Annotated in this window: 53 protein-coding genes (1 of these 53 cut by a window edge); 25 read left to right on the top strand and 28 right to left on the bottom strand. The window is 66.2% G+C overall.

The genetic code is table 11. The features are described 5' to 3' along the window. Positions 1-121 precede the first annotated feature (121 nt). The 3 genes from AAG813_RS13075 to AAG813_RS13085 all read right to left on the bottom strand — a co-directional run bounded on the left by AAG813_RS13075 (position 122) and on the right by AAG813_RS13085 (position 6,443). Positions 122-1,306 (bottom strand): CHASE domain-containing protein, encoded by a 1,185-nt coding sequence (locus tag AAG813_RS13075; RefSeq protein WP_341915986.1) that lies wholly within the window; start codon positions 1,304-1,306, stop codon positions 122-124. A 225-nt stretch (positions 1,307-1,531) separates the two neighbouring features. Next, positions 1,532-2,107 carry a helix-turn-helix domain-containing protein gene (locus AAG813_RS13080; RefSeq protein ID WP_341916063.1) on the bottom strand — a complete coding sequence of 192 codons (576 nt, stop codon included), beginning with the start codon at positions 2,105-2,107 and terminating at the stop codon, positions 1,532-1,534. 265 nt (positions 2,108-2,372) lie between these two features. After that, positions 2,373-6,443 (bottom strand): PAS domain S-box protein, encoded by a 4,071-nt coding sequence (locus AAG813_RS13085; RefSeq protein ID WP_341915987.1) that lies wholly within the window; start codon positions 6,441-6,443, stop codon positions 2,373-2,375. A 251-nt stretch (positions 6,444-6,694) separates the two neighbouring features. Here AAG813_RS13085 and AAG813_RS13090 point away from each other — a divergent pair, with 251 nt between their 5' ends. Next, the gene (locus tag AAG813_RS13090; protein ID WP_341915988.1) at positions 6,695-7,009 is read left to right on the top strand and encodes a hypothetical protein; all 315 of its coding nucleotides are present in this window, start codon (positions 6,695-6,697) and stop codon (positions 7,007-7,009) included. 130 nt (positions 7,010-7,139) lie between these two features. On the opposite strand, the gene AAG813_RS13095 is transcribed toward AAG813_RS13090, so the two are convergent. Further along, positions 7,140-7,991, bottom strand: a complete 852-nt coding sequence (locus tag AAG813_RS13095) for a M14 family murein peptide amidase A (RefSeq protein WP_341915989.1) — start codon at positions 7,989-7,991, stop codon at positions 7,140-7,142. Between the two features lie 76 nt (positions 7,992-8,067). On the opposite strand from AAG813_RS13095, the gene AAG813_RS13100 reads away from it, so the two are divergent. Together AAG813_RS13100 and AAG813_RS13105 are read left to right on the top strand one after the other, a co-directional pair. After that, entirely contained in the window at positions 8,068-8,586 is a 519-nt protein-coding gene (locus AAG813_RS13100) for a flavin reductase family protein (RefSeq protein WP_341915990.1), read from the top strand. A gap of 28 nt (positions 8,587-8,614) precedes the next feature. Further along, the gene (locus AAG813_RS13105; protein ID WP_341915991.1) at positions 8,615-9,508 is read left to right on the top strand and encodes a DMT family transporter; all 894 of its coding nucleotides are present in this window, start codon (positions 8,615-8,617) and stop codon (positions 9,506-9,508) included. 24 nt (positions 9,509-9,532) lie between these two features. Here AAG813_RS13105 and AAG813_RS13110 read toward each other — a convergent pair whose 3' ends face one another. Both AAG813_RS13110 and AAG813_RS13115 read right to left on the bottom strand, forming a co-directional pair. Beyond that, positions 9,533-11,557: an acetoacetate--CoA ligase gene (locus AAG813_RS13110; protein WP_341915992.1), complete on the bottom strand. Its 2,025-nt coding sequence runs from the start codon at positions 11,555-11,557 to the stop codon at positions 9,533-9,535. Positions 11,558-11,737: 180 nt separating this feature from the next. Beyond that, positions 11,738-12,202 (bottom strand): hypothetical protein, encoded by a 465-nt coding sequence (locus AAG813_RS13115; protein ID WP_341915993.1) that lies wholly within the window; start codon positions 12,200-12,202, stop codon positions 11,738-11,740. Positions 12,203-12,378: 176 nt separating this feature from the next. Here AAG813_RS13115 and AAG813_RS13120 point away from each other — a divergent pair, with 176 nt between their 5' ends. The 6 genes from AAG813_RS13120 to AAG813_RS13145 all read left to right on the top strand — a co-directional run bounded on the left by AAG813_RS13120 (position 12,379) and on the right by AAG813_RS13145 (position 19,637). Further along, the gene (locus tag AAG813_RS13120) at positions 12,379-12,981 is read left to right on the top strand and encodes a TetR/AcrR family transcriptional regulator (RefSeq protein ID WP_341915994.1); all 603 of its coding nucleotides are present in this window, start codon (positions 12,379-12,381) and stop codon (positions 12,979-12,981) included. A 212-nt stretch (positions 12,982-13,193) separates the two neighbouring features. Continuing rightward, positions 13,194-14,150, top strand: a complete 957-nt coding sequence (locus AAG813_RS13125; RefSeq protein ID WP_341915995.1) for an alpha/beta hydrolase — start codon at positions 13,194-13,196, stop codon at positions 14,148-14,150. Between the two features lie 199 nt (positions 14,151-14,349). Beyond that, the gene (locus tag AAG813_RS13130) at positions 14,350-15,297 is read left to right on the top strand and encodes a class I SAM-dependent methyltransferase (RefSeq protein ID WP_341916064.1); all 948 of its coding nucleotides are present in this window, start codon (positions 14,350-14,352) and stop codon (positions 15,295-15,297) included. Positions 15,298-15,314: 17 nt separating this feature from the next. Beyond that, positions 15,315-16,646, top strand: coding sequence for a phosphoribosylamine--glycine ligase (locus AAG813_RS13135; RefSeq protein ID WP_341915996.1), 1,332 nt, complete (start codon positions 15,315-15,317; stop codon positions 16,644-16,646). A 28-nt stretch (positions 16,647-16,674) separates the two neighbouring features. Then, on the top strand, positions 16,675-18,249 hold the full coding sequence (locus AAG813_RS13140; protein ID WP_341915997.1) for an iron-containing redox enzyme family protein: 1,575 nt from the start codon (positions 16,675-16,677) through the stop codon (positions 18,247-18,249). Positions 18,250-18,350: 101 nt separating this feature from the next. Next, the gene (locus AAG813_RS13145) at positions 18,351-19,637 is read left to right on the top strand and encodes a solute carrier family 23 protein (RefSeq protein ID WP_341915998.1); all 1,287 of its coding nucleotides are present in this window, start codon (positions 18,351-18,353) and stop codon (positions 19,635-19,637) included. 33 nt (positions 19,638-19,670) lie between these two features. On the opposite strand, the gene AAG813_RS13150 is transcribed toward AAG813_RS13145, so the two are convergent. Both AAG813_RS13150 and AAG813_RS13155 read right to left on the bottom strand, forming a co-directional pair. Continuing rightward, complete coding sequence (locus tag AAG813_RS13150; protein WP_341915999.1) at positions 19,671-20,018, bottom strand: hypothetical protein; 348 nt, start codon at positions 20,016-20,018, stop codon at positions 19,671-19,673. A gap of 185 nt (positions 20,019-20,203) precedes the next feature. Further along, positions 20,204-21,508 (bottom strand): glycine zipper domain-containing protein, encoded by a 1,305-nt coding sequence (locus AAG813_RS13155; protein ID WP_341916000.1) that lies wholly within the window; start codon positions 21,506-21,508, stop codon positions 20,204-20,206. Between the two features lie 154 nt (positions 21,509-21,662). Here AAG813_RS13155 and AAG813_RS13160 point away from each other — a divergent pair, with 154 nt between their 5' ends. Beyond that, complete coding sequence (locus AAG813_RS13160; RefSeq protein WP_341916001.1) at positions 21,663-22,085, top strand: hotdog fold thioesterase; 423 nt, start codon at positions 21,663-21,665, stop codon at positions 22,083-22,085. 117 nt (positions 22,086-22,202) lie between these two features. Continuing rightward, complete coding sequence (locus AAG813_RS13165; protein ID WP_341916002.1) at positions 22,203-22,856, top strand: histidine phosphatase family protein; 654 nt, start codon at positions 22,203-22,205, stop codon at positions 22,854-22,856. A 42-nt stretch (positions 22,857-22,898) separates the two neighbouring features. Here the strand turns inward: AAG813_RS13165 and AAG813_RS13170 are convergent, their stop codons facing one another. After that, positions 22,899-23,465, bottom strand: a complete 567-nt coding sequence (locus tag AAG813_RS13170; RefSeq protein ID WP_341916003.1) for a cob(I)yrinic acid a,c-diamide adenosyltransferase — start codon at positions 23,463-23,465, stop codon at positions 22,899-22,901. A 161-nt stretch (positions 23,466-23,626) separates the two neighbouring features. Here AAG813_RS13170 and AAG813_RS13175 point away from each other — a divergent pair, with 161 nt between their 5' ends. The 3 genes from AAG813_RS13175 to AAG813_RS13185 all read left to right on the top strand — a co-directional run bounded on the left by AAG813_RS13175 (position 23,627) and on the right by AAG813_RS13185 (position 27,453). Next, on the top strand, positions 23,627-23,938 hold the full coding sequence (locus AAG813_RS13175; RefSeq protein ID WP_341916004.1) for an EF-hand domain-containing protein: 312 nt from the start codon (positions 23,627-23,629) through the stop codon (positions 23,936-23,938). Between the two features lie 75 nt (positions 23,939-24,013). Continuing rightward, positions 24,014-25,438, top strand: coding sequence for an FAD-linked oxidase C-terminal domain-containing protein (locus AAG813_RS13180; protein ID WP_341916005.1), 1,425 nt, complete (start codon positions 24,014-24,016; stop codon positions 25,436-25,438). A 122-nt stretch (positions 25,439-25,560) separates the two neighbouring features. Continuing rightward, positions 25,561-27,453: a hypothetical protein gene (locus AAG813_RS13185; RefSeq protein WP_341916006.1), complete on the top strand. Its 1,893-nt coding sequence runs from the start codon at positions 25,561-25,563 to the stop codon at positions 27,451-27,453. A 39-nt stretch (positions 27,454-27,492) separates the two neighbouring features. Here the strand turns inward: AAG813_RS13185 and AAG813_RS13190 are convergent, their stop codons facing one another. The 7 genes from AAG813_RS13190 to mnmG all read right to left on the bottom strand — a co-directional run bounded on the left by AAG813_RS13190 (position 27,493) and on the right by mnmG (position 34,083). After that, positions 27,493-28,428 (bottom strand): ParB/RepB/Spo0J family partition protein, encoded by a 936-nt coding sequence (locus AAG813_RS13190; RefSeq protein WP_341916007.1) that lies wholly within the window; start codon positions 28,426-28,428, stop codon positions 27,493-27,495. 41 nt (positions 28,429-28,469) lie between these two features. After that, on the bottom strand, positions 28,470-29,012 hold the full coding sequence (locus AAG813_RS13195; RefSeq protein WP_341916008.1) for an alpha/beta hydrolase: 543 nt from the start codon (positions 29,010-29,012) through the stop codon (positions 28,470-28,472). Beyond that, entirely contained in the window at positions 28,999-29,883 is an 885-nt protein-coding gene (locus tag AAG813_RS13200) for a class I SAM-dependent methyltransferase (RefSeq protein ID WP_341916009.1), read from the bottom strand. Before AAG813_RS13200 ends, AAG813_RS13195 begins: the two co-directional genes overlap by 14 nt. Beyond that, on the bottom strand, positions 29,880-30,653 hold the full coding sequence (locus AAG813_RS13205) for a ParA family protein (RefSeq protein WP_341916010.1): 774 nt from the start codon (positions 30,651-30,653) through the stop codon (positions 29,880-29,882). Before AAG813_RS13205 ends, AAG813_RS13200 begins: the two co-directional genes overlap by 4 nt. A 31-nt stretch (positions 30,654-30,684) precedes the next feature. Beyond that, on the bottom strand, positions 30,685-31,311 hold the full coding sequence (locus AAG813_RS13210) for a LysE family transporter (protein ID WP_341916011.1): 627 nt from the start codon (positions 31,309-31,311) through the stop codon (positions 30,685-30,687). A 109-nt stretch (positions 31,312-31,420) separates the two neighbouring features. Further along, complete coding sequence (gene rsmG / locus AAG813_RS13215) at positions 31,421-32,080, bottom strand: 16S rRNA (guanine(527)-N(7))-methyltransferase RsmG (protein ID WP_341916012.1); 660 nt, start codon at positions 32,078-32,080, stop codon at positions 31,421-31,423. Then, positions 32,080-34,083: a tRNA uridine-5-carboxymethylaminomethyl(34) synthesis enzyme MnmG gene (gene mnmG, locus AAG813_RS13220; protein WP_341916013.1), complete on the bottom strand. Its 2,004-nt coding sequence runs from the start codon at positions 34,081-34,083 to the stop codon at positions 32,080-32,082. The genes rsmG and mnmG overlap by 1 nt, the downstream gene beginning before the upstream one ends. Before the next feature lie 328 nt (positions 34,084-34,411). Here mnmG and AAG813_RS13225 point away from each other — a divergent pair, with 328 nt between their 5' ends. After that, positions 34,412-34,990: an NAD(P)H-dependent oxidoreductase gene (locus tag AAG813_RS13225; RefSeq protein ID WP_341916014.1), complete on the top strand. Its 579-nt coding sequence runs from the start codon at positions 34,412-34,414 to the stop codon at positions 34,988-34,990. 30 nt (positions 34,991-35,020) lie between these two features. On the opposite strand, the gene metC is transcribed toward AAG813_RS13225, so the two are convergent. Next, positions 35,021-36,172, bottom strand: a complete 1,152-nt coding sequence (gene metC, locus AAG813_RS13230) for a cystathionine beta-lyase (protein WP_341916015.1) — start codon at positions 36,170-36,172, stop codon at positions 35,021-35,023. A 46-nt stretch (positions 36,173-36,218) separates the two neighbouring features. Here metC and AAG813_RS13235 point away from each other — a divergent pair, with 46 nt between their 5' ends. Both AAG813_RS13235 and AAG813_RS13240 read left to right on the top strand, forming a co-directional pair. Beyond that, positions 36,219-37,031 carry a helix-turn-helix transcriptional regulator gene (locus AAG813_RS13235; protein WP_341916016.1) on the top strand — a complete coding sequence of 271 codons (813 nt, stop codon included), beginning with the start codon at positions 36,219-36,221 and terminating at the stop codon, positions 37,029-37,031. Between the two features lie 37 nt (positions 37,032-37,068). After that, positions 37,069-37,341 (top strand): YkgJ family cysteine cluster protein, encoded by a 273-nt coding sequence (locus AAG813_RS13240; RefSeq protein WP_341916017.1) that lies wholly within the window; start codon positions 37,069-37,071, stop codon positions 37,339-37,341. 573 nt (positions 37,342-37,914) lie between these two features. Here the strand turns inward: AAG813_RS13240 and AAG813_RS13245 are convergent. The 6 genes from AAG813_RS13245 to AAG813_RS13270 all read right to left on the bottom strand — a co-directional run bounded on the left by AAG813_RS13245 (position 37,915) and on the right by AAG813_RS13270 (position 44,099). Beyond that, positions 37,915-39,369: an aldehyde dehydrogenase gene (locus AAG813_RS13245; RefSeq protein WP_341916018.1), complete on the bottom strand. Its 1,455-nt coding sequence runs from the start codon at positions 39,367-39,369 to the stop codon at positions 37,915-37,917. 28 nt (positions 39,370-39,397) lie between these two features. Further along, positions 39,398-40,180 (bottom strand): ABC transporter ATP-binding protein, encoded by a 783-nt coding sequence (locus AAG813_RS13250; protein WP_341916019.1) that lies wholly within the window; start codon positions 40,178-40,180, stop codon positions 39,398-39,400. Then, positions 40,177-40,932: an ABC transporter ATP-binding protein gene (locus AAG813_RS13255; protein WP_341916020.1), complete on the bottom strand. Its 756-nt coding sequence runs from the start codon at positions 40,930-40,932 to the stop codon at positions 40,177-40,179. The genes AAG813_RS13250 and AAG813_RS13255 overlap by 4 nt, the downstream gene beginning before the upstream one ends. Continuing rightward, positions 40,925-41,902 carry a branched-chain amino acid ABC transporter permease gene (locus tag AAG813_RS13260; RefSeq protein ID WP_341916021.1) on the bottom strand — a complete coding sequence of 326 codons (978 nt, stop codon included), beginning with the start codon at positions 41,900-41,902 and terminating at the stop codon, positions 40,925-40,927. The genes AAG813_RS13255 and AAG813_RS13260 overlap by 8 nt, the downstream gene beginning before the upstream one ends. Before the next feature lie 7 nt (positions 41,903-41,909). After that, entirely contained in the window at positions 41,910-42,785 is an 876-nt protein-coding gene (locus AAG813_RS13265) for a branched-chain amino acid ABC transporter permease (RefSeq protein ID WP_096698334.1), read from the bottom strand. A 114-nt stretch (positions 42,786-42,899) separates the two neighbouring features. Continuing rightward, on the bottom strand, positions 42,900-44,099 hold the full coding sequence (locus AAG813_RS13270; protein WP_341916022.1) for an amino acid ABC transporter substrate-binding protein: 1,200 nt from the start codon (positions 44,097-44,099) through the stop codon (positions 42,900-42,902). A 211-nt stretch (positions 44,100-44,310) separates the two neighbouring features. Here AAG813_RS13270 and AAG813_RS13275 point away from each other — a divergent pair, with 211 nt between their 5' ends. Together AAG813_RS13275 and AAG813_RS13280 are read left to right on the top strand one after the other, a co-directional pair. Beyond that, on the top strand, positions 44,311-45,291 hold the full coding sequence (locus tag AAG813_RS13275) for a helix-turn-helix domain-containing protein (protein ID WP_341916023.1): 981 nt from the start codon (positions 44,311-44,313) through the stop codon (positions 45,289-45,291). A gap of 178 nt (positions 45,292-45,469) precedes the next feature. After that, on the top strand, positions 45,470-46,240 hold the full coding sequence (locus AAG813_RS13280) for a class II aldolase/adducin family protein (RefSeq protein WP_341916024.1): 771 nt from the start codon (positions 45,470-45,472) through the stop codon (positions 46,238-46,240). Positions 46,241-46,272: 32 nt separating this feature from the next. Here the strand turns inward: AAG813_RS13280 and AAG813_RS13285 are convergent, their stop codons facing one another. The 3 genes from AAG813_RS13285 to AAG813_RS13295 are packed head-to-tail and all read right to left on the bottom strand — an operon-like array spanning position 46,273 to position 47,617. Continuing rightward, entirely contained in the window at positions 46,273-47,115 is an 843-nt protein-coding gene (locus AAG813_RS13285; protein WP_341916025.1) for a transglutaminase family protein, read from the bottom strand. Beyond that, a complete protein-coding gene (locus AAG813_RS13290) occupies positions 47,096-47,404 on the bottom strand; it encodes a hypothetical protein (RefSeq protein WP_341916026.1) in 309 nt (102 codons plus the stop codon). The genes AAG813_RS13285 and AAG813_RS13290 overlap by 20 nt, the downstream gene beginning before the upstream one ends. A gap of 27 nt (positions 47,405-47,431) precedes the next feature. Then, positions 47,432-47,617 carry a DUF1328 domain-containing protein gene (locus AAG813_RS13295; protein WP_341916027.1) on the bottom strand — a complete coding sequence of 62 codons (186 nt, stop codon included), beginning with the start codon at positions 47,615-47,617 and terminating at the stop codon, positions 47,432-47,434. 471 nt (positions 47,618-48,088) lie between these two features. Here AAG813_RS13295 and AAG813_RS13300 point away from each other — a divergent pair, with 471 nt between their 5' ends. Together AAG813_RS13300 and AAG813_RS13305 are read left to right on the top strand one after the other, a co-directional pair. Further along, complete coding sequence (locus tag AAG813_RS13300) at positions 48,089-49,192, top strand: alkene reductase (RefSeq protein ID WP_341916028.1); 1,104 nt, start codon at positions 48,089-48,091, stop codon at positions 49,190-49,192. 38 nt (positions 49,193-49,230) lie between these two features. Continuing rightward, complete coding sequence (locus AAG813_RS13305; protein ID WP_341916029.1) at positions 49,231-49,881, top strand: hypothetical protein; 651 nt, start codon at positions 49,231-49,233, stop codon at positions 49,879-49,881. Positions 49,882-49,972: 91 nt separating this feature from the next. On the opposite strand, the gene AAG813_RS13310 is transcribed toward AAG813_RS13305, so the two are convergent. Beyond that, positions 49,973-50,554: a hemerythrin domain-containing protein gene (locus AAG813_RS13310; RefSeq protein WP_341916030.1), complete on the bottom strand. Its 582-nt coding sequence runs from the start codon at positions 50,552-50,554 to the stop codon at positions 49,973-49,975. Between the two features lie 44 nt (positions 50,555-50,598). Beyond that, the gene (locus AAG813_RS13315; protein WP_341916031.1) at positions 50,599-52,803 is read right to left on the bottom strand and encodes a heavy metal translocating P-type ATPase; all 2,205 of its coding nucleotides are present in this window, start codon (positions 52,801-52,803) and stop codon (positions 50,599-50,601) included. 157 nt (positions 52,804-52,960) lie between these two features. Here AAG813_RS13315 and AAG813_RS13320 point away from each other — a divergent pair, with 157 nt between their 5' ends. The 4 genes from AAG813_RS13320 to AAG813_RS13335 all read left to right on the top strand — a co-directional run. Beyond that, positions 52,961-53,155: a cation transporter gene (locus AAG813_RS13320; protein ID WP_341916032.1), complete on the top strand. Its 195-nt coding sequence runs from the start codon at positions 52,961-52,963 to the stop codon at positions 53,153-53,155. Next, entirely contained in the window at positions 53,152-53,592 is a 441-nt protein-coding gene (gene cueR / locus AAG813_RS13325) for a Cu(I)-responsive transcriptional regulator (protein WP_341916033.1), read from the top strand. The genes AAG813_RS13320 and cueR overlap by 4 nt, the downstream gene beginning before the upstream one ends. Before the next feature lie 99 nt (positions 53,593-53,691). Beyond that, the gene (locus AAG813_RS13330; RefSeq protein WP_341916034.1) at positions 53,692-54,243 is read left to right on the top strand and encodes a Spy/CpxP family protein refolding chaperone; all 552 of its coding nucleotides are present in this window, start codon (positions 53,692-53,694) and stop codon (positions 54,241-54,243) included. A gap of 254 nt (positions 54,244-54,497) precedes the next feature. Then, positions 54,498-55,513, top strand: the 5' portion of a protein-coding gene (locus tag AAG813_RS13335; RefSeq protein ID WP_341916035.1) for an NAD(P)H-dependent oxidoreductase. It continues 55 nt past the right edge of the window; 1,016 of the gene's 1,071 nt are visible here — the first part of the coding sequence; its start codon is at positions 54,498-54,500; its stop codon lies off the right edge, out of view.

Consider the following 55,513-nt stretch of genomic DNA (forward strand, 5'->3'; position numbering starts at 1 on the left):
CGCCGAAAAACCACCTCGGCCTAAAATAACAGCGCGCAACATCGCACCACCTGTGCCGCCGCGTTCACCTTGCCCGGAATTGCCGTTCACAGCACCGGAATCTGTGTTCACGATGCCGGAATCACCGTTCACGTTCAGCGGAATACGCATTGGTCCCCTCGACAATGCTGAGCAGGCGCTGCTGCTCGTGCGCCAGGTCCAGCGTCATGCGCTGGGCCACCGACAGCGCACGGGCACGGCTGCTGCCGAGCAGCCAGATGCACAAGGCGAGCAGCAGGCTCGACAGGACACCGCCCAGCCCCAGCAAAGCCGGCAGGAGACTGGCCGCCTCGGCTTCAAACGCAGGCGTGCTGCTGACTCGCAAGCTCAAGGTGCGCCCACCGGCCGACACCGACCGGGAGGACGAAAAAAGACGCCGGGCGTCGAGGGTCGGCACCGGGTCACCCGGGGCTGCCGCCGGCTGCCCGTTGAGCGTGTACACCAGCGTCTGGGCGTTCAGCGGTTCAGCGTCAAACAGCTCGAAAGCGGCCTGCCCCTGGGTGGCCTCGGCCGCTCTTTGCAGCACCTCGCTGACCACCATGGGCGCAAACAGCACACCGATCACGAGCGCCTGGCGTTGCGCCGGCGTGCTGAGGTCCCCCCCCGCGCGGTAAACCGGCAACAGGTAAACCCAGCCCGGATTTTGCTGCTGGTCCTGCACCAGGGTGGTTCTTCGGGTCAGGGTGGGCTCGCCCGTCGCCACGGCACGTTCGATGGCCTCGCGGCGCACCGGCTCCGCACCCGCGTCCAGGCCCAAAACCGCCTGGTTGCGCGCCTGGGGTTCCATGAACTTCACCACGTACAGGTCGGGCGCATGGCTGGCCGTCGGCGCGCCGGACATCGTGCGGATGGCAAAGGCCGGTTCCTCGTCAGCACGTTCGGCGGCGACAAAGCCGTCCAGGTCCTCCCGCAGGACCCGGGCCATGAAGCCGAACCCGCGCACACCGGGAAAATCGCGCGCGAGCTGGCTGAACTGCACATAGGCGCGAAACTCGGCCCGTTCGACCGAGTTGCTAGCCGCATACACCCCGGCGGCGCCGCGCAACCCGCGCAGCGGGGCGTTCAGGCGGTCCTGCACATCGATCTGGACACGGTCGGCCAGCCGGTCGAAACGCTCCCTGGCCTGGCTCTGGAGCGTGTTGTTCACCCAGAAAACGCCTCCCCCGGTCACAAGCAGGCCCAGTACCAGGGCCAGTCCCGCCATGGCCACCGCCACACGCTGGCTTCGGATGGACTGCGAGTCCGAGGACACCAGCTGACGCGTCATGGCCGGTCCGCCACCATCGGCAAGACACGGGCGCGCAACGCGGCCACGTCGAACGCCGATCGGGCCGGTTTCATGCGCAAAGCGAACGACGTCATGGGTTGGAGCGGAGTTTCCCCCGGCAGGAAGGCCTGCCCACGGGGAGCAGCAGACACAAAAGAGTTACTCAATGTAATTCAAATCCCGGCTTTTGCGAATACCGCAGGGACAGGCCGCTTTTACAGGACTCTACCGCGCGCAAAGCCCCTCGAAGCAGGTGCGAATGACCAGCTCAATGATCTCTTCATCACTGTGCTGGCCGCCGGCCCGCAGGAACTCCAGCACCGGGTCACAGGCCCGGGCGTAAAGGGTGTAGAGCACCAGAATCGGCGGAATGCTGGGGCTCAGGGAGCCGTCTTTTTGCGCAAGTTCAATCCAGGCGCCAATCTGGTCGCTGATGCGCACCAGCCCGTCGAGATAGGCCTTGTTGTTCATCAACGTGGTGCGCAGGCTGGAGTTCTGGTGCGGCAGGGAAGGCATTTCGCCGGCCAGCTGCTGCTGCAGCATCCAGCGCACCATGGCCTTGAGTTGCGCCAGGGGCTGGGCTTGCGGGGGCAGGCTGGCCAGAAAGGCCTGCGCCAGCCCCACCACGCGCACCATGGCTGCCGCGGCCAGGTCTTCCTTGCTTGGGAAATGCTTGTAAAGACTGGCCTTGGCAATGCCCACATCGGCCGCCACCTCGTCCACCGTCATCAGGTCAAAGCCTTTTTCCGCCAGCAGCCGGTTGACCGCCTGCACAATGGCATCCTCCCGGGCCGCCAGCATTTGCGCCTTGAAAGAGATTTTGGGGCCGCCATGCGCGGCGGGTCTGGCCTTGAGGGCCGGCGCGGTAGAAGGGGTGGTAGTCATGCCAATATTTTAGCCGCTCGCGTCTGAATCGGTAGTAGTCGCTTTATTTTCTACCCAATAGTCACAATAGAACCTTGCGGTTTCTTGTGTTCTGTTCCCCTTCGCTGCGCCTTGCCGGGTGGCGTACAGCGGGGATCTGGCGTGGCGCGTCCCGCGTGAGCGCGCTTGCAGAGCACGGCGCTCAGGACGCCTCCAGCCCCCCGGCAGGTGCGGCACCCAGGGTGAAATAGAGGGTGGCCCCGTGCCCCGGCGCGGACTCGGCCCACACCCGCCCACCGTGACGCGTGATGATTCTGTGCACCGTCGCCAGGCCAATGCCGGTTCCGGCAAATTCCGAGACGGTGTGCAAGCGCTCGAAAGCACCGAACAGCTTTTCTGAGTAGGCCATGTCAAACCCCGCCCCGTTGTCCCGCACCATGTACACCGCTTCCCCGCCGGGGCCTGGCTCTCGCCCGAACGAGATCAGGGATTGCGGCTGCAGGCTGCTGAACTTCCAGGCATTGCCCAGCAGGTTGTCCAGCACCTGCAGCAGCAGGCGCGCATCGCCCTGGGCCAGCAGGCCTGGCTGGATGTCGAGCAAGGCCACACGCCCGGGCTGCCGTTCGCGGTAGCCGTCAAGTATTTTTTCCGCCAAAGCGCTCAGGTCGACCGTCTCCCAGCGCAGGCTGCTGCGCGAAACCTGGGCCAGCGACAGCAGGGCGTCGATCAGCTCGCCCATCTGCACCACGCCGGCGCGGATGCGGGCCAGGTAATGCCGGCTGCGTTCGCTTCCTGCGCCGTCCTCCAGTTCCCGGACCAGCAGCTTGCTGAATCCACCGATGGAACTGAGCGGCGTGCGCAGGTCGTGTGACACCGAATAGGAAAAGGCCTCGAGCTGCTTGTTGGCAAATTCCAGTTGCCCGGTGCGCTGCTGCACCCGGTCTTCCAGACTGGCATTGAGTTGCAGGATTTCTTCGCGCGCCCGCTTGCGTTCGCGGATGTCGGTGTTGATGCCGAGCACACCGTTGACCCGGCCCTGGCCGTCACGCACCACAGTCCAGCGCGCCTCGATGCTGAACACCGAGCCGTCGCGGGCCACCTGTTCGAGTTCGCCGGTCCAGTCTCCGCCACTGGCCAGGGTCTGCTTCATGGCGTCGATCAGCACCTGCGGGTCGCGGTACATGCCGTCGTCCATGGTTTTGCCGAGCACCTCGTCGGAGGTCCAGCCGTAGAGGCGCTCGGCGCCCTTGTTCCAGAAACGCAGGGTGCTGTCCAGGTTGCGAACCATGATGGCGTCCTGCGCACGGTCGAGCAGCGAGGCCTGCTCGCGCACCTGCGCCGCCGCCAGACGCGCCACCTCCTGGCTGCGCTGGCGCTCCAGCCGGGCGCGCAGGCTGCCAATGCCAAACGCCAGGTTGTCGGCCATGTCCTGCAGCAGCCGGATCTCCTCGGGGGCCAGTTTTTCAAGCGATCCCGAGTACAGGCCCAGCAGGCCGAAGGTGCGGTCGGCATCACTCAGCGGCAGGAACACCGCGCTGCGGTAGCCCTGGGCTGCCGCCTCCTCGGTCCAGAAAAACTTGTTGGCTCCCTGCGCAATGTTTTCACTGACCCCGGCCTGGCCGCTGCGTATGGTCTGGCCCGCAGGCCCGCGCCCGGTGGGCTGGTCGGCATCCCAGGTCAGCCTGACCCTGGACAGGTAGCCCGCTTCGTGGCCGGCGTGGGCCATGGGCTCGATGCTGTGGGCCGCATCGTCCCGCGCATAACCGACCCACGCCATCCGGTAGCCGCCCACCTCCACCGCCAGCCGGCACACCTGCAGCAACAGTTCGGCTTCGTCGTCGATGCGGGTCAGTGCCTGGTTGCAGCGGCTGAGCAGCTGCAGCGCCCGGTTGGTCCGCGCCAGTTCGCGGTCCGCCCGTTTGCGGCCGGTCACGTCACGCGCAGTGCCGACAATACGCTCCACCGCGCCGGCCTCGTTCAGGACCGGGTAGGACCGGTCGCGAATCCAGCGAACCTCGCCATCGGGACGGACAATCCGGTACTCAACGTCTGTAGCGGCACCCGTCGCCTGCCGGTGTTTGGTTTGCGCCTCCGCGTCCCGGTCGTCGGGGTGGATGGACGCGCGGTAGGAGTCGGGCGCCGCATACAGTTCTTCCGGGCGACGATGCCACAGGGTCTCATACGCCGGGCTGATGTAGAGAAAACGTCCGCTGGCAAAGTCGCGGTTGTAAAACACGTCCTTGATGTTTTCCGCAAGCTCCCGAAAACGCGCCTTGCTCCCCAGCAGCGCCGCCTCGGCGCGCGCCCGCTCGATCGCAATACGCGCCAGCCGCACGGCCGTGTCCACCAGGTCCTGGTCCGCCGGCTGGGGCGTGTACGGCGTGTGATGGTAGATGGCGAAGGTGGCCAGGACCTCACCCGCCGCAGAAAGAACCGGCGTGGACCAGCAGGACTGCAGGTCGAATTCGCGTCCGAGCTCGCGGTAGTTGCGCATCAGCGGATCACTCGCCAGGTGCTCTACCACCACCGGCCTTTTGCGGAACGCGGCCGTCCCGCACGCGCCGGCGCCTTCGCCGACCTCCATCCCGTCGATCTGCCGGCTGACGGCGGCCGGAAGGCTGGGCGCCGCACCATGGCGCAGACGCGAGCCCTCGCACAGCAGGATTGAACACAGGCTGTTGGCGGAACGGCCCTCGATCAGGCCGACGATGGCCTCCAGGGACTGCGGCAAGGGCACGCCGTAGGCGATCAGCTCAAGCACACGCTCCTGGTCGCGGACCAGCTCCTCGGCAAACCTGCGCGCGGTGATGTCGGTAAACACCACCAGCCCGCCCACCAGTTGCCCGGCCTCGTCGTGCAGCGGCCGGACATTGTTGCGCAGCACATGGTCCCTGGCGCCCGGCCGGCGCAGCAGGACATCCCAGTTATCGACACTCTCGCCGCGAATGGCCCGGCTCAGCGGCCGGTTCTGCGGCGCACAGACCGTCTTGCCGTCGAGCAGCACCACCTCGTGGTCGGCTCGCCATTCGGCCAGCGTCTTGCCTGTTCCATCGCTGGGGAAATACTTCTTCGCGGCCGCATTGAACAGCAGGAAGCGGCCTTCGACATCGATCGCCAGCACCCCTTCACTCATGCTGTTGACGATCAGGTCCAGCATGCCGCGCTCCTTGCCGATGCGGGCCAGCGATTCGTCGCGCTGCTGGCGGCTCAACTCCAGCGATTCGGCCATGCGGTTGAAGGTTCGCGCGAGATGCCCGAGCTCTCCCTGATACAGCGGGCCGAGCTCAACTCGGGCTGCGAGGTTGCCGCTGGCCAGTTCGTCGGCTTCATGCAGCATGGCGTTGGCCGGGTTGACGATCAGGCGCTTGCCCATGACCCAGGCGCAAGCCATGCCAAACAGGGCGGCGGCCAGCAGGATGGCCAACTCCAGCGCCAGCGCCTTCGCCGGTTCAGCGGCGATCAGCGCGCGTGTCATGCTGACGGCGACAAACAGCGCGCCGGCCGCCGGGCCGCTCACCGGGGCGAAGGCGTACACGCGCTGCTCTCCGCCTGCATCGGGCGCCTCCTCGACGCCCATGCGCGGGGCCTGTAAAAAGGCCCGGATGGTCGTATCGGTCTGCAGGCTGCCGACCGCGCCGGCCCCTGCCGGCTGGGCGGCCAGAATGTTGCCCTGGCGGTCAAGCAGCAACACGCTGGCCCCTGCCGTCGGTGCCACCTGCGCCAGCAGGGGCGCAAAGGCCTGCACGCTGAGCGCGGCAAAGACCACCCCGCTCGGCACCCCGGCATTGTCAAGGACGGGGCCCGCAAAACCGACGCCCGCCTGGCCGCTTTGCCTGCCCGTGCCATATTCGCCGATCGAAAACTGGCGGCTGGCCATGACCTGTCTGAAAAAAGGCCATGCGCTTGCATCGGCGCCGACCAGGGCCGCTTCGGAGTGGCACACCACCGTGCCGTCAAGCGCCACCACGCCCAGATCGGTGTACTGCGGATGCACCGCATGCAAATTGCGCAGGTACTCGCTGCACAGGCCCGGCAACCGGCCCTTGATGGCTGGCGCGCTGGCCAGATCGCCCAGAAGCTGCTTGATCGCCTCGATTTGCGGCTGCTGGCTGGCCGCGGCCAGCAGCGCCTGGGACTGCAGTGTGGAGCGCGCAAGCTTCAGGGCATCACTTTGCTGGACGGCCGCCGACCAGGCAAACAGGCCCAGCACCGGCAGCAAGGCCACCACGATCAACAACACCAGACGGGCGCGAAGCCCCAACGAACTGATCATTCCATTCCTTTGCGCCTTCGCCGGCCCGGGGGTCCTGGCAGGCGATGCACCGCTGCGGACCGGGCCCCGTGCTGGGAAGCCGACACGTGGAGACCCTGACACCATCGTAGTACTTTGGCTTGACCCTGGCCACCCGCCGGTCACCCGACCGCCGACCTCCTACAGCGGGACGCTGTACAGACTGACAAAACGACTGCAGGTGAAGCGGCAGAGTAACCGCTCAATCCCTTGTTGCAACAGAAAGAACGCCCGTGGCCACGCCTCTTCCCAACCCGTCCCTTGCCCCTGCGCAGAAGCAGGCCACCGACCAGCCTGGCCAGAGTGAGGGCATGCCCGTGAAGACACCGGTGGCAGGGCGTCCGCGGCCGGGGCGCGCAGAAACCCCTGCCGATGCGTCGGACGAAGCCAGTCTCGCGCTGCCGCATGAGCGTGACCAGTCCACCGACATGACCGATGCCCAGCCCGATCCGAAAGTGCAGCAAGCCGGTCGCGACCTGCGCCGCGGTCTGCAGGACACTGGCAAAAGCGCGCCCATGGACCAGGCCTACGACAAGCTCAAGCGCTGAAAACGGCTACTCGGTGGCATTGAATGCTACTGATTCAGTAGCTGCTGGCGCCCGTCAATAAAGGGCTGCACTCTATTTTCATCATGAACCCAAGGGTGGCGATTCGTGCCATCGGGGTTCGCGACGTGCGTCAGGGCGTGCGTGACGATGCCTCGGGCGCGCCCGCCGGCACACGCTCGGTCATCCAGCGCAGCAGGTCCAGCCACATCTGGCGCATCTCGGCGTCCAGTGGTGTGCGCATCGCATTGGGCAGTTCGATGGTGACCACCGGCACGCCCTTGTGCACACCGCCGTAATTGCCCAGCGAGCCCGGAAAAATGCCGACCTGGTCCAGGTACAAGCGACCCAGTCTGGACGGCGGGACCGAGGGGCCGTCAAAGTCGAGTACCCCGTAGGGCGCATGGATGCTGACGATCAGGTGGGGCTTGAAGCGCTGCATCTCCTGGTGCAGAAAGCGCGACTCCGGCTCGGACAGGGGCTTGGTGCCGGGCCAGCGGCGCGGGTCCTTGCGGGTCCGCTTTTCCCAGTACACCTTCGCGTCACGTTCCCAGAACGGCGTCGGAAAGTTGCGGTTCAGATCAACGCCGTTGGCGTTGACGCGGCGCGGCGGGTTGGCCAGCAGCCCATCGGGATTGAGGGCCGGTATGAAACGCCAGTGGATGGCTTGCGACCAGGGCGCCGTGGTTTCTTCGGCCAGGCGGATCCAGTGCAGGGCCACCGAGGTCGACGACAGCTCATCACCATGGATGGCGCCCAGCACCAGCACGCGCTGGCGCACATCCTCGGGCTTGACGTCGCGCATCCACAGTGTCTGCCCCTTCACCGAGCGGGCGGCCGTGGCCTGCAGCTGGGCGGCGTCGCAGAGGCTGCGCCTGAGGTTCGGAAGTTTGCGGACAAAATCGTCACAGGGCCCCGCAGCCTGAGCGCCAGTCGCTATCAATAATGAAGCTGCCAGAAGGGCCGCGGTGCAGGTTGAACGCATGGTGCGATTTTACCCACGGCATCTGAGCGGAGGGGGGCCGCCTGCCCATCCCGGGGCATTGGGTTAAATTAGCCCCATGACGCCTCCCACTGCCTTGCGCCGGGCCAGCCACCCCAGTTTTTCCCCGCGCGAGTTCCGCGCCTGCCTCGGCATGTTTGCCACGGGGGTGACAATTGTCACCGCGCGCAAGCCCGACGGCGAGCTGGTCGGCCTGACCGCCAACTCCTTCAATTCGGTCTCGCTCGAGCCGCCGCTGGTGCTCTGGAGCCTGGCGCAGGCGGCCGGCTCCATGCCGGCCCTGAGTACCGGCTCACACTACGCCATCAACATCCTGGCAGCCGACCAGAAAGAACTGGCCGAGCGTTTTGCGGCCAAACGCGAAGGCCGCTGGGACGGCGTCGCCTGGACCGAAGGTGCCGGCGGCGCGCCGCTGCTGGCGGGTGCCGCAGCCACCTTTGAATGTTTCAACCGCAGCCGCTACGAAGAAGGCGACCACGTGATTTTTGTCGGCGAGGTCGAACGCTGCAGCCACCGCGCCGGCGCGGCGCCGCTGCTGTTTCACGGCGGCCGCTTTTACACCGAGCACCCGCTCTGACAGCCCCTGCTGCAACCTCCGGCCACGCATGATCGCCCGCAAAACCCACCTCGACACCCTCGCCATTTCCCTGCTGCTGGCCTGTTGCCTGTTCTGGGGCTTCCAGCAGGTGCTGGTCAAGGCCACGCTGGCCGAGGTGGCGCCGGCCTTTCAGGCCGCCATCCGGTTTGCCGGCGCCACCGTGCTGCTCTGGCTGTGGTGCGCCTGGCGTGGCGTCAAGCTGTTCAGCGCGGATGGTTCGCTGCGCGCGGGGCTGCTGGCGGGCGCGCTGTTCGCGGGCGAGTTCGCCTGCATCTATGTAGGCCTGCAATACACCAGCGCGTCGCGGCTCACGGTGTTTCTCTACACCTCGCCGTTCTGGGTGGCGGCCTTGCTGCCGATCTGGGTGAAGTCCGAAACGCTGCGTCCGGTGCAGTGGGCGGGTCTGGCCTGCGCTTTTGCGGCGGTGGCCTTTGCGCTGCGCGAGGGTTTCAGCGGTACGGGGGCGCCGACCTGGGTGGGCGATGTGATGGCGCTGGTGGCGGGCATGTTGTGGGGCCTGACCACGGTGGTGATCCGCGCCTCGTCACTGGCCAGGGTCTCGCCGGAAAAACTGCTGTTCTACCAGGTGGCCGTGAGCACCGTCACCCTGCCGCTGCTGTCGCTGGCGCTGGGCGAGCGCTGGTCCTGGAATTTCAGCCCGTTTGCCCTCACCTCGCTGCTGCTGCAGACAGTGGTCGGTGCGTTTGCCAGCTACCTGGCCTGGATGTGGATGCTGGGCCGTTATCCGGCGACCAAAATTTCAGTGTTCGTATTTCTCACGCCCCTGTTCGCCCTGCTGTTCGGTGCGCTGTGGCTGCAGGAAGCCGTCACACCCAGCTTGCTGGCGGCGCTGGTGCTGGTGGCGCTGGGCATCGTGCTGGTCAATCGCAAGCCGGCCTGAGCCGGCCGACGTTCGCAGCAAGCCTCAGGCGGCGCTGGCGCGCCGCTGCGCAAACGCGACGTACCAGTCCAGGCAGCCGGGGTTGGCCATCGCGTCGCGATTGACCACCTTGTCGATCGGCTGGCCCAGCAACAGTTTCTTGATCGGCAGCTCCTGCTTCTTGCCCGACAGGGTGCGCGGGATCTCCGGCACCTGGAAAATCTCGTTGGGCACAAAACGCGGCGACAGCGCGGTCTTGATCGCGTTGTTGATCCTGGCCTTCATCGCATCGTCCAGGGCCACGCCCTCGCGCAACACCACAAACAGCGGCATGTAGCTTTCGCGCCCCAGGTACTCCAGGTCCACCACCATCGAATCGATCACTTCCGGCAGCGCCTCGACCGCGCTGTACAGCTCGCTGGTGCCCATGCGCAGGCCATGGCGGTTGATGGTGGCATCCGAGCGGCCGTAGATGATGCAGCTGCCCGAGGGCGTGATCTTGAGCCAGTCGCCGTGGCGCCAGACGTTGGGGTACATGTCGAAATAGCTCGACAGGTAGCGCTTGTTGCCCTCGTCGCCCCAGAAGTACAGCGGCATGGACGGAATCGGCTGGCTGCAGACCAGCTCACCGACCTCGCCGATCACCGGCTGGCCCTGCTCGTTCCAGGCCTCGACCGCGCAGCCGAGCAGGCGGCACTGCATCTCGCCCGGCACCTGCGGCAGCTCGCGGTTGCCGCCGATGAAGGCGCCCGCGAAGTCCGTGCCGCCGGAAATATTGCACCACCAGATGTCCTGCTGCGCTTCGGTCTTGGCGATGCGCCGGAACTGCTCCGTGCCCCAGGTCTGCGCCTCGGGTGATAGCGGTGAACCCGTGGTGCCCAGCGCGCGGACCGCCGACAGGTCGCCGCAGGTCGAGAGGTCCACACCGGCCTTCAGGCAGTTGGCAAAAAAGGCCGCGCCGGCGCCGAAAAACGTCACGCCCAGCTTCGCGCCGAAGCGCCACAAGGTGGTCCAGTCCGGCTTGTCCTTGCCGCCGCCCGGGTTGCCGTCGTAAATGCAGCAGGTCGTGCCGTTGAGCAGTCCGCTGACCTGGGCGTTCCACATCACCCAGCCGGTGGAGCTGTACCAGTGGTAACGCTCCCCGAAGGAGTTGGCCTCGTAGCTGCAGCCGATGTCGTTGTGCAGGGTCTTGAGCGCCAGCGCCACCAACACGGTGCCGCCATGGCCGTGCACGATGGGTTTGGGCAGGCCGGTGGTGCCGCTGGAATAAACAATCCACAAGGGATGGTCGAACGGTAGCCACATCGGCGCAAAGGCCGAAGTTTCAGCATCATTTCGGGCTGTAGCGCTCTCAAAACGGGCGCTGTCAGCTATTGAATTAGTAGCGTCGAGGTTGTAGTGGACGATCACGTGCTGCAGCGAAGGCAGGGCCGCGCGGATCTCCGCCACCACCGCCGTGCGGTCGATGTCGCGCCCGCCGTAGCTCACGCCGTCGCAGGCAATCAGCACCTTCGGTTCGATCTGCCGGAAGCGGTCCAGCACGGCATTCGTGCCCATGTCGGGCGCGCAGATGCTCCACACGCCGCCTATGCTGACCACGGCCAGGAAAGCCACCGCGGCCTCGGGAATGTTGGGCAGGTAGGCGGCCACGCGGTCGCCCGGCAACACGCCCTGGGCTTTCAGGTGCAGCGCGAGCGACGCCACCTGGCGGCGCAATTCGGGCCAGCTCAGTTCGCGCGCCGGCGCGCTGTCCAGGCTTTTTTCGTTGTGGCTGAGCAGTGCGGGAAAGCCCGCCGCATGGGCCCTGTCGACATGCCGGAACACCTGCTGCGCGTAGTTGAACTGCGCGCCGGGAAACCAGCGCGCACCGGGCATTTTGGCCTCGACCAGCACGTCGGTAGGCGCCGTGGGTGACTGCAGTTCGAAATAGTCCCAGATGCTTTGCCAGAAGGCGTCCAGGTCCGTCACCGACCAGCGCCACAACGCATCGTAGTTGTCGAAGGACAGCTGGCGCGTGTCGCGCAGCCAGTTCTGGTACAGGCGGATTTGGGGGATATAGGGGGCGCTCATGAGGCGAAAGCTTAGCAGGCCCTCCCGCGCACAGGCACCCGCCTTGGCGACAGGCAGCGGGCTTGCGCCGCCGAAAAAACAAAAGGCCGCCCGCAGGCAGCCTTGGGGCGGGTTGGGACCCGCTGCAGGGTGGCACCAGGCGCTGTTCACGCCCGATGCGACCGGTGCAGAACACGTCCCTTATTTGGGCGTGCCCTTCATCATCATTTCAACGTCGGTCATGGGGACCATGCCGTTTTTGGCCGGCTTCATGCTTTTCCACATGGCGGTCTGGTAACGGTTCCACTCTTTGGAGGAGACCATGCCGTCGCCGTTGGTGTCCATGCTGTTCATGGCGGTGTTGCTGACCTTGGCGTCAACCTTCATCTCGGCCTTGGCGGCGGGTGTGCCACCGGAGGCGGACGGGCTGATCTGCGCGTTGGCAGCGGCGCCGCCGGAACCGGCGACAGGGTTTTGGGCCTGCAGCGTGGAGCCATTGGCTTTCTTCGCATCAACCTTCATTTCGGCTTTGGCCGCAGGCGTGCCGCCGGACGTGGTCGGGCTAGCTTGTGCGGAAGGCGTCGCGACGACACCGGCGGGTGCCTGGGCAAAGGCAGCAGTACAGGCCAGGGCGGCGAGGGTCAGGACAAGGGATTGCTTTTTCATGGGGTCTCCAAAATATGAGAGCGATGTGCTCAAGCTCATCTTTGCCCGGCCGGCCCGGCCCGCCTGTAGGATGAACACGGTGCGGACCGTCAGGGTCCGTCGGCTCCTCGGCGTCGCTTTTCAGCCCTAAAAAAATCCCGGCGCAGAAATCGCACAGTCGTGCTAATATTTGCCACATGGATGCCAGAACCCAGAAAAGCGAGATGACCCGCGCCGCGATTGTCGGTGCGGCGCTGGACCTCGCCTCCGCCGAGGGCCTCGAGGCCATCACGCTTCAGGCCGTGGCCGACCGCCTCGGTCTGTCCAAGAGTGGGGTGTTTTCACGCATCGGTTCGCGCGAAGCCCTGCAGAAGGCCGTGATCGACGAGTTCGGCCGGCGGTTTCTGGCCGATGTGTTTGTGCCCGCGGTGCAGCAGCCCAAGGGCCTGCCGCGGCTGGACGCGATTGTGCAACGCTGGATCGTGCGCACGCGGGACGTGGAGGCGCACACCGGCTGCGTCTACAGCGCCGGCGCCTTCGAGCTGGACGACCGCGAAGGCCCGCTGCGCGACCACCTGCACGGCGAGATCACGCGCTGGCGCGCCGCCCTGCGCCGCACCGTCGTGCAGGCCGTCGAGCGGGGCGACCTCCGGCCCGATACCGACGCCGAGCAGCTGGTGGCCGAAATCTACGCCCTGATGCTGGGTCTGATCCACGACACGCGCTTCCTGCGCGACCCCCGCGCCGCCGAACGTGCGCAGGCCAGCTGGCAGCGCCTGATCAAGAGTTACCAGCCATGAGTTGTGTCTGCCCCACAAGGGCTTTTTGTTGGTCCACATTTCGCACGATCGTGCGAAGAAAGGGAAATGCCATGTTGTTCTTTCTCCTCGCCATTGCCGTGGTTGCGGCGGCCCGCGCCGCGCAATCTGCCCTCGCATCGCTGCGCTCCCTGCCGCGCAGCAATGAAGACTGGATCTGGTACTGATCCGGAAAAAACACCCAGGAGCCTCTCATGACACGCACATCACTGGAAGCCACCGCCGCCTTCTACAACACCAACCCCGTGACCCGGCTGTTCCGCTGGGGCCTGGGCGCATCGCAACACGTCTGGCCAACCCTGGCGGTTCGCGCAGCCCATCGCCTGTTCGGCACCCCCTTGCCGCCCAAGTGGCTGAACCGGCGCAGGACCTGGTCACCCGACTGGCGTATCAGCCACTGGGCTTTCGAGAACGCCAGCCTGACCGTTTACGAGCGCCCGGTGGCGCCGCATGGCCCGCTGGTGCTGCTGGTGCATGGTTGGGGCGGCCACGCCGGCCAGATGCTGGCGCTGGCCGACACCCTGCAGGCGCAGGGCCTGCGGCCGGTCATCCTTGAAATGCCGGCCCACGGGCGCAGCGCGGGATCGACCAGCAACCTGCCGCAGTTCGCGCGCGCCATCGACTACACCGTGGCCCGCCTGCAGCAGGCCGGCCACCAGGTGCAGGCGCTGGTTGCGCATTCGCTGGCGGCCAACGCCGGCGCCTACGCGGCCAGCCGCGGCCTGCCCGTGGACAAACTGGTGCTGCTGGCGCCCCCTGCCTCACCGCATGAATACACGCGGCTGTTCGCGCAGGTGTTCGGCCTGCGCGAGTCCACACGTGCGGCCATGCAGCAACGCATTGAAGCGCGCGAAGCCATCCTGATGCCGCAGTTCGAACCCGCCGCCGTCGGCCCGCGCATCACCCAGCCCACGCTGGTGGTGCACGACCGCAGCGACAGCATCAACCGCTTTGCCGACGGCGTAGCCTACAGCCAGGCCATCACTGGCGCTCGGCTGCTGGCCACCGAAAGCCTGGGCCACCGCAAGATCCTCAAGGACGACGAGGTGCTGCAGCAGATCGCCGCGTTCCTGGCATCGGAGCAGAGTGCTTCGCTGAACAGGTCGAGGTCCCCCCTCACGCTCGCGGTGTGCGCGGCAGGCGCTCGTTGACACGCTGACACGCTGACGCGGCCAGATCGGACCGGCCCTCCCGGCCAGGGCCGGTGTGCACCTGCAGGAAATCAGGCGCCGCGCAGCCGTCCTACGGCGCACGGCAGCGGTGTCCCACAAGGACGCGGCTGCGGTCCAAAGACAGTAGCGGGACACTCCGGCGGTTTGCCGCTTTTCTTTTTCTTCCCTGCCCTTGCCGATGCCCTCGACCTCGCCCTTACACACGGCCCTTGTCCACCTCGGCGCCTGGCTGCAGCAGGCGCACTACGAATTCACCACGGTGACACCGGCCACCCATGCGCGTGTCAATGCCAGGCCTGGCGCCGACAAGGCGCACACACTGCGTGATGTGTTCGGCTGGAGCCGGCCTTTTGATGCCACGCTGCTGCCCGCCGCGGCCCTGCACGCGATGCAGGCGGGCCAACTGCTGGAGCCGCATGGCGCGCTGTTTCGCAGCAAGGTGCGTTTTTCCAGTCTGGGCCGCATGTTGTTCGCGCACAGCGCCTACCCCACGCAGGGTGCCGACGCGGTTTTTTTCGGGCCCGACACCTCCCGCTTTGCCGCCCTGATTGAAAACACGCTGCGCCAGCAGCCGCTCCAGCCACCGGCGCGCATCCTCGACGTGGGCTGCGGCGCGGGGCCGGGCGGGCTGATCGCCGCCCGCCAAACCAGTTTTCCAGCGGAGGTGGTGTTGGCCGACATCAACCCCCAGGCCCTGGTGTATGCGCGCGCCAATGCCGACCTCAATGGCATGGCAAATGTGCAGTGCCGGCAGGGCGATCTGTACGGCGCCACCGACGGGCTGTTCGACCTCATCGTCGCCAACCCGCCCTACCTCGTGGACCCGGCCGGCCGCGTCTACCGCAACGGTGGCGGCAGCCTCGGCACAGACCTGGGAGAGCGCATCGTCGCGGAAGGCCTGCCGCGCCTGCGCGCTGGGGGGCATCTGCTGCTGTACACCGGCGTGCCCATTCTCGACGGCCGCGACCCTTTCCTGGCGGCCGTGGCGCCGGTGCTTGAGCGCGCAGGCTGCCGCTTCGACTACCGCGAACTCGACCCGGACGTGTTCGGCGAGGAGCTTGATATGCCGGCGTATGCCGGTGCCGACCGCATCGCCGCGGTCGCCCTGACTGTGCAGCAACACTGACACTGGAACACCAGGCCATGCGGTTTCTCGGCATCGGCGACTACAACGATCTGGGCGCGATGTACCACGGCCTGACGCAGCGTGGCCACGAGGTGCGCGTGTCCGTCGCCAACCCGGCTTACCGCGACGTCTACGGCGGCATGCTGGACTTCACCGACGACTGGCAGGCCGAACTCGGCTGGCTGCGCGAGGCCGGCGAAGACGGCATCGCCCTGTTTGAATCCGCCACCCAGGGCCAGGCGCAGGACGCGCTGCGGCGCGACGGCTTCCAGGTCATAGGCGGCAGCGCCTTTGGCGACCGGCTGGAGGCCGACCGCGCCTTCGGTCAGCAGGTGCTGCAGGGCTTTGGCCTGCGGCTGGCGGCCATCCATACCTTCACCGCCTACGCGCCGGCGCTGGACTTCCTGCGGCGTCAGGGCGGGCGCTACGTGCTCAAGTTCAACGGCGCCGACAGCCCGCGCACACGCAACTACATCGGCGAGCTCAACGACGCCTCGGACATGCTGGCGCTGCTGGCCACCTATGCGGCGCACCCGGCCACGCGCGCGTGCCCCGATTTCGTGCTCATGGAGTTCGTGCAGGGCGTGGAGGTGGGGATAGGCGGCTACTTCAACGGCCGGGAGTTCCTGGCACCGGCCTGCATCGACTTTGAACACAAGCGGTTTTTCCCGGGCGAGCTCGGCGAGCTGACCGGCGAGATGGGCACCATCGTGAGCTACCGCGGTTCGGACAGACTGTTTGCCGCCTCGCTCGCCAGGATGTCGCCGCTGCTGCGCGAAGGCGGCTACTGCGGTTACATCAACCTCAACATGATCGTCAACGAACAGGGCCTGTGGCCGCTGGAGTTCACCAGCCGCTTCGGCTACCCGGGTTTCGCGATCTGCGAGGCACTGCATGAAGAAGGCTGGGAGCAGATTTTCCGGCGCATGCTCCGGCAGGACAGCCTGCAGATCGCCACCCGCGCGGGTTACGCGGCAGGCGTGGTGCTGACGGTGCCGCCCTTTCCCTACAGCCACGGTTATGAGGAATTGTCCAAGGGCGAGCCCCTGAGCTTCCGACCGGGCATGACGGCAGCCGACCACGCGGCGCTGCACTTCGCGGAGGTGGCGCGCCACGGCGAGCACCTGGTCACCAGCGGCCAGACCGGCTACGTCGGCGTGGCCACCGGCACCGGCCCCAACGTGGCTGCCGCACGGGACGCGGCCTATGCGCTGGCGCGCCAGGTGGTGCTGCCCAACCTGCGTTACCGCACCGACATCGGCGAACGTGTGGCGCGCAGCGATCTGCGCCGGCTCGCCGGTTGGGGCTGGCTCGACGACGCCGGTGGCGATCGGGTTGGGTCCTGCTGAACCCCGGGCCGTAGGAAAACGCCCACGGATGCGGGCGCGAAACACCTATACGCCGGCGCAGTCGGTCGGCAAATACTGGCTTCCCTTCCACTTCTTCCAGCCTGTCATGTTTGTTGCTGCCCACGAATGGTCACCTCCGCCCCCTGCGCACCAGCACGCATCGGGGCCGCGCAGCACGGCAGCGCCAAACACACTTTCCCGCGCTTCGCACGACGGACATCTGCAGCAGCTGTACGACACCCTGCTGCAAGGCGCACCCGGTGCAGCCACGCAGCACACTGCCCGCGCCTTCCTGCAGGGCGAGCTGGAAGCAGTACAGGGCCAGGACTGCGAGCTGCCGGCGTCGCCGCATGACCTGTTGGCCTGGATGCACCAGAGCGCCCAGCTGGCCCGTGCGCAATACCTGGCTTACCTCGAAGAAAGAAAAGCCGGCGCACCGCGCCGCTATTTCAGCAACCGCGCACATGCGCTGTATTTCCTGCGCGGCGTCGCGCCGACCAAGCTGGTCGACGGCGCCTGGCTCTACGGCCTGCTGCGCCACTGGCGCAACCCGCGTTTCAGCGACCTGGTGCGCACCTACCTCGAAGAGCTCGGTGATGGCGTGGCCGACAAGAACCATGTGCTGCTGTACCGCCAGCTGCTGGCGCAGCACGGACTGGAGCCGGCAGGCGGGCTGGACGACGACGCCTACCGGCAGGGCGCGCTGCAGCTGGCGCTGGGCTGGAGCGCAGAGGAATTTCTGCCCGAGGTGATCGGCTTCAATCTCGGTTACGAACAGCTGCCGCTGCACCTCCTCATCACGTCCCATGAACTCAACGAGCTCGGCATCGACCCGTACTACTTCACCTTGCACGTCACGGTGGACAACGAAGACAGCGGCCATGCGCGGCGCGCGGTCCAGGCGGTGCACGAGGCCTTGCCCAGGCTGGACGACAGCGGAGATTTCTGGCGCCGCGTCCGCAACGGCTGCCAGCTCAGCGGCGTCGGCACCGGCACGCGCGAAGTCATTGCGGCCTTCGACATCGAAGCCGAAGTGCTGCGCGTCCTTGCGCGGAAAAGCGTGGCCGGCCACGGCGCGCATTCGGACTACTGCCGCGTGGCCGGCCGCAGCGTGAACGACTGGCTGTCGCAGCCCGCGCACATGCCCGGTTTTCTGGCGGCGCTGCAGGAAGCGGGCTGGATCAAACGCGGCGCACCCGCCAGCGAGAGCCGCTTCTGGGGGCTGCTGCAAGGCGAACGCGCCGAGATGTTCGGCGTGTTCAGCCCCTATGAGTTGCAGGTGCTGCACGACTGGCTGCGCGGCGCAGCCAGCGCCGACGGGCAGGCCTGCACCGAAGCCACAGCGGCCACCCCGCGCCGCGCGAGCTTTCGCGCGACGGCCCGCCTGGCGGCGCAGCGGCAGGCCCGCGCGGCCAACGTGGTCAGCGCAGTCCCCGAGGCGGACCTCCTCGACCCCGACCTGCAGCAACTGAAGCAGCGCCTGGCCAACACACGGGACCCGCAAGCACATGCGCAGCTTTTGGTGCCAGCCATGTCGCCCAGCATGCACTGGACACCGGCGGGCCTGCACGCGACCCGGCTGTTTGCGCAGACCGTCGCCTGAAGCTTCGCCGCCGCGGCGGCGCGGGCGCCGCCATCAAATAACTTGTGCCGGCCCGCCAATACCCCTAGCATTGCGCCACTCAACAAACTGGAGGGAATGCCATGGGGATGCTGGACTGGTCGGAAAAAAGCAGCGCGGTGCTGCAGCAGGGTGGCGTGATCGGCCCCGATGAACGCCTGCCCTGGCCGCAAACGGCGGTGATGGGCGTGCAGCACGTGATCGCGATGTTCGGCGCCACGGTGCTCGCACCCATCCTGATGGGATTTGACCCCAACATTGCGATCCTGATGAGCGGCATCGGCACGCTGATTTTTTTCCTGATCACCGGCGGCAAGGTGCCGAGCTACCTCGGCTCGAGTTTTGCCTTCATCGGCGTGGTGATTGCCGCCACCGCCTATGCCGGCAAGGGGCCCAACCCCAACATCGGCGTGGCGCTGGGCGGCATCATTGCCTGCGGCCTGTTGTACACCGTCATCGGCGCCATCGTGCAGGCCGTCGGCACCGGCTGGATCGAACGCTTCATGCCGCCGGTGGTCACCGGGGCCGTGGTGGCGGTGATCGGCCTGAACCTGGCCGGCATCCCGATCAAGAACATGGCCGCCAGCAACTTCGACTCCTGGATGCAGGTCGTGACCTTTGTCAGCGTGGCGCTGGTTGCCGTGATGACTCGCGGCATGGTGCAGCGCCTGCTGATCCTGGTCGGCCTGATCGTCGCAACGCTGATTTATGCGCTGCTGACCAACGGGCTGGGCCTGGGCAAACCGGTGGACCTCTCGTCGATTGCCAATGCCGCCTGGTTCGGCCTGCCCGGTTTTGCCGCGCCGGTGTTCAGCGTCAATGCCATGCTGCTGATTGCGCCGGTGGCGATCATCCTGGTGGCGGAAAACCTCGGCCACATCAAGGCGGTGACCGCCATGACCGGCAAAAACCTCGACCAGTACATGGGCCGGGCCTTCATCGGCGACGGTGTCGCCACCATGGTGTCGGGCGCGTCGGGCGGCACCGGTGTCACCACCTACGCTGAAAACATTGGCGTGATGGCCGCCACCAAGATCTATTCAACCGCGGTGTTTGTGGTGGCCGGCCTGATCGCGGTGGTGCTGGGCTTCAGCCCCAAGTTCGGCGCGCTGATCCAGGCGATTCCGCTGCCGGTGATGGGCGGCGTCAGCATTGTGGTGTTCGGCCTGATTGCGGTGGCCGGCGCCAAGATCTGGGTCGACAACAAGGTTGATTTTTCCGACAACAAGAACCTGCTGGTCGCGGCCATCACGCTGGTGCTGGGCACCGGGGACTTCACGCTGAAGTTCGGCCAGTTCGCATTGGGCGGCATAGGCACCGCCACCTTTGGCGCCATCCTGCTGTACGCCCTGCTCAACCGCAGGAAGTAAAACCAGGCAACCCGTGCCCCGCCCGAGCGGGGCCTATTTCGCCTTTGCCTTGGCCAGCGCCGCCTTGGTGGCGGCGAGTTCACGCTCGACATCCGCGCGTTCGTCGATTTCCTGCTCCAGCAGCTCATTGACATGCGCGAGGTCGGCGGCGGACTCCTGGATCTTGCCTTCGAGTTCGCCGGTCTTTTCCAGCGCCTGCGCCACATCCCCGGTCTTGACGTGTTCGGGAATTTCCTGGTTGAGCACCGCGTTGATCACAAACAGCTCGGCGCTGGACTGTTTCACGGTTTTCTCGACCGTTTCGTTCCGGTCAAGCGCACGTTCCAGTGGCGTGTCTGCAGAAGGGGCTGACTGCGGGGACGGCTGGGATGACTTGGACATGGTGAACACCTCGGGGGAAACGGGAATGATCTGGCGGCACACGGCGCCCGGGAAGACGCAGGGCCACCCGACGTCGGAAAGCCCCTATGGTAACCAAAGTGCCCCCGCCGGTGCCAGCGATGTCCCCACCGCCATCAGGCTTCAGCGCAAGCTGAAAAAGGCGGGCGGGTTCGGGAGGCTGGCGCTCAGGGCGCGGTGGTTCCCGGCGCGGCGGGTGGGGTCTTGCCGGGCTGGCGATCCGGGCCGGCATCGAACAGCCTGCCCAGGGTGGCGCCCAGGCGTGCGCCGATCGCCGTCCCGATGCCGGGCAGCACCGCCGTGCCCAGCAGCGCGCCGGCCACCGCGCCCTTCGGCACCGACACCGCCACCTTGTCCACCGGCCCGCTGAGCACCAGGGGCACGCCGACGATGCCGTCCACCAGATCCACCGCGAATTCGGCCTCGATCTGCCGGTTGGCCAGCCGGGCCTGGCCGGAGGCACTCAGCGCCCCTGAACTGGCCTTGATCCCGGTGAATTGCGTCACCATGCCGCGCGGTGTGTTCTGGGTATCCATCTGGCCGGACACCGCGTCGAGGGCCGTCTGTCCCGCATGGTCCTTGCCGAGGCTGCGAATGGCTTTGTCGAGGTCAAAGCGCAGCAGGGTCGAGGCGCCCATGGTGAACATCGTTTTGGTATGCAGCGACTGCGCCAGTCCGACCAGGGTATCCGCCTGGGCCGACAGCACGGTCTTGCCCGTGGCCTTGCCGGCGATGACCGGCTTGCGGTTGAAGGCAGCCACCGCGCTGGCCACGTCCACCCCGCTGGGCTGCAGCTGGCCGTCCAGCACCAGGCGGCCGTCGGCACGGGTCTGCAAGCGCACCTCGCCATGGGCCGTGCCGCCACCGAGGTTGATACGGGCGGCCCAGCGGTCTTCCTGCCCTTGCCGGCTCAGGCTCAGGTCGGTGGCCGGCGTGAACCCGGGGCGCCGCAACACGGCCTGGCGCGGCCGCCAGCCCGGGTCGAAGTCGATCTCGCCGTCATACACCACCGCCACGCCAAGGCGCGACAGCCAGGTCAGGTCGCGAAACACGAACCTCGCCAGCGGCATGGCCGCGGCCTCCGCAGTTTCCGCGGGGGCGCCACGTGAGGTCGCATCCAGCGCCCGCAAGGACAGTTGCGGTACCACCGCACCATCGAGCTCCACCCGGTCCAGGATCACGCGTCGCTGCAGCAGCGCGCCCAGATCGGGATAAGCCGTGAGCTTCCTGACCGTGATGGCCTGCGGCTGGTCGGTCGCCACGTCCTCCAGCACGACGGCCGGCACCGGCAGCAGGCGCCAGTGCAGCGCGCCCAGCCGCACCGGCACGCCAAGCCGGGCCTGAAGTTCACCGGCGGCGTGGGCGGCCAGATCCTCGTCACTGGGGATGAACCACAGCAGCGCCAGCCACAGCGCGCCCAGCAGCGCCGCCAGGCCGCCTGCGGCCACCATCCATGTTTGTCTGCGTGCCATGCTGCCTTCCGCCGTTGTTGCACCATCTGCCATCTGCCTCTGCCATCTACCCTCCTGAGCTTAGGAGACTGGCTGCGCGGCACGTGTAGGCCGCAATCTCTTTATAGTCTGGGTACACGCCCTTTTGAAGCCCCTTGACGCCTGTGGAACCACGATGCCTGTCTGGAAACAACCGATTTCTGTCGAACTGCTCACCTTGAACAACGCCAACAGCGCCGTGACGCACCTGGGCATCGAATTCCTGGAGGTCGGCGACGACTTCATCCGGGCCCGCGTGCCGGTCGATGAACGCACGCGCCAGCCCTATGGCCTGCTGCACGGCGGTGTGTCGGTCGTGCTGGCCGAAACCCTGGGCTCCTGCGGCGCCGCCTTTGCGGCGCCTGCTGGTCACCGCACGGTCGGCCTGGACATCAACGCCAACCATCTGCGGGGCGTCACCAGCGGCTGGGTCATCGGGACCACCCGGCCGGTGCACATCGGCCGCAGCACCCAGGTCTGGGCCATCGAGTTGACCAACGAGGCCGGCGAACTGACCTGCGTCTCGCGCATCACGATGGCGATGCTGGCCCCGAAATAAGCATCTCATCGGTGCCTGCCCCTTCTGCAGCGGGCACCATCAGCTATTGAATCGATAGCAATTTCGCGCCCGCCCTGCGGCGTGGAACCAAACGCCGGCCGCCGGTGTCCATTCCTGATGAAATCTCCCGAACCTGCCGCTGGTCAGTGGCGCAGACGAATCGCCCTGCTGGTGCTGGCGGTTGTGCCGCTGGGCGCCCTCGCCCAGCCTGTGGCCGGAGCCGTCGCGTCAGCGCCGTCCTCCGCCCCCGACGCTGCGCAGGCGGTGGCCCTGCCGGAACTGGGGGCTGCGTTGCGCCAGGGCGGCTACGTGATTTACTTTCGGCACATGGCCACCGATTTCTCACGCACCGATGCAGGCATGACCAGTTATGCCGACTGCGCCAACCAGCGCCTGCTCTCGGGCGAGGGCCGCCGCCAGGCCCGCGACGTGGGGCGACGCATCGCGGCGCTGAAGCTGCCGCAGGGCGAGGCGCTCGCCAGCCCCATGTGCCGCACCATGCAGACCGCCCAGCTGATGCTCGGGCGCGTCACGCCCGGCCCGGCCCTGCGCGAAGGGGCTGACGGGGACTACCCCGGCCTCAGGCAGCTGCTGGCAAGCCCGGTGCCGGCCGGCAGCAACCGCTGGCTGGTCGGCCACGGCACGCCCTTTCGCGCGGTTGCCGGCGCCCCGCATCTGGCCGAGGGGGAAGCTGCGGTGCTTCGCCCCGGGGGAGTCCGCTGGACGGTGGTGGCGCGCGTGTTGCCGCAGGAGTGGGCACAGCTGAAGTAACCAGGCCGGCCCTGGCCGCGCGGCGCAGGCCGCACGGTGGTTTTATTCTGCGGCCGACCGGGCCAGGCGTTCGCTCTTCCAGTACACATCGTCACCGCCGTTCATGCGGTTGAGCACGCGCGACAACACAAACAGCAGGTCGCTCAGGCGGTTCAGGTACTGGCGTGGCGACTCGTTCAGCGTCTCGGCCTTGTCCAGCGCCACGACCGCGCGTTCGGCGCGCCTGGCCACGGTGCGGCAGACATGCGCCAGCGCGGCGGCGCGCGAACCGGCCGGCAAAATGAACTCCTGCAGGCGCGGCAGGGTCGCGTTGTATTTTTCAAGCGCCGCATCAAGCAGCGCCACCGCCTCGGGCTTGAGCAGTTCGAAACCGGGAATCGACAGCTCGCCGCCCAGGTTGAACAGCTGGTGCTGCACCTCGACCAGCAGTTCGCGCACGTCGGCCGGCATCTCTTCACACAGCAGCACGCCGATCTGCGAGTTGAGTTCGTCGACATCGCCCATCGCATGCACGCGCAGGCTGTCCTTGGACACGCGGGTGTTGTCGCCCAGCCCGGTGGTGCCGTTGTCGCCGGTGCGGGTGGCGATCTGGGTCAGTCTGTTGGCCATGGCGGGTACTTCCGGCAGGCGCGGCCTGCGTTACGTGAGGAAAGAAAATGTGTCGGAACCGTGGCGTATGTCAGCAAGGCAACACTGTGAAAGAGCGCTGGCTGGACATGACTTGCTGCGGTGCAATAAGGTCCTGTTCAATTCTAGGAAACCGTTCTTTCATGGCCTCTAAGTCTCATTTTATTCCCAACTTCGAAGCACGCAGCGTGCTGTTGCTGGCCGCGCTGACGGTCGGCACGGCGCTGGCCCTTCATGCACAGGTGAGCGAACCCGTGGTCGCGCCAGCCCGCATCGTTACCGGCGCGCAAGACATCGACGCGGCCTTCGATCGTGCCGACCTGAACAGGGACGGCAAACTCGACCGCACCGAAGCGGCCCGTTTTCCGGTCATCGAGCAGCGCTTCGACCAGATCGACAGTGACCGGGACCAATCGGTCTCGCGCGAGGAGTTTGCGGCGGCGATCAGGACCTGATGCCCCTTGGGGTGCCGGGTGGGCCCCCACGGATGCCGGACACGTCGTAAACTGGGGCTTCAGACCGGAGACACCATGAACGCCCCCACCCACCCCGACCACCTGTTGCCCCAACTCAATCTGCGCGCTGTGCCGCAGGCCCTGATTGAGGCCCTGAAAACAAGGTTTGCCGAGCGCTGCTCCACCGCCCTGGTGGTGCGCGAGCAGCATGGCCGCGACGAGTCCTCGTTTGCGGCGCCGCCGCCGGCGGCCGTGGTGTTTGCCGAAAGCACGGCCGACGTGGCCGATGCGGTCAGGCTGGCCGCGCAGTACCAGGTGCCGGTCATTCCCTTTGGTGTCGGCACCTCGCTCGAAGGCCACCTGCTGGCCGTGCAGGGCGGCATCAGCATTGACGTGAGCCGCATGAACAAGGTCTTGTCCATCAATGCCGAAGACCTGACCGTGACGGTGCAGGCCGGCGTGACGCGCAAACAACTCAACGAAGAGGTCAAGAGCACCGGCCTGTTCTTCCCGATCGACCCGGGCGCCGATGCGACGATAGGCGGCATGAGCGCCACGCGCGCCAGCGGCACCAACGCCGTGCGTTACGGCACCATGCGTGAGAACGTGCTGGCACTGGAAGTGGTCACCGCCAGCGGCGACATCATCCGCACCGGCACCCGCGCCAAGAAGTCATCGGCCGGTTACGACCTGACGCGCCTGATGGTGGGCAGTGAAGGCACGCTGGGTGTGATCACTGAAATCACCGTCAAGCTGTATCCATTGCCCGAGGCGATCTCGGCCGCGATCTGCTCCTTCCCGAGCATCGAGGCCGCGGTGCGCACCACCATCCAGATCATCCAGCTCGGGGTTCCGATTGCCCGCGTCGAGCTGATCGACGCCAACACGGTGCGCATGGTCAATGCCTACGCCAAACTCGGCCTGCGCGAGGAACCCATGCTGCTGATGGAGTTTCACGGCTCGCCCAACAGCGTCAAGGAACAGGCCGAAACGGTGCAGGAAATCGCGACTGACCTGGGCGGCAACGCCTTTGAATGGGCCAGCACGCCCGAGGAACGCACGCGCCTGTGGACCGCGCGGCACAACGCCTACTTTGCGGCCATTCAGTCCAAGCCGGGTTGCCGCGCGATCTCGACCGACACCTGCGTGCCGATCTCGCGCCTGGCCGACTGCCTGCTCGACTCGGTCAGCGAAGCCGATGCCAGCGGTATCCCCTACTTCCTCGTCGGCCATGTCGGCGACGGCAACTTCCACTTCGGCTACCTGATCGATCCGGACAAGCCGGAAGAACGCGTGGCCGCCGAGGCGCTGAACCACACGCTGGTGGCACGCGCGTTGCGCCTGGAAGGCACCTGCACCGGCGAACACGGCGTGGGCCTGCACAAGATGGACTTTCTGGTGACCGAAGCCGGCAACGGTGCGGTGGACATGATGCGCACCATCAAACGCGCACTGGACCCGCACAACATCATGAACCCGGGCAAGATCTTCACGCTGTGAAGGCCGCGGCGGCCTGACGCCGGCGCTGGCCGCTTTCCTGGCGGGGGCCTACCCCGAGCTGTGCTTGCGCGCCGCCTGTTTTGTCGTTAGGGTGGTCGTCCTCCCGCACCCCCGAGGACGCCATGAACGAACACCCCTCCCCGCCCAAAGACCGGTTTTGCGACTTGGTAATGAAAGGCGGCGTCACCAGCGGCATTGTTTACCCCAAGGCCATCAGCCGGCTGGCGGCGCACTACCACTTCAAGAACATCGGCGGCTCCTCGGCCGGCGCCATTGCGGCGGCCGTGACCGCCGCCGCGGAGTACCGCCGGCGGCACACCGGCAGCATGGCGGGGTTCGAGCACCTTGCCCGCCTGCCGGACGAACTCGGCCAGCGGCCGGACCCGCAGGGCGCCAGTCGCCTGCTGCGCCTGTTCCAGCCACAACAGGCCACGCAACGGCTGTTCTCGGTGCTGGTGCTGGCGCTGAACCGCGGCGGCACCTGGCGCCGAGTGTTCCACATCGTGCGCGGGCTGCTGCAGGCCTACTGGGCGGCCAGCCTGGCTGCGCTGGTGCTGGCCGTGGCGGCCGGCATGTACAGCAGCCTGCTGGCCGGCGTGCTGACCTTTCTGCTGGCGTGTACCGGCCTGGTGCTCTGGGGGGTTTACCGCGATGTCACGCGCCAGGTCACGGCCAACGGCTTCGGACTGTGCACCGGCATGAGCGAACCCGGTCATGCCGACCCGGCCCTCACCCCCTGGCTCCACGACACCATCCAGCAGGCCGCGGGACGCGCGCCGGGCGACCCGCCGCTGACCTTCGGCGACCTCTGGGACGCCCCCGGCTTTCCGCCCGAGGGCAGCCAGTTGCCATCGACCGTGCCGGCCAAGTCGATCCACCTGCAGATGTTCACCACCAACCTGTCGCATGGCCGGCCCTATGTGCTGCCCTTCGAGGAAGCGGACCCGCAGCGCAGCCAGGGACAACATGCCGCCACGCGGCAGCGGCTGTTTTATCGCCGCGAGGAGCTGGCGCGCTACCTGCCCGCCGAGGTGCTCGCCTGGCTAACCGACCACAGCCAGGCCTACGAACTGGCCCCCGACCGGGCGACTTGGGACCCGGCCACAGCCGACGGCCAGGGGCTGCTGGAATTGCCGGCACCGAAGGATTTCCCGATCGTGCTGGCGGCCCGCATGAGCCTGAGTTTTCCGCTGCTGTTTGCGGCGGTTCCCCTGTGGGCCATCGACTATGACGCGAAGGAAGGGGTGGGCAGGCGCAGCTTCAAGCGCTGCTGGTTCTCCGATGGCGGGCTCTCGTCCAACTTTCCGATTCACATGTTTGACGGCCTGGTGCCGGCGTGGCCCACGTTTGGCATCACCCTGGAGCCCAAGCTGCCCGGGCGCGCCAACATGACCTTTCTGCCCACCCGCTACTACTACGGTTACGGTGAACGCTGGCAGCGTTTTGACGAGCAAGGCCGTCCCGGCAGCCGCATGGGCGGCTTCCTGTCCGCGCTGGTCAACACCATGCAGGAGTGGAACGACAACACCCTGGCGCGCATGCCGGGCGTGCGCGACCGTGTGGTGCGCCTGCGGCTGCACCCGCAGGAAGGTGGGCTGAACCTGAACATGCCGGCGGACACCATCACGAGTGTCGCCAACCGGGGCCTGGAGGCGGCCGACGACCTGATCCGGCGCTACCTGCCGGCGGCCGACGCCACCCGCATCACCGGCTGGGACGAGCAGCGCTGGGTGCGCCTGAATGTCTTCCTGCGCATGCTGGAAAAACGCCTGCCCGGGGTGCGCGCCGCGCTGGAGCACAGCCCCGCGTCCACCGACTGGGAGGCGCTGATCGAGCTGGCCGGCCAGGACAAGGCGGCGGGTTTTGACCGACCGATCACGGCCGACGAAGCGCAGGCGCTGCGCGCCATGTGCGCCCTGCTGACGCAGTTTGCGGACGATTTCATGCCGCTGGCCCAGCGGTTGGCCTTTGTCGCGATCCCCGAACCGGAACTGCGGGTCCGGCCGGCGCTATAACATTGATAGCCGCCCGCGCCCGCCCAGTAGCGGCCGGACCTATTTATTGCCGCGCAAACGCTCGATCAGCCCGTTCAGCTCGTCCAGGGAGGCGAACTGGATGGCGACTTCGCCGGTGTCCTCGCGCCGGCCGTTGCGCTTGACCTGCTTTTTCACGCGGACTTCGACGTCGGCCATCAGCAGGTCGGCCAGCTCTTCTTCCACGCGGCGGGTGTCGCGCGATTTTTCCTTGGTGTTTTTCTGCGGCTTGAGCGAGAACTCGGCGCTGAGCTTCTTGACCAGGCTTTCGGCCTCGCGCACCGACATTTTTTTGGCCGCAATCTGGTTGCCGGCGGTGATCTGTGTGGCCCGGTCCAGCGCCAGCAGTGCCCGGGCATGGCCCATGTCGATGTCGCCGGCCATCAGCATGGTCTGCACCGGCTCGGCCAAGTTCAGCAGGCGCAGCAGGTTGGAGGCGGCGCTGCGCGAGCGTCCCACGGCCTGCGCCGCCATTTCGTGAGTGAGCCCAAACTCTTTGACCAGGCGTTGCAAACCCTGGGCTTCTTCCAGCGGGTTGAGGTCTTCGCGCTGGATGTTTTCAATCAGCGCCATGGCCGCGGCGGACTCGTCGGGCACGTCGCGCACCAGCACCGGCACGCTGTCCAGGCCGGCGATTTTCGCCGCACGGAAGCGCCGCTCGCCGGCAATGATTTCGTACTTGCCGTCGTTGGCGCCGCTGCTCAGGCGCCGCACCAGGATCGGCTGCATGATGCCCTGCACCTTGATGGACTCGGCCAGCTCGTAGAGCGCGCCCTCGTCCATGCGGGTGCGCGGCTGGTACTGGCCGGCGACCAGGTCGGTCAGCAGCAGCGAGGCCGGCTGGCCGGGACTGGTGGCGCTGCTGTTGCCCTGGTCGGCATCGCCGGCTTCGCTGACTTTGGGGCCCAGCAGGGCTTCGAGTCCGCGGCCCAGGCCTTTGGGTTTTTTGGTAACCATGGTGTCTTGTCTTTCTCTGGTTCAGATAGGGTGGCGAGGCGTCAGAAACGCATCAACCGCATGAGGTGTTCGTGGGCCTCGGGCCAGTCGCCCAGGCCGCTTTCGGCATTGAGGTGGCCGCGCGCACCGGCGTCGATCGACCTGGCGCCCCAGGCGACAGCAAACTGCGCTGCCCGCGCGGGCGCGCAAAACGGGTCGTCGCTACTGGCCACCACCAGGGCCTCAAAGGGCAGAGGCTGCACCGGCACCGGCGCCCAGCCCGGCAGAACCTGGCGCAGGTCCTCGCGCTCCGCATCGGGCGGCGCCACCATCAGGGCCGCTTTGACACAGGCCGTGTTTTTGGAGTGCGAAGCCCAGGCCGCGATCTGGATGCAGCCCAGGCTGTGCGCCACCAGCACGGCCGGCTCTTCGCAGGACAGCAGGACCTCTTCGAGCCGCGCAATCCAGTCGCCACGCAGCGGACGCATCCAGTCGTGCTGCTCGACACGCTGGTAACCGTGCGCCCGCTCCCAGCGGCTTTGCCAGTGGTCGGGGCCGCTGTTCTGCCAGCCGGGGAGGATCAGGACGTTCTTACTGTTGACCATTTGAAATGAGGTGCTGTGCCCAGTGAGGCCAGCGCTCCCGACAGGCAATATGAAAGCCGGGACCCGAACTGGCGAAGCCATGTATGCCACACCGCTGCAGCAACAAGGTCAGACTTTTCTTGCTGAAGAGGCTGATGTGCCCATTCCGCGGACAGGCGTACCACCAGTCCAGGCGTTTTCCCGGCTGAATCGCACCGTCGCTGAGCAGTGTGCTGAACACCAACAGGCCATCGGGCGCGAGATGGTCCTCCAGAAAATCCATGAGTGCCTGCACATCCGCCACGTGCTCGAATACTTCGAAAGCCGTGATCAAACCAAAATGCCGTCTGGGTTCGGGTGCCCTGGAGTCCGGCACGAAAGGGTCATACGAAATCGACCGCCAACCCCTTTCCTGAAGCAACTCCGAAAGCCGTCCACTACCGCTACCGTAGTCCAAATGCGGCACATCGCTGCCGGCCAGTTGCGCGAACATCTGGCACAACATGTCCGCCGAGGCTTTTGGGCGCACCTCGATATAGTCCGGGTCCACAACAGCATAGTCCGCGTTATAGATACGGTTTGCCATATCCTGCGCCGACCAACGATGCAGCGCCGGCGCAAAGCAAAACCCGCAGCCGCTGCAACGCGCGTAGTAAACCGAGCGCCCCGCCAGCGGCAGGAAAACGCCGCGGGGTTCGGCACAGTTCTTGTTGAAGTCAACAACATCAAACCAACCAGTCGCGCCGGCGCACACGGGACAGATCGGTGCGGGTATGGCGTCCCAAGCCTGGGACGCCTCATTTGCCGAGGGCCTATTGCCCTCGGGCGCTATCTTTTTAATAGCAAGCGAACCCGAAACAGAGATTGTCGGGTGAGGGATCGCACGCTTCATGGCATCTTCTGAATGCGCTCGACCATCTCTTCGGCAAAGGCAACAAACGCCTGCGCCCCTTTGGACGACGGGTCAAACACCACGCCGGGCAGGCCGTAACTCGGCGCTTCGGCGAGCCGCACATTGCGCGGGATCACGGTGTTGAACACCTTGTCGCCAAAATGTGATTTCAGCTGGTCGCTGACCTGCTGCTGCAGGGTGATGCGCGGATCGAACATGACACGCAGCAGGCCGATGATGGCCAGGTCCTTGTTGAGGTTGGCATGCACCTGCTTGATGGTGTTGACCAGATCCGTCAGGCCCTCGAGCGCAAAGTACTCGCACTGCATGGGCACGATCACGCCATGGGCACAGCACAGGCCGTTGAGCGTCAGCATCGAAAGCGAGGGCGGGCAATCGATTAGCACGAAGTCATAGTGCTCGCCGACGTCCGCCAGCGCCAGCTTGAGCCGCTTTTCACGGCGCTCGACATCGACCAGCTCGACCTCGGCGCCGGCCAGCTCGCGGTTGGCACCGAGTACGTCGTAGCCGCATTTCTCGCTGTGCACCCGCGCCTCCAGCACCGACGCGGATTCGAGCAACACGTCGTACACCGTGAGTTCGAGCTTGCGTTTGTCCACGCCCGACCCCATGGTGGCGTTGCCCTGTGGGTCCAGGTCGATCATCAGCACGCGCTGGCCGACCTTGGCCAACCCCGCCGCCAGATTGACCGTGGTGGTGGTTTTGCCCACCCCGCCCTTTTGGTTGGCAACGCAGAATATTTTGGCCATGTGCTTCTTTGGGTTCTGGAGATCGGAAGGGTTACTTGGAGATGGCCAGCTTGATGCCGAAGCCGATGAGGAACACACCGGCCGCCTTGTTCAGCACCGAGGTGATTTTCGGGTTGGCGCGTATGCGTGCGGCCAGAAAGTAGGTGATCAGCACCGAAGTCAGGCCGTACAGAAAGGTCAGCCCCGCAATGGTGGCCGCCATGACGGCAAAAGTGGTCAGGCCCTGGTGCCGTGCCGGATCGACAAACAGCGGAAAGAAGGCCATATAGAAAACGATGGCCTTGGGGTTGAGCAAGGTGATCAGCAAAGCCTGGCGGAAATAGTGGCGCGGCTTGATCTCCAGGATGGGTGCATCGCCGGGCTTGGCCAGCAGCATCTTGAACCCGAGCCAGGCCAGGTAAATCGCACCGGCCCACTGCACCGCATGAAAGGCTGTCGGGTAGGCGGCCATCACCGCCGACACGCCGGCCACCGCGGCCCAGAGCAACACCTGGTCACCCGCGATCACGCCAAAAGTCGCGCCGAGTCCGCCCGGAATGCCACCCTTGCTGGTCGAGGTGATCAGCGCCAGGTTGCCGGGGCCGGGAATCAGCAGAAACACAAGAATGGCGACCACAAAAGCGCCGTAGTCAGCGACACCAGCAAATGAACCCAACATGGAAACCTCCGGAAAACAGGGTTTTGAGTTTACGTCAGCGCACCGGCTGAAACCCCGTTGACGCCTGCCATCAGCACCTGATCGGCCGCTTTTTCGCCCGGACTGTGGCTTAAACCGCGGTTCGGGGTCGCAGCCAGAGCAGACAGCGTTCGGCGGCCAAGCCGGGCACGGCCAGTTGTTCCACGTGAAACACCTCCACCGTGGCCGGCAAGGCGGCGATTTCATCGGCCGGGTGTCTGCCCTTCATGGCCATCCAGACACCCTGCGGCGCCAGCGCCCCGGCCGACCATTGCGTGAAGTCGACCAGCGACGCAAAGGCGCGCGAGCAGATCACATCAAAAGGCTGACTGATCGTCTCGACGCGCGCATGCAGGCCGGCCAGGTTGGGCAGCTTCAAGGCCAGCGCCGCCTGCTTGATGAACGCAGCCTTCTTGGCCACCGTGTCCACACAGGTCACGGCGACGGCCGGGCAACAGACGGCGATGACCACGCCCGGCAAGCCGGCGCCCGATCCGACGTCCAGCAGGCTGGAGCCGTTCGCCAGCCCGGCCTGCTGCAAATGCCTGCGCAGCGGCGCGATGGCCGCCAGGCTGTCGAGCAGGTGATGCGTCATCATTTCAGCCGGGTCGCGCACCGCCGTCAGGTTGTAGACCTTGGTCCACTTGGCAATCAGGTCCAGGTAGTCCAGCAACTGCCCAATCTGCTGATCGCTCAGGTCCAGCTGCAGCGCCTTCAGTCCGGCGCGCAAATCCTGTTCACCGCTGCGCATCAGGCTTGGGCTTGTTCGGCAGGTTTCAGGGGCACCGTGTTTTTCCAGAGGTTCTTCTTCAGGTGCACCAGCAACAGCGACACGGTTGCCGGCGTGATGCCGGAGATGCGCGAGGCCAGGCCCAGGGTTTCGGGCCGGTGTTTGGCCAGTGTTTGCCGTGCCTCGAAACTCAGCGCCGAGACCTGCAGGTAATCCAGGTCGGCCGGCAGCTTGAGGTTTTCGTAGTGCGAGGCACGCTCCACTTCCGTCTTCTGCAGGTCGATGTAGCCGGCGTATTTGACCGCAATCTCGATCTGCTCGATCACGCTGGCCGCCATGTCGGCCGCCTCTGTTTCACGTGAAACACCCTCGGCGGGTGGTGCCAGTTCGGGGTTCGCATACTTGCCGCCGTCCAGCGACATCAGCGCCGCGTAGTTCACATCGGGGCGACGCAGCAAATCGAGCAGGGTGTACTCGCGTTCGATGGCCTTGCCCAGCACGCGTTCGGCCTCGGCCAGCGGCAGGCTGCGCGGGTTGACCCAGACGGAGCGCAGGCGTTCTGTTTCACGTGAAACAGCGTCGCGCTTGCGGTTGAACGCATCCCAGCGGGCGTCGTCCACCAGTCCGAGCTCCCTGCCCTTTTCGGTCAGGCGCATGTCGGCATTGTCTTCGCGCAGCATCAGGCGGAACTCGGCCCGGCTGGTGAACATGCGGTAGGGTTCGGTCACACCCTTGGTGATCAGGTCGTCCACCAGCACGCCCAGATAAGCTTCGTCGCGCCGCGGCAGCCAGGCCTCTTTGCCCTGGCATTGCAGCGCGGCATTGATGCCGGCAAACATGCCTTGGGCCGCCGCCTCCTCGTAACCCGTGGTCCCGTTGATCTGCCCGGCGAAAAACAGGCCGGCGATGGACCGGGTTTCAAAACTGGTTTTCAGCGCGCGCGGGTCGAAGTAGTCGTACTCGATCGCGTAGCCCGGGCGCAGGATGTGGGCATTCTCCATGCCGGCCATCGAGCGCACCAGGTCGTACTGGATGTCAAACGGCAGGCTGGTCGAGATGCCGTTGGGGTAGATCTCGTGGGTGCTCAAGCCCTCGGGCTCGAGAAAAATCTGGTGGCTTTCCTTGCCCGCAAAACGGTTGATCTTGTCTTCGACACTCGGGCAGTAACGCGGGCCCACGCCATCGATCTTGCCGGTGAACATGGGGCTGCGGTCAAACCCCGAACGGATGATCTCGTGCGTGCGCTCGTTGGTATGGGTGATCCAGCAGGGCATCTGCCTCGGGTGCTGGATGCGCCCGCCCATGAAGCTGAACACCGGCACCGGCCCGGGCGTACCACCCGGCATGCCATCGCCCGGCTGCACCGTGCATTTGCTGAAGTCGATGCTGCGCCCGTCGATGCGCGGCGGCGTGCCGGTTTTCAGCCGGCCCTGCGGCAGCTTGAGTTCCTTCAGGCGCGCGCTGAGCGACACCGCCGGCGGATCCCCCGCCCTGCCCGCGGCATAGTTGTTGAGCCCGACATGGATCTTGCCGTCCAGAAACGTCCCGGCCGTCAGCACCACGGTGCGCGAGCGGAAGCGGATGCCAACCTGCGTGACCGCCCCGACGACCCGGTCGCCCTCGACCATCAGGTCGTCGACGGCCTGCTGGAACAGCCACAGATTGGGCTGGTTTTCGATCATGCGGCGGATCGCCGCCTTGTACAGAATGCGGTCGGCCTGCGCCCGGGTGGCGCGCACGGCCGGGCCCTTGGAACTGTTGAGGATGCGGAACTGGATGCCGCCTTCGTCGGTGGCCAGCGCCATCGCGCCGCCCATGGCGTCGACTTCCTTGACCAGGTGGCCCTTGCCGATGCCGCCAATCGAGGGGTTGCAGCTCATCTGGCCCAGGGTCTCGATGTTGTGCGTCAGCAGCAGGGTCTTGCAACCCATGCGGGCGGCAGCCAGCGCGGCCTCGGTGCCGGCATGGCCGCCACCGACCACGATCACGTCAAATTCTTGCGGATATACATAAGGCGAGTGCATCACGCCTCCTTCAATAAAGCAGTCGTCAGGCGAGATGCCTGCGCGCCCTGGAAAAGACCGGCCGGGCCGGAACAGTCAGCAAACAGCTTGCCGCTTTCACAGGACGAAAAGCGTGATTTTATCAGGGTGCCTCTTTTTTGTGCTGCCGGCCCCCAACAAGGCCAATGCCATTCCTTCCGTCGGCAAGGCAAACTGATTGCTATGATTTTAATAGCTGATGGCGCTTGCTGCATAAGGGCTCATGGCCAAAATGACCCATGAAACGTGGCAACAGGAGGCCCAGGCCGGCAAGACGGTGAAGGCACCGGCACACAAGCACAATAGAGGCATGAAACTTCTGATCTTTGCCGGCAGCACCCGGCTCGCCTCTTTCAACCGCAAACTGGCCCATGCAGCCGCCGATCTGGCGCGCAACAGCGGCGCCGAAGTCACCCACATCGAGCTGGCGGATTTCGACGTCCCGATGTACAACGCCGACCTGGAAGCCCGAGGCACGCCGGCCGACGTCATGAAGCTCAAGCAGCTGATGTTCGAGCACCCTGCGTGGATCATCTGTTCGCCCGAATACAACGGCAGCTACACCGCCCTGCTCAAAAACACTGTTGACTGGGTCTCCAGCCCGGTCAAGGCCGACCCGGCCTGGCAGGACGGCTTCAAGTCCTTCAGCGGCAAGGTCGTGGGCATGCTCAGCGCCTCGCCCGGCGCCCTGGGCGGCCTGCGTTCGCAAAGCCACCTGGCGCCGCTGCTGCTCAACGCGCAATGCTGGGTCGCACCCAAAGCCTTCGCGCTGGGCCACGCGGGCGATGCGTTCGACGCGCAAGGCCAGCTGGTCAGCGAGGCCCATCGCAAGAACGTGCAGGCGGTGATTGACCAAGTTCTTTTTGCCAGCCAGCGCCTGAACGCCTAGCAGGCTCACCAAGGCGCGGCGATCATGCGATCAGAGCCGGCGCAAGGCCTGATCGAGATCTTCGCGCAGATCTCCGGCGTCTTCCAGGCCCACGTGCAGCCGAACCAGGCGGCCTTCATCGGGCAACACGTCCAGCGTTCTGAGGTGGTAGGGGACCGCCGGCAGCACCAGGCTTTCGTAGCCGCCCCAGCTCGTGCCCAGACTGAAGAGCCGCAGCGCGTCCATGAAGGCCGCGAACGCGCTTTCACTGCATGGCACCAGCTCGAAACTGAACGGCCCCGCCGCGCCAGAAAACTGGCCCTTCCACAGCGCATGGCCCGGGTCGGATGGCAAGGCCGGGTACATGACTCGCTTGACCTTCGGCTGCTCTTGCAGCCACTGCGCGATGGACATCGCGGTTTGCTGGTGCCGCTGCAGGCGAACTGACAGCGTGCGCAGGCCACGCAGCGCAAGCCAGCACACGTCAGGCGCCGCGTGGGCGCCGCTGCGGTCGCAATAAGCCCGGAGCGCAGCAAGGTCATCGAGCGAGCCGGTCATCAGGCCCAGCATGAGGTCCGAGTGCCCGTTGATGAACTTGGTGGCCGAGTGGATGGAAATCTGAACGCCCAACGCGTGAGCGTCAAAGAATACCGGGGTGCCCCAGGTCGAATCCGCCGCCACCGGGACATTGCGCGCACGCGCTGCCGCACACAGTGCACGCACATCCAGCATCTCCATCGTGAGCGAGGCGGGCGTCTCGACATAGACCAGGGTGGTGTTGTCCCGCAGGTACGGCGTGATGTCAGCGCCGTCCGGGAAGTATTCGACTATCGTGCCCAGTGGCGCCAGTTCCTTGTCGCAGAAGATGCGGGTCGGCCCATACACGCCGGCGCTGAGCAGCAAGTGGCGGCCTGGCCCGGCATGCGCACTCAACACCGCCACGATCGCAGACAGTCCGCTGGACGTGGCCAGACAGCTCTGCGCCCCCGCAAAAGCCGCCATGGCGCGCTGCAGCTCGAAGGTGGTCGATGTTCCCGACCGTCCATAACGCGGTGCGTCAAACACCGTCTGGTGATGGGCATGTTTGTAGTCAGCCAGCGACTTGAACACCACCGTTGAAGCCCGCACCAGGGGCGGATTGATGGCCTGGACGGCGTCCGCCGTCTCGCGGCCGGAGTGAACTAGAAATGTGTCTGTGTGCATGATGAAGGTGGCGCAGTGAAAGGAACGGGCTTGATAATAGGATGGCATGTCAGATCCGAATCGCCAACAAACATCGCCCACACGCCAGAATTTCGGTTCATGGGCGACACTTGCGAAAGCGCATCGCGCCGGCAGCACCCTGTCCCGGCATCAGCACCGGGCCGGCCAGCTGGTGTTTGCGCTGAGCGGCGTCATGCTGGTGGAGACCTCTTTTGCGCGCTGGACCGTTCCGCCGCAACGCGCACTGTGGGTACCGCCTCATCATCCCCATGCGATTCAAATGATCTCGGACACCGAAATGCGCACTGTGTATTGCCAGCCGGTGCTCATCGAACAGTGCAAGACCTTTGTGCGGAGGGACGAGGTGCATGCCGTGATCGCCTCGCCGCTCATCAGGGAGCTCGTCCTCGGCCTGTTCGACGACCGCTTCGATCCGCCGGCACTGCAACTCATGGTTTCCCTGCTCCTGCATACGCTGCAGCAGACGCCCAGCCTGCCGACACAGCTGCCGATGCCCGCGAACGAAGCTCTGCGTCGGGCCGCGGTCTTGCTGCTCCAGACCCAGCACTGGCAACTGCCCTTGCACCACCTGGCCTCGGAAGCAGCGATGTCCGAACGAACGTTCACGCGGCGCTTCACGGCCGAAATGGGCCTGAGCTTTCGCGCCTGGCGACAACGCGCGCGCATCATTTCCTCGCTGAGCCTGCTGGCAACCGGCCGGCCAGTCAAAACCATCGCCCACATGCTGCAATTCGAGAGTGCGGCAGCCTATGCCGCCTCGTTCCGCGAGGTGCTGGGCACCACGCCGAACGCCTACCGTCTACGCCGGCTCGGCGCGCACTCAATGCCGCCAGAGTAAGCTCGCCCTACCTGTTCATCACAAAAAAGGTCCTTGAATGAACTGCCGTCCCGGCTGCGGCGCCTGCTGCATCGCACCGTCCATCAGCTCCCCCATTCCCGGCATGCCGCAGGGCAAACCGGCGGGCGTGCGCTGCGTGCAGCTGGACGACACGAATGCCTGCCGCATCTTCGGCCAGCCGGAACGCCCGGCGGTCTGCGGGCAGCTCATGCCATCTGCCGAGATGTGCGGCGGGAGCGCCGCCGCGGCAATGCAGTGGCTGACGTCGCTGGAGGTGGCGACGGCACCTCACGCTTCATCCCCGAATTGACCCCCTTTTCTTGCATCACGCTGCGCCTGCGGTCTGTTCTGGACAGTAGCTCCAACGCCCCACTCCCACCCCTAACCCCTCCCTCGCCCCGCTGGGCGATGGAGGGGGACCTCATGTGGCCGCGTGCGCTGCGCTCGCGTGCACACATGAACGTTCGTTAGGATTCCCGCAGAAGAAGCGCTACGCGCTTCTTCTGCTCCGGATTTGGTATGGGTATTCGATCTTCCCCACCCGTCGGGCTGGGCCGAGGAGCGCAGCCGAAAGTGGATCAGGACGAGCGATTGTCTGAGCGAAGCGAGTTCGAGCTCGGCCCCACTTTTGGCGAGCACCGCAGGTTGCCCCGGAGCGCAGCGCAGGGGACCCAGACTATCGGGTCGCCTGTCTTTTGGGTACTTTTCTTTGGCGAAGCAAAGAAAAGTACCTCGCCTGCCGGGGCGAGACCCGGCTTGTTGGCACGCCAAGGTGTACGAGTCATCCAAATGGATCCCGGATCAAGTCCGGGATGACAAATCCGGACGGACCACCGCCGCAACGTGGTGCAAAAAAATCCCCCCCAGGCAGCCGAACGCCAGTTCAGAACGGGTAATGCCGCGGCGTCGTCTGGATCGTGATCCAGCGCAGTTCGGTGAACTCGGCCACGCCGGCCTTGCCGCCAAAGCGCCCGATGCCACTGCCCTTGACGCCACCAAACGGCATCTGCGCCTCGTCGTGCACCGTCGGGCCGTTGACGTGGCAGATGCCGGAGTCGATGCGCCTGGCCACGTTGAAGGCCCGCGCGATGTCGCCGCCGAACACCGCGGCCGACAGGCCGTAGGCGTTGTCATTCGCACAGGCCACGGCCTCCTCCACGCCGCTGACACGCACCACACACTTGACCGGGCCGAAAGTTTCCTCGTGGTAGATGCGCATGGCGGGTGTCACATGGTCCAGCACGGTCGCGGGCATCAGTGTGTTCTCGGCCTTGCCGCCGCAGGCCAGCTTGGCGCCCTTGGCGAGCGCGTCGTCGATCAGCGCATTGCAGTGCTCGACCGTGCCCATGCCGATCACCGAGCCCAGCACCACCGGCTCGGGCTTGCGCGGGTCGCCGAGCGGCAGGGCGCTGGCCTTGGCCGCGAACTTCTTGACAAAGGCGTCACCGATTTTCTGGTCCACGATGATGCGTTCGGTGGACATGCAGATCTGGCCGCTGTTGGCAAAGCTGCCGAAGGCGGCGGCGTTGACCGCGTCGTCGATGTTGGCGTCGTCAAGGACCACCAGCGGCGCTTTGCCGCCGAGCTCCAGCACCACCGGCTTGAGGTATTTCGCGCAGGTCATCGCGATGATCTTGCCGACCTTGGTCGAGCCGGTGAAGTTGACGCGCCGTACCGCCGGGTGGGCCACCATGGCCTCGACCACCGCGCCGGCGTCGGCCGGGGCGTTGGTGATGTAGTTGACGACGCCGGGCGGAAAGCCGGCATCGGCAAACGCCTCGACGATCAGCTGGTGGGTGCGCGGGCAGTTTTCCGAGCCCTTGAAGATCACGGTGTTGCCGCAGGCCAGCGGCGTGGCGATCGCACGCACGCCGAGAATGACCGGCGCATTCCACGGCGCAATACCAAGCACCACCCCCGCCGGCTGGCGCACACCCATGGCCAGATTGCCGGGCACGTCGGACGGAATCACCTCGCCGCTGATCTGCGTGGTCAGCGAGGCGGCCTCGCGGATCATGCCGGCGGCCAGCATCACGTTGAAGCCGGCCCACATGCCCGACGCCCCGGTCTCGGCGGCCACGGCTTCGATGAATTGCGGCGTCTTCGCCTCCAGCGCATCGGCGGCCTTGAGCAGCAGCGCGCGGCGTGCGCTCGGACCGGTTTCGCTCCAGGTCTTGAAGGCTTCGGCGGCGGCTTCCACCGCCATCACCGCGTCGGCGGGCGACGCCGCCGGGGCGCGTGTGGCGACGCTGCCATCGAGCGGGTTGCGGCGCTCGAACGTGGCGCCCTTTTCAGCGGTGACCTTCAGGCCGTTGATCAGCATGGACATGTCAGACATTGCGGTACTCCTTGATGGAAAAATAAAGTCAGGCCCGGACGGGCACCGAGGGGGGGGATGCGGCCGGGGCCGCACCGAGGTAGGCTTCGCGGATTACGGTCGAACGCGCCAGCAGCGCGGCCGGCCCGCTGGCCACCAGCGTGCCGCGCTCCAGCACATAACCGCGGTCGGCCACGGCCAGCGCCTTCTTCACGTTCTGTTCGACCATCAGCACCGTGGTGCCGCTGTCGGCGATGCGGCGCGTGATCGCCAGCAGCTCGTCCACCATGCGTGGCGCCAGGCCCAGCGAGGGTTCGTCCAGCATCAAGAGCCGCGGCGCACTCATCATGGCGCGCGCCACCGCCACCATCTGCTGCTCGCCGCCGCTCATGGTGCCGGCCAGCTGCTGGGCGCGTTCGCGCAGTTTCGGGAAGTCGTTGAAGGCCTGCTCGAGGCGCCGGGCGCGTTCGGCCTTGGCGACCAGCCAGCCGCCGAGTTCGAGGTTTTCAGTCACCGTCATCTGGGGGAACAACTGCCGGCCTTCCGGAACCAGCGCCATGCCACCTTTGACGATGTCACTGGTTTTTTTGGCCAACGCTTCACCATTGAGCAACACCTCGCCACCACGCGGGATCAAGCCGGACAGCGCCTTGAGCAAGGTGGTCTTGCCGGCACCGTTGGGGCCGAGGATGACGGTCAGGCCGGGTTTGACTTCCAGCGTCAGATCGCGCAGCACCAGGAAGGCGCCGTAACCTGCGCTCAGGCCCTGGACCTTCAGGTGGGCATGGCTGGACGTACCAAGCACAAAGGGCGACGGGGCGTACCACATCATGCCGGCACTCCCGGGGCTTCCACCATCTCATCACCGAGGTAGGCTTCGATCACCTCTTCATTGCGCACCACCTCGGCCGGCGTGCCGTCGGCAATCTTGCGGCCCTGGTGCAGCACGATCACGCGCTCGACGTGGCGCAGCAGCGTGGTCACGGCGTGTTCGATCCACACCACCGTCAGGTCCAGCTCGTCACGCATGCGGCGTATCAGCTGCGCCATGTTTTCAATCTCGGCTTCGGTCAGCCCGGCCGCCACCTCGTCGAGCAGCAGCAGACGCGGCCGCGTGGCCAGCGCCATGCCGACCTCGAGCAGGCGCTGCTGCGACGGGGTGATGGCGCCCGCTGGCAAGGCTGCCTGGGCGTGCAGGCCGATCAGTTCGAGAATGCTGGTCTCGTCGCGCAGGTGCCAGGAACCCTTGCGCGTCCGCCCGGCAAACTTCAGCCCGAAGTCGATGTTGGCAGCCACGCTCATGTCGGGAAACACGCGCGGCGTCTGGAAGGTACGCGCCACACCGGCAGCGGCATAACGGTGCGGCCCCTGCCCGGCCAGGTCGCGTCCGGCCGCCAGCAGCTGTCCGCCAGTCGGCGGGATCACGCCCGAAATCGCATTGAAAAAGGTGGTCTTGCCGGCACCGTTGGGGCCGATGATGCCGACCAGTTCGCCGGCGTGGAAGTCGGCGCTGACGGCATCAACCGCCGTCAGGCCGCCAAAACGCACCGTGATGTCACGCGCCTGCAGCAACAACTCAGCCATTGTTGCGCTCCTTGCGGGTCAGGCCATGCGCCCAGCTGCGGCTGCCCTGCCACCAGCCGTTGAAGGTCGCCCAGCGCAGCGAGGCCAGCCCGCCCGGCAGATACAGCACGCTCAAAATCAGCAGCAGGCCCAGCGACATCATGTAAACCTGCGGCGCCTGCAGGCGCAGCGTCTCGGCCAACACGCTGAACACAATCGCGGCAATCAGCGGGCCCCACAAAGTCATCGCACCGCCGATCAGCGCGATCAGCACCGTCTGGAAACCGATGAAGGGGTTGAACACCGTGTGCGGGTCGATGTAGGTCCAGCGCACCGCCATGGCCGCGCCGACCGCGCCGGCAAACGCCGCCGTCATCGCAAAACCCGCCACCTTGATCAGCCGCGTGTTCACGCCCAGGGTCTGCGCACGCTGCTCGTCGGCGCCTATGCCCATCAAGGCCAGGCCGAAGCGGCTGCGCCGCACGATGATGGACACCAGCACCGCCAGCACGGCCAGCGCCAGCACCGTCAGGTAAATCGTGTCGCGGTCGGGCACCACGGTCAGCACCCGGCCCACCGTGCCGGTGACTTTCTTTTCAAAGTAAGTCACCGCATGACGGATCAACTCGGTCATGCCGAAGGTCAGCACCGCAAAGTAGGTGCCGCGCAGATGCAGCACCGCTGCGCCCATGACCACTGCGACCACGGTGGCAATGCCGGCGCCCAGCGCTATCGACTCGAGCCAGGCCATTTTTTCCAGCGCAATCGCACTGGTGTAGGCGCCGATGCCGAAGAAGGCCGAGGTCGCCAACGACAGGTAACGCGTGCTGCCGCAGAACAGGCCCCAGCTCGAGGACAGCGCCACATACATCAGGCAGGTCAGCGCCATCGAGACGACAAACTCGCTGCCGTAATGCGGCAGCGCCAACGCCCAGCCGGCAAAGGCCAGCAGTAGCAGCAGGTCGCGCACCAGAATCTGTTTGTCTTTCATTCTTTTCTTACTTCGCAAACAGGCCGCGCGGCCGCAACAACAGGACCGCAATAAACACGCTGTACGACAGCAGCGCCTTCAGCGAAGGATTCGTGAAATGCATGCCCAGCGCCTCGACCACGCCCAGCAGCAGCCCGCCGGCCAGCGCGCCGCTCATGCTGCCGAAACCGCCCAGGGTGATGACGATCAGCGCGGTGACGGTGTAGGGCTCGCCCATCGACGGCGTGATGGTGTAGGCCATGGACAGCAGGCAACCGGCCACGCCCGACAGGCCCAGCCCGATGCCGAACATCAGCGGGTGCAGGCGCTGCGTGTCGATGCCGACGAGTTGCGCGCCGGTCGGCGACTGCATCAGCGCCCGCACGCCCTTGCCGAGCAAGGTGAAACGCAGCAGCGCAATCAGCGCGCCACTGAACAGCAGCGCCAGGCCGAACACCAGCAGCTTGTTGCCGGCAAACTGCGCCTCGCCGATCTTCACCGGCTCGGCCAGGTAGTCGTAGCCTCGCAGGTCACCGCCCCACATGAAGGAGGCGAAGTTCTGCACCAGGAACATCAGGCCGAAAGCCACCATCAGCCCGCGCGCCTCGAAGATGTCGAGGTTCGGCGAGGTAACGGTCAGGCGCCGGAAACACAGCTTGTGGATCACCAGGCCCAGCGCCATCAGCGCCAGAAAGGACACCGGCACCATCAGCAGCGGCGAGATGCCCAGCGTGGTGTGCGCCATCCAGGTCAGGTAGGCGCCCAGCATCAGGAACTCGCCGTGCGCGATGTTCAGGATGCGCATCAACCCGTACTGCAGGTTCAGCCCGAGCGCCACCAGCGCATAGATGCCGCCGGTGATCAGCCCGGAAGCGATCAGTTCAAGCCAGGAAAAAAGTGACATGGGATAGCGCAGTTCTGTCATGCCGGGCTTGATCCGGCATCCATGGCGCCCCGCTCACCATGGATGCATGAGGCATGGATTGCGGGTCCAGCCCGCAATGACACTTTCTTGTGATTACTTCCAGGCGGGCTTGACGAGGCTGAGCTTGGCGGTGGCCATCTTCTGCGGCCACACCACCTCGAACTCGCCGTTCTGCCACTGGCCGACGCTGCCCGGCGTGGCGGTGTTTTCACTGCCGGTGAACTTGACGTCGCCGATGATGGTCTTGTGCGTGTTGCCGGCGATGTAGTCGCGGATCGCCTTGCGGTCCAGACCGGACTTCGCCACAGCCGCCTGCAGGATCTCCAGGCCGGCCCAGCAGTGGCCGCTGGCCCAGCGGTCCGGCTCCTTGCCGCCGAACTTCTTGGTGTGCGCATCGAAGTAGGCCTTGGCGCCCGGGCTGGTCTTGCTGTTCCACGAGCCCATGCCGAGTACGCCTTCGGCGCCGGCCGGTGTCATCACGTTGCGGTAGAGCTGGAAGGCGGTGCCGACGGAGGCATAGTAAAAGCGCGGATTGAAGCCGATTTCCTTGGACTGCTTGCTGGCCAGGATGGTGTCGGGCGGGTAGCTCAGGCCGATAAAGGCCTCCGGGTTCTTGTCCTTGATGGAGCGCAACACCGGTGACAGGTCCTTGATGTCGCCGGGGTAGCTTTTTTCTTCCACCACCTGGATGCTGGTGCTGCGCAGCGCCACCTTGAGGGCCGAGAAATTTTCCAGGCCGAACAGGTCGTCCACGTAGATGACGGCCACCGTCTTCACGCCGTTGGCGACCAACATGTCGACCAGCGCGCCGACCATGCGGTCGGGCTGCTGCAGCAGCAGGAAGAAATTCGGCAGCTTGAGCTCGACCAGCTTGCGCGACAGCGCCGTCGGCGCCAACACCGGGTAGCCCATGCGGTTGGCCAGCGGGGCGATTGCAAAATTGGCGTTCGAGCCCCAGGGCGGCAGGATCAGGTCGACCTTGTCGCTGCCCATCAGTTTTTCATACGAACGCACGCAGGTCTCGATGTCGCTGCGGTCGTCGGAGCTGATCAGCTCGATCGGGCGTTTGGTGCCCTTGACGTCCAATCCGCCGGCCGCGTTGACCTGCTCGGCCCAGAGCAGGTAGTTGGGTTCCTGGCTGACCTGCGCGCCGCCGGTCCACGGACCGGTGCGGGCAATGGCGTAGCCGATGCGCACCGGGCCCGCCTGGGCAAACAGGGAGGGGGCAAAGGCGGCGGCGCCGACGGCGGCGGCAGCGCCCTTGAGCAATTGACGCTTGGATGTCTGGACCATGGTGTCTCCTGTGTAGTCGCCCTGAAGGGCTGTTGGAACCCGCATGATAGGCAGAGACCGGACCGGGCGCTTTGCTTTGCGCGCACAAAGCAGTTGACGGTCAGCGCACGGTAATCCGGGTTAACCCTTGACCCGGAACTGCAACAGGACATGGCACAACACCCATAATCTTTCCACAGGCCCGGGGCCTGTTCATCAACCGGAGAAAAGCATGACCGCGGCCACCCTGGTATCGACCAACGACTTTGCCCCGCGCGAGCGCGCGCCGGTGTGGCGCGACTGGATCTGGAAACATTTCGGCGGCCTGGAATCGGACCTCTACGGCGACACCGACTTCGACGGCGAGATGGTCTCGGCCCACGCGGGTGACGTGGTGCTGACCCGGCTGGAAGCCAACCGCCACCGCGTCGTGCGCACCCCGGACATGGTGCGCGCCAGCGATGCCGGTTACCTCAAGATCGTGGCGCCGCTGCAGGGCCGCGCCGGTGTCGAGCAGATGGGCCGGCGCGCCTGGGTCAGCCCCGGTGCCTGGACCATTTACGACACCACCGGTGCCTACGCGGTGGACAACCCCGAACGTGTGGAACACCTGATCGTGATGCTGCCCAAGGCGCAGCTCATCGAGCGCGGCCTGCCGCTGGAGAACCTGATGGCACGCCACGTGGGCGGCGCCAGCGGCATCGCCCGCGTGGCGCTCACCACCATGCGCAGCACCTACCAGGAGCTGCCCAACATGAGCCCCGCCGCCGCGCGCGGTGCCGGCGAGCTGATCGCCCAGCTGGTGCGCCTGTCGCTGATCGAACTGGCCGGCCAGGCCACCGCCGTGACGCAGCGCGAAGCCCTGAAAGACCGCATCCGCGCCTACGTCAGCACCCGGCTGCGCGACCCGGCGCTGTCGATCGAGCAGATCGCCCACGCGCTCAACTGCAGCAAGCGCCACCTGCACAACGCCTTCGCCGGCGAAACCGACACCCTGGCCAGCTACATCCTGCACCTGCGCCTGGAGGCCTGCATCCGCGAGCTGCAGCAAAGCGGGCCGCAGGCGCGCCCCATCACCGACATTGCACTGTCCTGGGGTTTCAGCAACCTCTCGCATTTCAGCCGCGTGTTCCGCGGCCACACCGGGCTGAGCCCGAGCGAATTCCGCCAGGCCTGGCTGCTCAACACGGCCGCCGGGCTGCTGCGCCACTGAAGCGGCACGATTCAGCACCAAACGGGCCGTTAGCCCTTGTGGAATGTGCGCCGACAGCTCTTCTTTTGATAGCGATTCGGGATGACCGCAGGCCGATCAGGCGCTTGTCAAACGGGTGACCGTCGCCGCCGCTGCGATGGCGTATCGTGCAGCATCATCCCCATTCAGGAGACCCCTCATGCATATCCCCTCCCTCAAGGAAGTTGTCAGTGCCGAAGAGTGGCAATTGCGCTGCGACCTGGCCGCCTGCTACCGGCTGGTGGCGCTGTACGGCTGGAGCGACCTGGTGTTCACGCACATCAGCGCCAAGCTGCCCGAATCGGTCAGCGGCGCCGGCGCGCATCACTTCCTGATCAATCCCTACGGCCTGATGTTCGACGAGATCACGGCGTCCAGCCTGGTCAAGGTCGATGAACAGTGCAACAAGGTCATCGACTCCGCCTTCCCGGTGAACCCGGCCGGCTTCGTGATCCACAGCGCGGTACATGAAGCGCGGCCCGACGCCGGCTGCGTGCTCCACACCCACACCCGCGCCGGCGTCGCCGTCAGCGCGCAGAAATGCGGTGTGTTGCCGATCAGCCAGCAGTCGACCTTTGTGCTGGGCTCGCTGGCCTACCATGCGTATGAAGGCGTGGCCTTTCGCGACGACGAGAAGCCGCGCCTGCAGGCGGACCTGGGCACGGCCAACTTCCTCATGCTGCGCAACCACGGCCTGCTGGTGGTCGGCAAGACAATTGCCGACGCCTTCCTCAGCATGTACACCTTCGAAAACACCTGCCGCATCCAGCTCGACGCCCAGGCGGGCGGTGAGCTGATCGAGGTGAACCCGCTCATCGTCAAGGGGGTGGCCGAAGCCATGCGGGTGCAGACCGGCGGCCTGGGCGGCGCCTTTGCCTGGCCCTCGCTGATCCGCAAGCTGGACCGGATCGACGAAGGCTACAAGTCCTGAAGCCTTGAAATCCTGAAGCGCTGGCCGGCTGGTCAGGCGGCCATGGACAGGGCCGATGGCAAGGTAACGCTCGCCTGGCCGGACGAGCTGTCGCCCTGGTCCACCACCAGGTCCTTGCGCAGCATCTGAACGTTACCGAAAATTGTGGCAAAGGCCACGTCCTTGGCATCGCGTCCGGTGCCGACGCGCACGAGGCGGTCGTTTGGCGCCATGCGGGTCGCATCGAACAGCACCCAGCGGCCATCGAGCCAGGCCTCGAACACCGCATGGAAGTCCTGCGGCGGTTCGTCAAAATACACATAACCGACCACCAGCCGCGCCGGAATGTTCAGCGCCCGGCACAGGGTGATGCCCAGGTGCGCAAAGTCGCGGCAAACGCCGGCGCGCTGCACAAACACCTCCTGCGCCGTGGTGGTGGAATTGCTGAAGCCCGGCAGGTAATGGATGGAATCGTGGATCCAGCTTTCAATCGCCCGCACCCGCGACAGGCCCGGCGAGAGGTGGCCGAACAGCTGCTGCGCGGCGCGGCTCATGATGTCGGACTCGCAGTAGCGGCTCGGCATCAGGTAACGCATGACGTCGTCGGGCACGGCCGTCACCGCCGCTTCCTCCAGGTGTAGCGGCACCGGCGCGTGGTGCAGCTCCACCTGGGCGTGGTAGTTCACCGACAGCTGGCCGCGCGAGGCGTCCAGCCGGAAAAAGCGGTTGCCGCTGCGCTCGTCACAGAAATGCCGCACCTTGACGCTGGGCGTCACGGTCAGGCGCTCCTCCACCACGCGGTGCGCCTCGTGGAAAGCCGCCTCGATGCTGAAGCAGAAATGCGTGGGGCTGGCGACGTCGTAGTCGAGCAGGCAGTCAATCGTGGCGGTGTGCATCAAGGTCCTTATTGGTGTTGTTGTCGGGGGCCGGTACAGGCGGGGCGCCGGACGCCGCCGGGGGCTGCTGGCCGTCGCGGTCCGGCAGCGGCAGAAACCAGCTCTTGCAGGTCACAAAAATCACGTGGGCGGCGCGCTCCAGCAAATCCACTGCCAGGTCACGCCGGGTGCGCGCGCGCAGGCGCGTCAGCAACAGCAATTGCGCCAGGCTGGCCCGCAGGCGATCCACCCGCCGGACTTCTACGTGGCGGCTCCTGGCGGGAGGTTCGATCGGAGGCACCCGGGACATGAGGCCGGCATTCAGTGACAGCGGCATTTATTTGAGCGCCTTCCGGGCCGCACCCACACCCAGCGCGGCCAGCACGATAAACACCACGGCCAGAATCAGGAACAGGCCGAACAGTATTTTGGCGATGCCCGCGGAGCCGGCGGCAATGCCGCCAAAGCCCAGGGCCCCGGCAATCAGCGAAATGATGGCGAAAATAATGGCGTACTTCAACATGGTGTTTCTCCCTGAAAGGCTGAAAAGGCGCCAGAACAGGCGTCTGCATGGCAGTAAGCAAAATGGTAGGCGGCGGGCCGCGCGCACCGAATCAGCAGCCGGCGCACGCCGCTGTAGGACAAACCGGACAGCCCACCCACTCCTCTTTTCATAGCTGCCGGTGTAGGCAGGAAAAGGGCCGATGCCGGTTTTAACTACGCGCCCTCGGGCAAGGAAATGTCCATGGTGCTCATGGACCCACGCCTGGCGCTTCGGGCAAATTTGGCAAAAACAGGCCGCATCGGTTGGCGGGCCTGTTTTCCCCTGATGAACCTCCCTTTGGGCCAGATCAAGCACCCGCGACAGGAATGCGCTAACTTGCCTGAGCCAGCTTGCGCGGATAACACGAAACCAGCAGCCCCGCGGGCCACCGGCAAATTCAAAACAGCCCACACTGCAGGCTGTTGTCCCTTCTTCCACCGGAACCCTTTCATGCCCACTTTGTTCGACCCCGTCCAGGCCGGTGACCTGCACCTTGCCAACCGCATCGTCATGGCGCCGCTCACGCGCAACCGCGCCCCCGACGCCATTCCCACGCCCCTGATGGCCGAGTACTACAGCCAGCGTGCCAGCGCCGGCCTCCTGATTACCGAAGCCACCGCCATCAGCCACGAGGGCCAGGGCTACTCCGACGTGCCGGGCCTGTACGGCACCGAGCAGCTCGACGGCTGGAAAAAAGTCACCACCGCCGTGCACCAGGCCGGCGGCAAGATCGTGGTCCAGCTCTGGCATGTGGGCCGCGTCTCGCACACCGACCTGCAACCCCATGGCGGCAAGCCGGTCGCACCCTCGGCCATCACCGCCAAGACCAAGACCGTGCTGATCAGGGACGGCGTGCCGACCTTTGTCGAGACTTCCGAGCCGCGGGCCCTGGACGCCGGCGAACTGCCCGGCATCGTGCACACCTACCAGGCCGCGGCGCGCAACGCGGTGGAAACCGCCGGCTTCGACGGCGTGGAGATCCACGGCGCCAACGGCTACCTGCTGGACCAGTTCCTCAAGAGCGGCTCCAACGAGCGCACCGACGATTACGGCGGCAGCATCGAAAACCGGGCCCGCCTGCTGCTGGAGGTCACCCGCGCCATCACCGGCGCCATCGGTGGCGGCCGCACCGGCATTCGCCTGTCACCGGTGACACCGGCCAACGACGTGGTCGATGCCGACCCGCAGCCGCTGTTCGACTACGTGGTCCGCGAACTGGCCACGCTGAACCTGGCCTACATCCACATCATCGAAGGCGCCACCGGCGGCCCACGCGACCTGCCCGAGCGCCCCTTTGACTACGCCGCGCTCAAGGCGGCTTACCGCGCTGCGGGGGGCAAGGGCGCATGGATGGTCAACAACGGCTACGACCTGGCCCTGGCCGAGCGCGCCGTGCAGGAAGGCGCCGACCTGGTCGCCTTCGGCCGGCCCTACATCGCCAACCCCGACTTGGTGCGCCGGCTGCGCGAGAGCGCGCCGCTCAACACTCCCGACAAGGCGACCTTCTACGGCGGCGGCGCCAAGGGTTACACCGACTATCCGGCGCTGGCCTGATCGCGCGGCCTTCCCCTAAACTCGGCGGCATGTTCTTCATGCCGCCGTTTTTTTTGCTTCGCCCGCTGCTGCTCGCCGGCGGCCTGCTGGCCTGTCTTTCGGCCCACGCCGGGCGACCGCTGACGGTGGACGATGCCAACACCGACGATGCAGGCAGCGGCCATGTCGAAGGCTGGTACGCGCGCCAGCCGGGCCGAGCCCACACCTGGACGGTGGCACCGGCTTACGCACCGGTCGATGGCCTGGAACTCGGCGCCTCGGTCACCCGGGACCGCACCGCCGCGACCACCAGCCAGGCGCTGCAGGCCAAGTGGCGCATCACGCCAGCACAGGAGGCCGGCTGCAATACCGCGCTCGTGCTGGGCGCCGCGCAAACCCGCGGCCAGGGGGGCACCACGCCCTACCTCAACGGCCTGTTGAGCTGCAACAGCACGTGGGGGGCGACCCACCTCAATCTCGGCGGACAGCGGCCTTCAGGCGGGCCAGGCGTGGCGACCTGGGGGCTGGCCCATGAACGTGAGTTTGGCGCGGCCACCCTGCATGTGGAAGCCTTCGGCCAGCGGCTGGCCAAGCCCACCTTCCAGGTCGGCGCACGCATCCTCCTGACGAAGCAGCTCCAGCTTGATGCGACCGTGGGCCGCAGCAACCGGGAAACACTGCTCAGCGTCGGGCTCAAGCAGCCGTTTTAAGGCCTGGCGGCCACGCCGGAGCCACAGTGCTACAAAATGGATAGCTGCTGGCACCCATCAGACATGGGCTACAGGCCTTTTTGAGGGAAATTCAGGCGGCGCCGACGCCGATGGGCGCAGGCGCGGTCAGCACGATGCGTGTGAACAGCCGGTCGTAACACGGGTCGCGCAGGCCGCCGGCGAGCGGGTCGCGGTCATGCTGGAAGGCGGCGTCCAGCTGCGCCCAGTCCTCGGCCGTCAGGGCCTTCTGGGCGACCGGCAGGATCTGTGTTTCCTCGGTGCGCATGTGCTCGAGGTAAAAGCCCACATAGGCCTGCGCCGCATCGGTGAACGCGGCACGGCGCGTCTCGCCGATCAACTCCCAGGCCAGCAGCAGGTGCTGCAGTTCGCGCACCTTGCCTTCGCCGTTCATGTGGTCGGATTCGAGCCGGCGTATCACCGGCATCAACTCGGGCGCCACGCGCGCCAGCCGGGGAAACAGCAGGTCCGACTCCTTCGGGTGATGACGCCGCTCGGGAAACTCGTCGATGTAAAACAGCATCGCACGCACCACGTCAAAAAAGCGCTCGGGCTCGTCGCCCGGACCACGCTCCATCATCATGACGAGGGAGCGCAACACGGCGGCCACGGCCGCGTGCTCGTCGCGGATGATTTGCAGGGAGGAATGGGTCATGGCGGCAGCTTGTCACAGGCCTTGGCGCCAAACCTTGATCCAGGTCAATCCCGGCGCAGCCGCCAGCGCTTGAGCAGCAGCGCGTTCGAGATCACGCTGACGCTGGACAGCGCCATGGCGGCGCCGGCCACCACCGGGCTCAGGAAACCCAGCGCCGCCAGCGGGATGCCGGCCACGTTGTAGGCAAAGGCCCAGAACAGGTTCTGCCGGATCTTCATGACCGTGCGGTGCGAGATGTCCAGCGCCCCGGCCACCAGCGCCACGTCGCCGCGCATCAGCGTGATGCCGGCCGCATGCATGGCCACATCGGTGCCGGTGCCCATGGCCATGCCGACATCGGCCGCCGCCAGCGCCGGGGCGTCGTTGACGCCGTCACCGACCATGACCACGGTATGGCCGCCCACCTTCAGCGCCGCCACCTTGGCAGCCTTGTCGCCCGGCAGCACCTCGGCCATCACCTCGTCGGCGCCCAGCCCCAGGCGCGCACCCATGGCCAGCGCAGCGCCCTGGTTGTCACCCGAGATCATCACGATGCGGATGCCGCGCGCACGCAGCGCCACCAGCGCCTCTTTGGCCCCGGCCTTGGGCTCGTCGGCAAACGCCATGAGCGCCCGGGGGCTCAGGCCCGCGGTCGTGCGCTCCACCAGCAGCGCCAGCGTCGCGCCTTCGCCCTGCAAGCGCTGCGCCTCGGCCGCCAGCGCGCCCAGCGTCACACCGAGTTCGTCCATCCAGCGCAGGCTGCCGATCAGGTAGCTGCGCACGCCGACCTCGCCCTCGCTGCCGCGGCCCGGCACGGCACGCAGGCCGTCGGGCTGCGCCACCGTCATGCCGCGCTCCTGCGCGGCGGCGACCACGGCGCGCGCCAGCGGGTGTTCGCTGCCGCTTTGCAGGCTGGCAGCCACCGCCCGTTGTTCTGCCTCATCGGCGCCGGGTGCCACCAAAAATGCGACCAGGCGCGGCCTGCCCACAGTCAAGGTGCCGGTCTTGTCAAACGCCACGGTATCGACCTTGTGCGCGAGTTCCAGTGCCTGCGCGTCCTTGATCAGAATGCCGTTTTTCGCCGCCACCCCGGTGCCCGCCATGATGGCCGCTGGCGTGGCCAGACCCAGCGCACAGGGGCAGGCAATCACCAGCACGGCCACCGCGTGAATCAGCGCCGTCTCCATCCCGGCCCCGGCCCACAGCCAGCCCAGCAAGGTGAGCAGGCCGATGGCCAGCACCACCGGCACAAACACGGCCGACACCTGGTCCACCAGCCGCTGGATGGGGGCCTTGGCGGCCTGCGCATCTTCCACCAGGCGGATGATGTGGGCCAGCACACTTTCGCTGCCCACCGCACTGACCTGCAGCACCACCCGCCCGTCGCCGTTGATGCTGCCGCCGGTGAGCTTGTCGCCGGGTTGCTTGGTTACCGGCAGCGGCTCGCCGGTGAGCATGGACTCGTCCACCTGCGTCTGCCCTTCCTGCAGCAGGCCGTCCATCGGGATGCGCTCGCCCGGCCGCACCACCAGGCGGTCGCCCAGCAGCACCTCGGCCACCGGCAGGTCGGTTTCCTCGCCCGAGCCCTGCAGCACGTGCGCGACCTCGGGCCGCAAGGCATGCAGCGCGCGTATGGCGGCGGTGGTCTGGCGCTTGGCGCGCGCTTCCAGCCACTTGCCCAGCAGCACCAGCGTCACCACCACGGCCGAGGCCTCGAAATACAGATGCGGCATCGTGTCGGGTTCGGCACTGAGCCACAGCCACATCGACAGGCCCCAGCCCGCGCTGGTGCCGATGGCGACCAGCAGGTCCATGTTGCCGGTCAGCGCCTTCAGCGCATGCCAGCCCGCCTTGTAAAAACGCGCGCCCAGAATGAATTGCACCGGCGTCGCCAGCAGGAACTGCTGCCAGGCGGGCAGCATCCAGTGTTTGCCCAGCAGGTCGCCGAGCATGGGCACGACCAGCGGCGCCGAGAGCAGCAGGCCGATGGCCACCGGCGCAAAGCCGGCCCACGGCGAAAGATCTTCCGGCACGGCTTCCTCCGCCGCGCGCGGCTCATAGCCGGCGTTGCGCACCGCACGGCGAATCTGCGCGTCCATCTGCCCCGAAGGGGTGTAGACCACGCGCGCCGATTCAGTGGCGAGGTTCACCGTGGCGTCCTGCACGCCGGGGATTTTTTTCAGGGCCTTCTCAACACGCGACACGCACGACGCGCAGGTCATGCCGTTAACGCCAAGGTCCAGGGTAGAGGGGGAGAGAGTGGTGTTCATGTGTGTATGGTCAACCTTGCCATGATGGCAAGGTCAAGCCTTGACCCAGATCAACCTCGCCCGGTGTAGGGGTTTGGTGTTGAGCCGCTTGACCTTACCATGGTGGCAAGGTTCAAGCTTCAGGCTTCTTCCAGTTAACCCCCGAAAGGACAACCCCATGGACCAGACCTTCAACGTACAGGGCATGACCTGCGGCCATTGCGAACGCGCCGTGACCCAGGCCGTCAAGACGCTCGATCCGCAGGCCGAAGTGAAGATTGATCGCGCGGCAGGCAAGGTGGAGGTGCAGTCGGACCAGCCCCGCGAGGCCATCATTGCGGCGATATCCGAAGAAGGATATGCCACCGCATGAGCGCACCCATGAACATCGGTGAGGCGGCGCGCCAGTCCGGCGTGTCCGCCAAGATGGTGCGGCACTACGAGTCGCTGGGCCTGCTGCCTCAGGTGCACCGCAGCGACAGCGGTTACCGCCAGTACAGCGACGCCGAGGTCCACACGCTGCGTTTCATCAAGCGCTCACGCGAGCTGGGTTTTTCCATGCCGGAAATCGCCGAACTGGTCAGCCTGTGGCAAAACCGCCGCCGCGCCAGCGAAAACGTGCGGCGCATTGCGCAGAAACATGCCGACGATCTGGCCCAGCGCATCGCCGCCATGCAGGCCATGCAGAAAACGCTGGGGCACCTGATCCACTGCTGCCAGGGCAACGACCGGCCCGACTGCCCCATCCTTGACGACCTGGCCGGCGCAGCGCCGGGCCCGGTTCCGCAAAGAAACTTTACGAAAACATGACGCAGGCGTCATGGCGTCCTTACACAGACGGCGCAAACTTCCCTTCAACCTGACGCCACTCCCGGCAACAGGCTTGTCTTCTACCGAAAGGAAGCTTTCATGACCTCCATGTTCAAACCCCTGAAATCTGTCCAGAGCCTGGTGCTCGCCGGCATCATGGCCACCGCAGCCCTGGCCGCCACGGCACAAACCGCCGCGCCTGCGGCACCCGCCACCGCAGGCGCTCCGGCCAAAGCCGGCGGCCACCACGGTGACCGCATGGGCCGCCACGACCCCGCCGAGATGCAGGCGCGCATCGCCAAGCACCAGGCCGAGCTCAAGGCCAAGCTCAAACTCACGCCGGCCCAGGAAGGCGCGTGGACGGCCTTCACCGCGTCCATGCAGCCGCCGGTTCACGGCGCGCGTCCCGACCGTGCCGCCATGAAGGCCGAGTTCGACAAGCTGACCACACCCGAGCGCATCGACAGGATGCGTGCCCTGCGCACTCAGCGCATGGCTGAAATGAACGCCGCCATGGACAAACGCGGCGACGCGACCAAGACCTTTTATGCCGCGCTCAGCCCCGAGCAGCAAAAGGTTTTTGACAGCCAGCGCATGGGCCGCGGCGGCATGGGCCACGGCGGACACCACGGCCAGCACCACAAAGGCTGAGCCTTCACGGTCCCACGCCACCAGGGTGGCGTGACCTCGGCCTGCGCCGCGTCCCTTCCGGACGTGGCGCAGGCCTTTTTGCTTGCGGACCGTGTTTAAACTGCTATGTTTTCAGGAGCTGCTTGCGCAGACAGACATTGGGCTGGAGACACTTTTTACTCACGATTTTCGCCTCGACAGACACCGTCGCCATCCTGCGTAGGACGAGGTGCAGGCCTGATTTTTTAACCCGCCTGCCTGCATAAACTGGCGGCATGACTCCCATCCGCAAAGGCCAGGCGCCGGCCGCTTTATCGCGCAGCGTGTTCCATGAACGTTTCATGGAGTCCTTCATGGACCCGGCCTTCCAGGCCGAAGCCGAAGCCATCTCCCGCGTCGAGGCGATTGCCTGGGACGCCTACCAGGAAGGCCGCAAGGCGCCGCGCACGCGCAAGGCCGGCCCCGGTTACGCCGATCCGGACTACGACCTCTCCGTCGAGTGGTTGGCGACGAAAGAACGCATCGACCAGGCCCAGGCGGCCTGGGCCGACCCGGCCACGCCCTCGCGCGTGCTGCTGGTCTGCGGCTCGGCCCGCAACGACGGCACCTGCCCCGGCGAAATCTCGAAGACCTTCCGCATGGTGCAGTGGGCCGAAGAAACCCTCGCGCAGGCGCAGATCCAGACCGATGTGCTCGACCTCAGCCTGCTGACCTCGAGCTACCACCTGAACATCCACCCATGCAAGGGCTGCGTGTCCACCGCCATGCCGCTGTGCCACTGGCCCTGCAGCTGCTACCCCAACCATGCGCAGGGACAAACCAGCGACTGGATGAACGAGATCTACGAGCGCTGGACGGCCGCGCATGGGGTCATCATCCTGACGCCGGTTTACTGGTACCAGTCACCGAGCCCGCTCAAGCTGATGATCGACCGGCTGGTCTGTGCCGATGGCGGCAACCCCGACCCCACCCGCACCCACGGCAAGAAAGCCGTCGAAGCCAAGGCGCTGGAGCTGCAGGGCTGGGACTACCCCCAACACCTGGCCGGCCGTGCCTACGGCCTGGTCGTGCACGGGGATGTCGCCGGCATCGAAGGCGTGCGGCGCGGCCTGTCCGACTGGCTCGACTGGATGGGCCTGATCGACTCCGGCAGCCAGGCGCGGCTGGACCGTTATGTCGGCTACTACGAGCCCTATGCCACCAGCCACGACGCCCTGGACGCCGACGCGCCCATGCAGGCCGAGGTGCGCAATGTCGCCAGCGCGGTGGCCAGCGCCGTCAAGGCCCTGCG

The organism is Polaromonas sp. YR568, from assembly GCF_943371715.1.
In the GTDB taxonomy this organism is placed as follows: Bacteria; Pseudomonadota; Gammaproteobacteria; order Burkholderiales; family Burkholderiaceae_C; genus Polaromonas.

Coding starts and splice junctions, on each gene's coding strand:
- AAG813_RS13075 (WP_341915986.1), bottom strand. CDS start 1,306: ATGACGCGTCAGCTGGTGTCCTCGGACTCGCAGTCCATCCGAAGCCAG.
- AAG813_RS13080 (WP_341916063.1), bottom strand. CDS start 2,107: ATGCTGGCGGCCCGGGAGGATGCCATTGTGCAGGCGGTCAACCGGCTG.
- AAG813_RS13085 (WP_341915987.1), bottom strand. CDS start 6,443: ATGATCAGTTCGTTGGGGCTTCGCGCCCGTCTGGTGTTGTTGATCGTG.
- AAG813_RS13095 (WP_341915989.1), bottom strand. CDS start 7,991: ATGCGTTCAACCTGCACCGCGGCCCTTCTGGCAGCTTCATTATTGATA.
- AAG813_RS13100 (WP_341915990.1), top strand. CDS start 8,068: ATGACGCCTCCCACTGCCTTGCGCCGGGCCAGCCACCCCAGTTTTTCC.
- AAG813_RS13105 (WP_341915991.1), top strand. CDS start 8,615: ATGATCGCCCGCAAAACCCACCTCGACACCCTCGCCATTTCCCTGCTG.
- AAG813_RS13110 (WP_341915992.1), bottom strand. CDS start 11,557: ATGAGCGCCCCCTATATCCCCCAAATCCGCCTGTACCAGAACTGGCTG.
- AAG813_RS13115 (WP_341915993.1), bottom strand. CDS start 12,202: ATGAAAAAGCAATCCCTTGTCCTGACCCTCGCCGCCCTGGCCTGTACT.
- AAG813_RS13120 (WP_341915994.1), top strand. CDS start 12,379: ATGGATGCCAGAACCCAGAAAAGCGAGATGACCCGCGCCGCGATTGTC.
- AAG813_RS13125 (WP_341915995.1), top strand. CDS start 13,194: ATGACACGCACATCACTGGAAGCCACCGCCGCCTTCTACAACACCAAC.
- AAG813_RS13130 (WP_341916064.1), top strand. CDS start 14,350: ATGCCCTCGACCTCGCCCTTACACACGGCCCTTGTCCACCTCGGCGCC.
- AAG813_RS13135 (WP_341915996.1), top strand. CDS start 15,315: ATGCGGTTTCTCGGCATCGGCGACTACAACGATCTGGGCGCGATGTAC.
- AAG813_RS13140 (WP_341915997.1), top strand. CDS start 16,675: ATGCGGGCGCGAAACACCTATACGCCGGCGCAGTCGGTCGGCAAATAC.
- AAG813_RS13145 (WP_341915998.1), top strand. CDS start 18,351: ATGGGGATGCTGGACTGGTCGGAAAAAAGCAGCGCGGTGCTGCAGCAG.
- AAG813_RS13150 (WP_341915999.1), bottom strand. CDS start 20,018: ATGTCCAAGTCATCCCAGCCGTCCCCGCAGTCAGCCCCTTCTGCAGAC.
- AAG813_RS13155 (WP_341916000.1), bottom strand. CDS start 21,508: ATGGCACGCAGACAAACATGGATGGTGGCCGCAGGCGGCCTGGCGGCG.
- AAG813_RS13160 (WP_341916001.1), top strand. CDS start 21,663: ATGCCTGTCTGGAAACAACCGATTTCTGTCGAACTGCTCACCTTGAAC.
- AAG813_RS13165 (WP_341916002.1), top strand. CDS start 22,203: ATGAAATCTCCCGAACCTGCCGCTGGTCAGTGGCGCAGACGAATCGCC.
- AAG813_RS13170 (WP_341916003.1), bottom strand. CDS start 23,465: ATGGCCAACAGACTGACCCAGATCGCCACCCGCACCGGCGACAACGGC.
- AAG813_RS13175 (WP_341916004.1), top strand. CDS start 23,627: ATGGCCTCTAAGTCTCATTTTATTCCCAACTTCGAAGCACGCAGCGTG.
- AAG813_RS13180 (WP_341916005.1), top strand. CDS start 24,014: ATGAACGCCCCCACCCACCCCGACCACCTGTTGCCCCAACTCAATCTG.
- AAG813_RS13185 (WP_341916006.1), top strand. CDS start 25,561: ATGAACGAACACCCCTCCCCGCCCAAAGACCGGTTTTGCGACTTGGTA.
- AAG813_RS13190 (WP_341916007.1), bottom strand. CDS start 28,428: ATGGTTACCAAAAAACCCAAAGGCCTGGGCCGCGGACTCGAAGCCCTG.
- AAG813_RS13195 (WP_341916008.1), bottom strand. CDS start 29,012: ATGGTCAACAGTAAGAACGTCCTGATCCTCCCCGGCTGGCAGAACAGC.
- AAG813_RS13200 (WP_341916009.1), bottom strand. CDS start 29,883: ATGAAGCGTGCGATCCCTCACCCGACAATCTCTGTTTCGGGTTCGCTT.
- AAG813_RS13205 (WP_341916010.1), bottom strand. CDS start 30,653: ATGGCCAAAATATTCTGCGTTGCCAACCAAAAGGGCGGGGTGGGCAAA.
- AAG813_RS13210 (WP_341916011.1), bottom strand. CDS start 31,311: ATGTTGGGTTCATTTGCTGGTGTCGCTGACTACGGCGCTTTTGTGGTC.
- rsmG (WP_341916012.1), bottom strand. CDS start 32,080: ATGCGCAGCGGTGAACAGGATTTGCGCGCCGGACTGAAGGCGCTGCAG.
- mnmG (WP_341916013.1), bottom strand. CDS start 34,083: ATGCACTCGCCTTATGTATATCCGCAAGAATTTGACGTGATCGTGGTC.
- AAG813_RS13225 (WP_341916014.1), top strand. CDS start 34,412: ATGAAACTTCTGATCTTTGCCGGCAGCACCCGGCTCGCCTCTTTCAAC.
- metC (WP_341916015.1), bottom strand. CDS start 36,172: ATGCACACAGACACATTTCTAGTTCACTCCGGCCGCGAGACGGCGGAC.
- AAG813_RS13235 (WP_341916016.1), top strand. CDS start 36,219: ATGTCAGATCCGAATCGCCAACAAACATCGCCCACACGCCAGAATTTC.
- AAG813_RS13240 (WP_341916017.1), top strand. CDS start 37,069: ATGAACTGCCGTCCCGGCTGCGGCGCCTGCTGCATCGCACCGTCCATC.
- AAG813_RS13245 (WP_341916018.1), bottom strand. CDS start 39,369: ATGTCTGACATGTCCATGCTGATCAACGGCCTGAAGGTCACCGCTGAA.
- AAG813_RS13250 (WP_341916019.1), bottom strand. CDS start 40,180: ATGATGTGGTACGCCCCGTCGCCCTTTGTGCTTGGTACGTCCAGCCAT.
- AAG813_RS13255 (WP_341916020.1), bottom strand. CDS start 40,932: ATGGCTGAGTTGTTGCTGCAGGCGCGTGACATCACGGTGCGTTTTGGC.
- AAG813_RS13260 (WP_341916021.1), bottom strand. CDS start 41,902: ATGAAAGACAAACAGATTCTGGTGCGCGACCTGCTGCTACTGCTGGCC.
- AAG813_RS13265 (WP_096698334.1), bottom strand. CDS start 42,785: ATGTCACTTTTTTCCTGGCTTGAACTGATCGCTTCCGGGCTGATCACC.
- AAG813_RS13270 (WP_341916022.1), bottom strand. CDS start 44,099: ATGGTCCAGACATCCAAGCGTCAATTGCTCAAGGGCGCTGCCGCCGCC.
- AAG813_RS13275 (WP_341916023.1), top strand. CDS start 44,311: ATGACCGCGGCCACCCTGGTATCGACCAACGACTTTGCCCCGCGCGAG.
- AAG813_RS13280 (WP_341916024.1), top strand. CDS start 45,470: ATGCATATCCCCTCCCTCAAGGAAGTTGTCAGTGCCGAAGAGTGGCAA.
- AAG813_RS13285 (WP_341916025.1), bottom strand. CDS start 47,115: ATGCACACCGCCACGATTGACTGCCTGCTCGACTACGACGTCGCCAGC.
- AAG813_RS13290 (WP_341916026.1), bottom strand. CDS start 47,404: ATGTCCCGGGTGCCTCCGATCGAACCTCCCGCCAGGAGCCGCCACGTA.
- AAG813_RS13295 (WP_341916027.1), bottom strand. CDS start 47,617: ATGTTGAAGTACGCCATTATTTTCGCCATCATTTCGCTGATTGCCGGG.
- AAG813_RS13300 (WP_341916028.1), top strand. CDS start 48,089: ATGCCCACTTTGTTCGACCCCGTCCAGGCCGGTGACCTGCACCTTGCC.
- AAG813_RS13305 (WP_341916029.1), top strand. CDS start 49,231: ATGCCGCCGTTTTTTTTGCTTCGCCCGCTGCTGCTCGCCGGCGGCCTG.
- AAG813_RS13310 (WP_341916030.1), bottom strand. CDS start 50,554: ATGACCCATTCCTCCCTGCAAATCATCCGCGACGAGCACGCGGCCGTG.
- AAG813_RS13315 (WP_341916031.1), bottom strand. CDS start 52,803: ATGAACACCACTCTCTCCCCCTCTACCCTGGACCTTGGCGTTAACGGC.
- AAG813_RS13320 (WP_341916032.1), top strand. CDS start 52,961: ATGGACCAGACCTTCAACGTACAGGGCATGACCTGCGGCCATTGCGAA.
- cueR (WP_341916033.1), top strand. CDS start 53,152: ATGAGCGCACCCATGAACATCGGTGAGGCGGCGCGCCAGTCCGGCGTG.
- AAG813_RS13330 (WP_341916034.1), top strand. CDS start 53,692: ATGACCTCCATGTTCAAACCCCTGAAATCTGTCCAGAGCCTGGTGCTC.